This is a genomic window from Microvirga terrae (assembly GCF_013307435.2).
In the GTDB taxonomy this organism is placed as follows: domain Bacteria; phylum Pseudomonadota; class Alphaproteobacteria; order Rhizobiales; family Beijerinckiaceae; genus Microvirga; species Microvirga terrae.
In genome coordinates this window covers 3,932,686-3,987,860 of the sequence record NZ_CP102845.1, presented here as the reverse complement: position 1 = coordinate 3,987,860, position 55,175 = coordinate 3,932,686, and the positions used below count along the sequence as shown (strand labels likewise).

Genomic DNA, 55,175 nt, shown 5'->3' with positions numbered 1-55,175 from the left:
TCTTCCCACGCCGCCCGTCCATCGCGCCAGGGGAGGGCAAGTCCTTCGGCAATCAGGACCGAACCAACGTCCCGGCCGCCGGCTGATAGCCGGGCGAGGGTGCGTCTGTAGCGGTCTTGCCCGTGGCGGTCGATCCCAACAGGTCCAGCCCGCAGCAGCTCGGCCAGCCGCTCCTTGGCCTTGAGGCCCGCCACCAGTTCGGCTTCGCATCGAGGGCGGAAGGTTTCAGGCGTGTCCACGTTCAGGATACGCACCCGCTCCGACCCTATCGCTATGGTGTCCCCGTCAATGATGACGACGCGCCGGCCGTCGATGGTTTCAGCGAGGGTTGGAAGGTTTTCAAAGGTCAACAACCCAAGAGCAAGGCAGAGGGTGAAAACGAGAAGGAGAGCAGCGCGAATGTCCATGCGGATCATATAGGGCGCTCATACGAAGAGGCCCCGCCCGGGATAGAGCCGAACGGGGCCTCCTGCTGCCTTAGCCTGAGACATAGCCCAGACTGGGTTCTGTAATGCAGCGCGGGGTTAATAACCCGTTGTTGCCTCACGCGTCGGATTATCCGGAAGCGTCAGACAGTCTATTGACACTGACGGCGCTTGTTCTCTGGCAGAGCGTCCATGACATCTGCAAATGCCCCAAGATCCATATTTGCTACCGCTAGGATCCTTGAGAGCGTCTCAGTTGACGGCCATCGCATGTGGCCATCCGCGCTGACTCGCTTTGAGCGATGAAGTGTTGCCTCATCCAAGCCGGCCCGTTTCGCCAGGGCGGAAACCGAGAGCCCCCGAGCTTCGGCAATTGCGTCAATGGCAGCCCAAAGTTGCGAGTGAGTGAACATTCTACGTTTCGTGCGTGCGAGTAAGTATGGCTCCGAGGGACACGGGACCTCGCATGATGCGGCCAAGAACGAATTAACCTTTGTTAGGTAGCGAGTTCCTTTATGCATCACCTCTGTGCAGGCTCAGGACATCGAGGATGAGTGAGAGGCCGATGAAATTGACCGGATCTAGTCTCTCCTTAGGGGCGCACTCCAGGTCATCCACTGTCAGCATTGAGCCGGGATCAACCGCCGCAATACGGGCCTTAACGCACGTTCCCTCAGGAGTACTTGCCCGTGTCCTTGCGATCCGCTCTTCCAGTTCATGTAGGGCTTGCAGGTCGCCTGAAGCCACTCCCCCTGCAGTTGATCCATGCCACGGCAGATCCTACAGAGAGGCTGTGCAGACGTGGCGAAACTGGTAGACGCAAGGGACTTATATCCGATCCGGAAATTGCTGACGTGGAGAGATACGGATAGGCCGTCAGACTTGCGAGACGGCCTCGAGCACCGCTTCATAGTCGTTGAGCACGCGATGCGAGAGATAGCGCTCGCGCAGGTAGAGCCAGACCCGCTCCACCGGGTTCAGCGCGGGGGATGCCGGCGGCAAGGGCAAAAGGGTGATGGCGTCCGGCACATGCAAGGCCCGTGAGTCGTGCCAGCCGGCCTGGTCCAGCACGAGCACCGCGTGAACGCCTGGCGCAAGCTGCCGCGCGAAGTGCTCCAGAAAGACCGTCATCGCGTCGGCACTCACCCGTGGCAGCGCCAAGGTGAAGTAGTTGGAACTTAATCTGACAGACGGTGTCGATTGGCTGAGGCATGAGCCGAGGCCGGGCGCGGAGTGGACGGGATGCGCAGCGCCCGGTCTCGGCGTTCACAAGGAACACCGTCATGACCAACGAGCAGAAGATCATCCGGGCCAAGGTCGGCCTGCTGGAGCTGGCCAAGCAGCTTGGCAATGTCAGCCAGGCCTGCCACATGATGGGCTACTCGCGCGACAGCTTCTACCGCTTCAAGGAGCTCTACGAGACTGGCGGCGAGATGGCCCTGCAGGAGCTGACCCGGCGCAAGCCGCTCCTGGCCAACCGCACGCCAGCCGAGGTCGAGGCAGTCATTGTCGACCTGTCCCTGGAACAACCCGCCTTCGGCCAGATCCGGATCGCCAACGAGGTGCGCAAGCGCGGCCACTCGATCTCACCCGCTGGCGTACGCGGGGTCTGGCAGCGGCACGATCTCGAGACCATGAAGAAGCGGCTCAAGGCGCTCGAGGCGAAGGTCGCGCAGGAGGGCCTGATCCTGACCGAGAGCCAGTTAGCGGCCCTGGAGAAGGCCAAGACCGAGAAGGAGGCGCATGGCGAGTTCGAGAGCGAATGCCCCGGTTATTGCGGCGGTCAGGACACCTTCTACGTCGGCAACATGAAAGGGGTCGGACGGATCTACCAGCAGACCTTCCTCGACACGTACACCAAGGTAGCGTTCGCCAAACTCTATGATCGCAAGACACCGATCACGGCCGCTGACCTCCTCAACGATCGGGTCCTGCCCTTCTTTGATGCCTACGAGGTGAAGCTGTGTCGCGTGCTCACCGATCGCGGCACCGAGTATTGTGGCAACCCCGAGCACCATGAATACGAGCTTTATCTGGCGGTCGAGGATGTGGATCATTCCAGGACCAAGACGAAAAGCCCTCAGACGAATGGCATCGTTGAGCGCTTTCACAAGACGGTGCTGGACGAGTTCTACCGTGTAGCATTCCGCAAGAAGATCTACGGCTCAATTGCCGAACTGCAGAACGATCTCGATGCCTGGGTACGGAGTTATAATGAGGAACGGCCGCACCAGGGGCGGTGGTGCTTCGGCAAAACGCCGATGCAAACCTTTCTGGATGCCGTGCCGCTAGCGAAGGAGAAAATGATTGCAGCCTGATCCTCTCGGACAGGCTCGACCCGATCACTCTCTGACGCCAACTGTCTGATCAAATGCCGACTACTACAGCCAAGGCGAAGGTCTCGTCGGTGCCAGGACGGCAGGTGGCAAACAGATACAAGCTGTCAACGGGCGTTGATCGACCACCCCAGGCGGACCCACCCCGCGTTCGTACCAGACGCGGGTGGTGCGGCCCTTCTGACCAAAGCGCGCCTCGTCCTGGCACCAGAGTTGAAGACGCGCCTCAGGGTGCTCGGTCGCGAGGGCCTGCAGCTGTGAGGGCAGCTCCTTTTTTGAACGCCGCCTGCGCGGCCGGATTGCCTTTCGGGTGCGAGGGCCGAGTCTTCTGCCTTGACATGTTCAATCTCTTGAGCAGGCACGAGAGCCCCCACGCTTACGCCATAGGTCCGCTCGACGGACTCGCACAGATCGACCAGACGCCAGGCGCTCACCCCCTCGCGCTCGGGCTCCGGCCCGTGCGGAATGTGGGCCTTGATCGCCGCCTGCTGACCGGGACTGAGCTGCTCCGGGCGACCGGAGCGGGGCCGGTCGTGCAGACCGTCCGGTCCCTCGGCATTGAAGCGCTGGATGGCATCGTGCAGAGCCTGACGTTCCATGCCGGCCAGGCGGGCGGCCTCCGTTCGGGTCATGCCCTCGAGCGCATTGGCAATGGCCAGCAACCGCAGGCTGGCCCGGGTGTCTCGCTCGCGAGCGGCCCGCTGGCGGAGGTCGGATGCTGAGTAGTCCTGCCGGATCCGGAGCGCAGCCATGCTGATCTCCCGCAACAGCGCCCCCGTTCCGCCGTGAATCACGTCAGGCACACCAACGCAAATCCGGGTCAGCAGTTCTCTGGGCGGGTATGAGGCCCTGGAAACCTCGCGCAGACCAAGTGGCGATGGGGGATCGGGATCTGTGATTAGGACAGCGGTGTTCCGGGAGGCGCTTCCATGAAGCAGCGGCAAACGTATTCCTCGTAACCAGCTTCGTCTTCAATCAGGACTTGAGACGCCTTTTGCTCAGCGCATCGGGTCTCAACCCATATGCAAGACAAACGACTCAGCCTGAGGCCGTTCTGGGAAGCCTGCAACAAGCTTATCGTCGTGGAAGATCAGCCAAGCACCATCGCGGCCAACGAGTTTGTACGTAGCGTAGAATTGCGGCAAAACAGGCCTCGGAATCTTAGAGAGTGGAAAACCACACCTCACCTTATGCGGGCGAAGGCGCCTTGTCTGTCGGATACTCGACATTCTACAGTGGCCCGGCCAATGCTTGCGCGTATGAAAAACCCCCTGCCGAATTTCCCGTAACGCCCAGTATGGAATGCACCTGCAGCTACCGAAATTTAACCTTGGCCGTTTCAGGATGCTCGCACCGGGCGCGTTGCGTATCAGCCCGAAAGAGGCGGGGTTGTTTCATTCCCCGCACGTGCCCTGGCTGAGGGTCCACGACTCCCCTTGGCCAGGGCCTCAGGCGCTCTCAGCCGGAGGTCGGCAAGACCCCTCGGTGAGGGCGCTTTCTCACGCGCGGGCTAAGGCGCTGCATGCCAAACCGATCCCATTAGAACGGTCCGATCTCAGAACGCCGTTGCCGTTCTTGTGCATCTCTCGAAGGCCGCAGCATACACATCACGGTAGTCGCTTGGCGTTGAAACGCCTGAGGCAAAATCGTCTCGCGCGCGCTTGATGCACATGGCGAGGTTCGCGTCAGTGTCCTTCCGGTCGCAGCTCACCGCTTGCAGGATGCCCAAAACGGCAAAGAAGATAACCACATACTGTACAGTCTTCATCGTACTCGACGCGGCATTACAATGTAACCATCGATGGAATGAAGCCCAACATCAGTTGAGCAGTTCCACAGGCCCTGAGAGATGCGCCAGCAGCACAACGAGCACAGCGGCAGCCAAGGCAACGACAATGGTGAAAGTCATGCGGGTGTTCTTCGAATGGCGAGCGAGTTCAGCTTTCACTTCGGCAATCTTCCGCTCTTTTTCTTGTTCGTGATGCATGGTCGTGGGGTCTCGCCTTAGATCGACAGGGCACTCAGGGACATCAGGGCGATAAAGCCCATTCCCACGTGACCGGTGTGTTGGATCTCATGGAGGCTGATCTCAAGTTGTGGAGTATGGGCCGGTCCCCGATGAGGGCCGCCATGAGTCAATGGATAACTGGCCTGCATGATGACCGTCCTGAAACGCCGCTGCCCGCGTCATGCCGGGCTGGTCGGAAAAGGAGGACATGGCCACATCATGCGCCACAGATTGGAATTCTTCGAAACTACTAAAACCCTATGGCTACAGCAATCTCGGTACGTGCCTGCTGTGGCCGTAACCTTAATGGGCAGCCAGCCCTTGACCTAGTTAGATAATAATGTCGGCACGGTTTCTCATGATCACCAGTATGGAACGACACGTCTCATCTGGGAGCAATCTCGCGCCATCGATGGAGTACCCGGCGTGTCGCAATGTCGAATGTCCAGAAATGTCCCTGGAACGGTTGGTCGGCTGCACGGGTGATTGGCACCCCGAGATACTTGCAGAGCAGCAACGTCCCAACCCCACCATGCGCGACAAGCCCAATGCTCTCACCCGAGAAGTCGTTGAGGATGGTGTCCACAGCCGCTGCCACCCTAGCCTGGGCATCAACCGCACGTTCCCAGCCTCGCACGCTTTCCTCCGGCCTCGCGAAGAAGGCGTCTGCCATCCGGTCAAACTCCAGGGGCGGAAGAAACCCGGTCGCACTGCGGTCATTCTCATGCAGTCCGGAATGGACGCCAACAGGAAGTCCAAAATGGCCTGCCAAGATGCCGGCAGCCTCGATTGCTTTGGTTTCGGCGCTCGCCCAAACGGCAGAGAGCCTGCCCAGATCCGCCTGAGAGGCGAAAGTGCGCATCCGGTGTACACCCTTTTCCGAAAGATGCCACTGAGGGACAGGGGTGTCCGGATCAATCACGACTTCCGGGTGAGTGATGAAGTAGGCAATGCTCACGCGGATCTCCGAAAAGAAGTGTCAGCGTAACCGATAACAGGGGCGGTTTCACTGTCGATAGAGGATGTTTTCTGGCGCAGTGCATCAGGGCCACGCAATTTCGTATCATTCTCGGTAGGGAAAAGGACGGCAATTGCCCTCACAAAGGGCAACTGCCGACTCAGAAACCACTGTCAGGTTTGGCCGAAGGATTGCACCGTAGGTTGCATAGCCCAGGTCGTAGCCAGGCCCGTTCTTGAGCCGCCCGCACCAATGCCCCCGCCTGTTTCACTTGTATCCCCTGGGTAGCGCCCGATGCTGAATCGTGTGGTCCGGCATCCAGATCCATTGTCCCTCGACGAACATCTGCACCCCGGTTGACCTCACCCACTAGGGCGCAGGGCGGCAATACCCGTCATCACAGCAATTCCTTCCTGCTTTGCTCCTAAAGGCGAGTAAATGTCGTGGACCTTGGTGGATGGCTCAAAAGCCGACGAAGAGCAGGACCGCAGAGAGGCCAAGCTTGAGAGACATAGGCCGCTATCCCTCATGATCGGCTGGCGGCGCTCATCAGAGTGTTAGGAAACGCAACACCAGTCATTTACCCCCGGATTGAAGGTCATGCCGCGCAACTGCATGAGAACTGCGGGTAACAGCGTGGTGCCCAAGACGAGCGGGATGACAGCCCTGCGCAAGTCATCTGGTTTCTATTCCTATTACCTGGCGCGCTCCCCCGTGATCCCGGCCAGAACTTATGAGTCTAACAATTTCAAACCTAGTGCAACTGTCATCGCATTCTGCAATCCAGATTACTTGCGATGGCGCTTCTGTGCTTGAAGCTGCCCAGCGGCTCAACGCCGCGGTTTGTGAACTCAGCGATATCGCTTGCCAGATAATCGCCTCAGGTGCTCCTGAGCCTCTGAAGCACAAGACTGCCCAAAATCTTGTAGGAATGCAGTAGCACGCTTACTGCATCCCACAGGATATCATCAGTCATTGCAGGCCTGAGAGATCCAATCTCCTGAAGCGAGTGGTGATCTAGTCCGTGAACTGCGTCCCGTAACTATTGCCGCTGGACCAAATCAGACGGACTCTGGCGATTGCCCCCTGATTTGGGATCTTCAGCTCGAACTCGAGAGGAACGTCAGCCGGGGAGGGGACGACAAGTCGCGCACCTGTCTCAGATAAATCCCACACAGTACATGCAATCGGTTCACCGGACATTTCGCTCGGAAGCCACCCTTCCAAGCTCGTGGGGACGCGCTCGTGTGATCGACGCTCAGACCTTCCAGAGGGCATGCACCAAGTCCCATACAGACAGGAGGAGCGTTATAGAACAGCACGCTAGCCTGAGGCTTTCGTCAGGGCCAGACGCGCTTAGAGATGGCTGTGGCGTCGTCGAGCAGGGGCAGGCAGCGGGCATGGTATGAACAGGCGATGCCGCCCACCGTCACGGACTGGCGACCGTATCGAGCAAGAGGTAAGCGACTATCGCTGTGCCGACGACGATGAGGATGAGAATGGCAGCCAGGGTGGGCCAGCCAACCCGGGTCTCCGAAGCCAAGCGGTCTGCCGATTCCTGCCGCTTCTGATCTAGCGCCACAGCCATCTCTTGCTGCCCTTTCCGAGCACTATGTGCCCACTCAGCCTAGAAGTCCAAACAGGTCGCGGTTTTGCGAGAAGCCCTCGTAGAGGGCCGGTTCGAATGGCACCCCAAAGACCACATAGCTAGATCTACTCCCTGAGCAAGATATGAGCCGGCTCATGTCACGGGTTGCCGGGTCTCAACGTGGCCTTGTTGCTCTGACAGCTCAGCCGTATGACTATAGCAGTCCATCGCAGGCGATTTAAGATGTCAATTAGATGGCTTGTCAGGGTGATGCTTACTCGTGATACCATTTTGGGCTCCTCAAACGGTCGTTTAGAGAGCTGGGAATACAGCATCAGCTGAATAAACAGTAAAAAATACGAACGTTATACAGATGAATTATGTCTTCGGTCAACGTACAAAGATTGTTTCCGCCTTGCTTGGAGTCCTGGCGGCAAGCCAAGCATATTCGCAGAATTTCGAAGCTGGGCGGAGCGGCTGGCAGCTCGAGCGTTTGTCGGAGAATTTCGTGCTTCTGCGGACAGACATCACTGCTCTGACTAATGGCAACCGATCAAGCCGACAGGGACTGCTCATATTCGCGTGCGAGCTTGGTGGACGTCGCATTCGGTTCCAAATTGGAAGTATCCCAAACAACCCCAGCATTTACGTTTCCTCTCAAGGTAGGGCTATCGTCCGTGGGTGGTTCCAGAACCAAAGCAAGCCGTCGCTACCTGTTTATCCAGCCGTCCAATTTTTTGAGGATGGGAGCTTCGAATTCAAGGAGACGGCAGGGTTCAGCGATTCCATCATGAAGGGAATGCTGGGCCTGCTCCGCAAGCTTCCATCCCGTCTTGAGGTTGTTCTCTTCAAAGGCACGGAGACCCAAGCGTTCCGACGGGGTGATGCGATGGAATTTAGCCTGCAGGGTCTCGATAGAAGCCTCGGGGATATCTATGGGTTTGAGGGCCTGTGCTTCCACTCGAATAACTGAGGCTGCCTACCTACAACAATACACCTCCCGAATGCTATTCATACCGAGGAAGTTCGCGTCTCGCCCAACGCGAAACAAGGAGGAAGGTCCCGCGTCGAAAACAATACGAGGGACGAATTATCAGGCCAACTGGGCGGGGGGCTCAGCGCAATCAACCAGCGGGCTCAACTCTGAACGAAGGAAACTCGGAGTTCACGTCAGTCTGCAACCTGCCATCAATTTTCGGGTTACATCATGGACTCTCTCGTCAGGTGTTTCCGGAGGGACAAAATCGGCGCGACAGCAACCGAGTACAGTCCTGTCTCCAGCATCACACCAATTGCGATCGTCGTAGCATTGACGCTGATCCCTGCTCCGTCGGAGTCTCTCTACGGGAAACATCTCGACAGGGTCGTGTCCATCAACAAGCGAAATGAGCGCGAGAGCGCCTCCGGCGCTACACGTAGAAGTTAGTAGCCGGCCCTTCTCAGGGTCAGACACCTTAGCACTAGTGGTGTTCATACCTGTTCCAGCGCAACCTGAGGCTTATGAGCGGCCTAGGCCACTTGGAGGATCCGGAACAAAATGGCCTATGCCGTTTGCCGAATCGACTCAGCAATCAGAGAGAGTCAGAATAAGGCAACACAAGGGCTAATGGTCTGACTTTCCCTAAACCAGATCGTGGAGCTTGTGCCGAGGCTGCGACGTCAGCAGCGCCATTCCATAGGTCAAGGATCAGACATCATGAAGTCTCTCGTGACACGTTTTGTAGACGATGAGTCCGGCGCAACCGCTATTGAATACGGCCTTATCGCCGGATTTGTCTCGATTGCTATCATCGCTGGGCTTACGGTTGCCGGGCCTAAGCTCACAATCATATTTAATACCATTGGAGAAAAGCTCACAGCTGCTGCTGCTGGTGCTGGCGGTGGTTCTGGTAGCGGTACCTAATACTGCCCCGACATGACGAGGGGAGACGCGAGGCTCTCCTCTCTTGTTCGGCCAATCCGACCAGGCAGTGCAAGTCAATCTTGTTCTAGAGTTCACTAATGTCTCTTTCCCTCGGCGCGTCTGCCGCCAGCCTCTATTTTGCCGCGGCCGTGCTGTGGGCGGCCATAGCCGACGTTGTGACGATGAAGATCCGGAACGAACTCGTTCTTGTTCTTCTCGCGGGCTATGTGATCCTGGCTCCGCTCGCCGGCATGGGCTGGGCGGATGTCGGATGGAGCGTCACTGGCGCTGCCAGCGTTCTCGCAGGCATGTTCGTTCTGTTCAGCTTCGGCTGGATCGGCGGTGGGGATGCGAAGTTCGCAGCCGTGATCGCGTTATGGCTCGGGGCGGATCAAGCTCTCGCCTTTGTTCTCTGCACAGCCTTGTTCGGTGGGATCCTGACGATTCTTCTCCTGCAGTTTCGCTTAAGCGTCCTACCTGCACAATGCCTATCCGTGTCATGGATTATGCGTCTGCATGCACCACAGACTGGCGTACCCTATGGTGTCGCAATCGCAGCGGCGGCGCTCTTCATTTTTCCGGATACCTACTGGATGAGAGCCCTAACCTGAAACGTGATTTCGCCATGACCTTAATTCCCTGACCAACTAAGGGCTCTCGATCATGCTTCGCGTCGCCATCCTTGTGGTCGCCCTCGGCGCCGGCGGCCTCGCTTCTTGGCTCGTGGTTTCCACCCGTTCGCCTCAACCCGCCGTCCCGGCGGCCGTGCCGGTCGTTCAGACCATGGCGGAGGTGCTGGTGGCTGCGAACGACCTCGTTCAGGGGCAAGCGCTCGACGAGAAAAGCCTCCGCTGGCAATCCTGGCCAAAAGAAGCGGTCACTACCGGGTTCATCAGCCGTGAGGCCAAGCCAGATGCGTTGACATCGCTCACTGGTGTACTGGTGCGCAGCCACTTCGTTTCCGGTGAGCCGATCCGGGAAGAGAAGCTGTCACGCGGCCCGGCCGGTATGCTCGCCGCGATGCTGCCATCCGGCAAGAGGGCCGTTGCAATTCGTGTCTCAGCGGAAAGCACGGCCGGCGGTTTTATTCTCCCTAACGACCGCGTGGATGTGATTCAGAACATCTCCAGCACATCGGCAGATGGCAGATCCGAACAAAGGAGCCGAACACTCTTGAGAAATGTTCGTGTCTTGGCGGTAGATCAGAGGGCCGATGAGACCAAAGGCCAGTTGGTGGTTGTCGGCAAGACAGCAACTCTGGAAGTAACTCCGGCCGATGCCGAAATCATCTCCGCGGCTCAGGCCGCCGGCACACTTTCTCTTGCTCTGCGCTCAATCGCAGACTTCAATGAAAAGCCGATCCTAGCCGATGATAACAGTGTCAATGTTCGTGTTTTCCGCTCCGGCAAACGAGAAGATGTTAACGTCCGACGAGAAGGCACGATGATCCAGTAGCCGACGGTAGCGGCTTGATTGCGACGGGTGAGCGTAAATGAACAGCTTTGTTTCGACTTCAAAGGCCGAGCGTCTCAATCCGGAAAGCTTTCCATGGCAGTCAGTCGCACAGCAGCTTGAAGCAGCAGGTGCGCTCGACAGTCGGCCGCGTCGAGAGGCAACGCGGATTCCATACATCGGCATTCAGGCCTTTTGTGACAGTCCGGATGTAGTGGCCGTCATTCAGAGCGCCGCCTCCGATCGCCTGATGTCGCGCGCCCACGTCACCGTTCGGGAAGGTGGCATTGCGGCCGCAACAGCTCTCTACCAAAATGAGCAGACGCCTCAGCTGATCGTGATCGAGAGCTGTTCGATACCCGAAACGTTCCTCGTAGAGATCGATAGCTTGGCCGAGGTGTGTGACGCCGGCACCAAAGTCATGGTGATCGGACATGTAAACGATGTGCATTTCTATCGCGAATTGATGAGACGCGGCATCAGTGATTATCTGCTTGCGCCCGTGGATCCCGTTTCGCTGATTGTAGCCATCTCGAGAATATACAGTGAGCCCACCTCCGGAAAGCTTGGTCAATGCTACGCGTTTGTTGGCGCAAAGGGCGGGGTTGGGTCTTCCACCGTTGCTCATAACGTCGGCTGGACCGTCGCCCGCCAAGCTGCCTCCGATGTCGTTCTTGCTGACATGGATTTGGCGTTCGGCACGGCGAGCCTTGACTTTAAACTGGATGCTGGGCAGGGCGTTGCCGAAGCTATCGACGACGCAGGGCGGCTGGACGAGGTACTGCTTGACCGGCTGTTAGCCAGATGTGGCGATCATTTCAGTTTGCTTCGTGCGCCAGGCACTCTGGAAAGATGTTATGATCTTGCAGAGAATGCAGTCAATCCGTTGATCGAGATTGCACAAGCAAGCGTGCCGTTTCTAATTCTCGACATGCCGCATGTGTGGAACGCATGGGCAAGAAACGTCCTCCTCAGCGCCGATGAGGTCATCATTACGGCGGCTCCAGATCTTCCTAACTTACGCAACGCCAAGAGTCTGGTGACCTTTCTGCGACAAGCACGCCCGCATGATCCGCCGCCGAAACTTATTCTCAACCAGGTCGGCATGCCAAAACGGCCGGAGATCAAGCCCGCCGAGTTTGCGAAGGCGCTGCAACTGGACCTTATGGCCTGTATTCCCTACGACCCACACCTTTTCGGAACTGCCTCCAACGTAGGCCAGATGGTAGCAGAAGTATCTGCCAAGGCGCCCGCTTCAAGGATATTTTCTGAAATCGCAGGCAGCATCGCAGCGCAGAAGCCGCATCGCCGCACAAGCCTGTTCAACATAGCTTCGATGATCAAGAAGATGACATTCAGCTCAAAAACCGCGTAACCGTCCGCATTTTGACAGAAGTTCAGTTTGCAGAAATGCGTAAATAGATTGAGGAGCCCCCGACATGTTCGGCAAGAGAAGCTTACCGAGCCAAACACTCGGTAATCTCCCGGTGCCTCAGCCGGCAGGCGCAGAGAAATCGGACCATGCCTCGGTTGAGGCACTTGGCAACGTCGTGTCGCCAAAGGTGCCGTCAGCGCGCGACCGCGGTGCTGGTGCACGGGCGGCGTCCTCACACATCACGGACGCCATTGCGGTCATACGCCCACAAACAGCGAAATCCGAAGAATACTATCTGCTGAAGGGACAGATTTTTGCAGCTCTGATCGAAGCCATCGACGTCTCGCAACTGGCCAAGATGGACTCTATTCAGGCTCGTGACGCAATCGGAGAAATCATTGCCGATATTGTGACTGCGAAAAAGATCGTCATGTCGATTGCTGAACAGGACGATCTATTACGCGACATCTGCAATGATATCCTCGGTTATGGGCCGCTGGAACCGCTGCTCGCTCGAGATGACATCGCCGATATTATGGTGAACGGCGCTGACACAGTTTACATCGAAGTCGCCGGTAGGGTGCAGAAGACAGATATCAAATTCCGCGACAATGGACAGTTGCTTCACATCTGCCAACGGATAGTGAGTCAAGTCGGACGCCGAGTCGATGAGTCAAGCCCAATCTGTGACGCGAGGCTCCCCGACGGGTCGCGTGTCAATGTCATTGCATTCCCGTTAGCCATTGATGGGCCAAGTCTGACTATCCGAAAGTTCAAGAAGGACAAACTGACCCTCGATCAACTCGTCAAGTTCGGGGCCATTTCGCCGGAAGGCGCAGAGATCCTGCGGATCATAGGACGCGTCCGGTGTAACGTGCTCATTTCTGGCGGCACTGGATCAGGAAAGACGACACTGCTCAACTGCCTGACTGCCTTTATCGAACAGACAGAGCGTGTGATCACGTGTGAGGACGCAGCAGAGCTTCAGTTGCAACAGCCGCATGTCGTTCGTCTTGAAACCCGCCCGCCTAATCTCGAAGGTGAGGGTCAGGTCACAATGCGCGACCTTGTCAAGAACTGCCTCCGCATGCGGCCTGAACGCATAATTGTAGGTGAGGTTCGCGGACCCGAGGCTTTCGATCTGCTCCAGGCGATGAATACCGGGCATGACGGATCAATGGGCACACTCCATTCCAACTCTCCGCGAGAGGCGCTTTCACGTTTGGAATCCATGATTACGATGGGTGGTTACACTCTACCGTCGAAGACAATTCGCGAAATGATTGTGTCGTCGGTTGATGTGATTATTCAGGCTGCGCGATTGAGAGACGGATCACGCAGGATCACACACATCACTGAAGTTCTCGGTCTCGAAGGCGATGTCATTACCACACAGGATCTGTTCTTGTACGACATCATGGGCGAAGACCCTCAGGGAAACGTCATAGGTCAGCACCGATCCACCGGAGTCGGTCGGCCGAAATTCTGGGAACGGGCACGGTACTACGGCGAGGAAAAGCGTCTTGCTTCAGCCCTCGATGCTGCCGAGAAGGTCGCATCCTAATGCCGGTTTAGGAAGTTGAACGATGCTGTCGCCCGAGTTTATTCCGGTTCTTGCCGCCGCACTCGCAGCCGTTTGTGTCGGCGGTGTCGCGATCTCCATGTTCTATGCGCGCGTAGGGCGACGCACGGAGGCTGATAAGCGGCTTGCAGCGATCGCCACATGGGATGGTCCGGTCGGCCGGGCCGTCGGCTCCGATGAAAGCAGCCGAAAGCGGTCAATTGAAATCACATTGCGTAACCTCGAGGAACAGCAGAAGGTCCGAAGGGGTGTTAAACCATCGCTCACAATCCGAATGCAGCAGGCGGGCCTGACCTGGAGCAAGAAGACCTATTTGCTTGCCTGTCTGGCGGCGGGCGCCCTCGCGCTTATGACTGCGCTTGCGGTTCTCGGTGTCAGCCCTTTGCCAGCCGTCGGATTTGGTCTCGCCGGTGGGCTCTTGCTGCCTCATTTCTACGTGAGCCGGCGCCGGGCTGCTCGTTTGAGAGATTTCACGAGTGACTTTCCCAATGCTGTGGACGTCATCGTGCGCGGTGTGAAAGCCGGATTACCACTCGTTGATTGCCTCAGGATCATTGCCTCCGAGGCAAAAGAGCCGGTGCGCAGTGAGTTTAAGGCGATCTTGGATGATCAGACCTTGGGCGTGCCAATGGATCAAGCCGTGCAACGGCTTCCAGAGCGTATCCCGATTGCCGAAGCCAGTTTCTTCGCCATTGTAATCTCTCTTCAAAGCCGCTCTGGCGGCAGCCTTTCGGAGGCTCTTGGAAACCTTTCCAGGGTTCTGCGTGAGCGCAAGAAAATGGCGGGAAAAATTCGGGCGATGAGCTCAGAGGCGAAAACTTCGGCCGCAATTATCGGAGCTCTGCCGGCTGTTGTCACCTGTATGCTGTATTTGACAGCGCCGGATTACATATCACTCCTATTTAACACCCTGATCGGTAAGGTCGTCGTTGCGGGCTCACTTATATGGATGGGCATGGGTATTCTGATGATGCGCAAAATGATCAATTTTGACTTCTGAGAGCTGCAATGGGTACCGCACTGCTCATTTACAATATGGACCTGCTCATCGCGCTGTCGGCGGGGATCTCGGCCTTTGCAGCGATTCTTGTGGTCTCGTGGCCCTACGTCGTCAGGGATCACTTGGCCGAGAGGATGGCCCAGGCCACCAGCGAGAGTGAACGCATTCGAGTGCGCGAGCGCAGCCGCCTGAATGCTCAGAACAAGCCAATCTCACTGCGAAGTGAGCCGAAGCGGCTTTACAAACTGATCGTCGATCGCCTCAATCTGGCCGGAACAGAAGACAGTATCACGGTCAAGAACCTGCGAATGGCCGGATACCGGGGCGAGGGACCTATTACAGCCTACCTTGCCATTCGTCAGCTGGCGCCTTTGGGCATGTTCGTTCTGGCGGTACTTTACGTCTTTGTGATTCTACATCTCGATTACCCGCTTTTTGTGAAACTGGCGATCGTAATGGCGGCGGCGAGTCTTGGCTATTACACTCCGCCGCTTTACGTGAAGAATAAGATTGCAAAGCGGCAGACCTCGATCCGCCGGTCGTGGCCGGACGCACTCGACCTTCTCCTTATTTGCGTCGAGAGCGGGATGGGGATTGAGGGCGCGTTTCGCAAGGTATCCAGCGAAATCGGGTCCCAGTCGGTCGAACTCGCGGAAGAACTGGTGCTCACAACGGCCGAGCTCTCCTACCTACAAGATCGTCGCAAAGCGTATGAGAATCTTGCCGAACGCACCGGCCTTGAAGGCGTCAAAGGCGTGGTCACTAGCCTTATCCAATCAGAGAAATACGGGACTGCGCTTAGTCAGTCGCTCCGCGTTCAGGCACAAGAGAACCGGGACATGCGGATGAGCGAGGCTGAAAAAAAGGCAGCCGCGCTACCGCCAAAACTCACGGTGCCGATGATCATATTTTTCCTGCCCGTTCTGTTCGCCGTGATTATCACACCGGCGGTGATCCAGTTCCTAAAGTTGTAGAGCTAGACCTCTGTACGCTCCAGCAGGCAAACCGAAAAAGCTGATCGGATTCAAACGTTCCCGCAAGCTAAGGGAAGCATGCCGATGCGGACAGGGGAATAGCCGCTTGATAGATCAGAACGTTCAACTGATAAGTCACGGTAGCGTTCACCCGCGTGCCACAGGCCGCCGTGGTGTCGGACGTAAATACGGGAGCGGGGTTCGGCGCGTAATAATACGTTGAGCCATCCGGGCAGCCCACTGAGATTGCTTGGCAGCGCGCGCTTTTCTCAACGGCAAAGTTGAGAGTTGCAACTGTCAATCCCAGTAACGACAGATGAAAGATGCCGATGAGAAGTGCCAGAAAAACGGGCGCGATCAGCGCAAACTCGATTGCTGTCGCGCCGCGCTGATCGTCGAGCACTGCCGTGGTTCGCCTTTGCTCCTGTGTCATAGCAATCGCATGAATGTTGACTTGCTGATGGTAGGGGCGAACAGTCGTCCGACCGTAAAGTCGAGAAACAGGGGCTTGTACTGGTAGGTGACATCAATCCGAATGTAGTCTCCCGGTTTCCCCGCTCGCGCCCCAGGAATTGTATTGCAATCAGTGGGTTTGTTGGCGAGTGGAATTCCTGCGTCCGGTATCAGAGCATTGGCGTTGTTGAGGCAATAATATGCCTCCGTCGGTGAATTGTCTCGCAACTTGACGCTGGTACCCAGCGTAGTGCTCGTGACCGCGGTTGCGACCGTATCGATCAGACTGGCGCATTGCGTTGTTGCGGGGAGTTCTTTCGTCGGGTCGCATGCCTTCCAAGCTGACTGCGCTCCGATCTGCGCCGCATTTTGCACTTGCATCACTATGTAAGCGTAACGAGCGACTTCGATTCCGTTGAGCAGGAGAATGCATAGAACTCCGGCAACGAGTGCGAACTCGATTCCTGCTACGCCGCGATGATCGTCCCGAAATGATTGCAAGCGTGCATCGATCCCGCCTCGACCGTCACTCACACTCGGAACCTGGTTGAGCCTCATGCTTCCTGACCTGCTTCAGCGGACATCTCACGAGTCATCTACAGGACCAATGCTCCACGTCCCGTCGGAGCGGTGCCGGTCGGCAAGTTGAGCCCTGCCTCGTCGCACGCCCCGTGCGCCATGATCGCACCTGTGCCATTGATAAGCAAATTGTCGACGACCAGGCCGAAACATGATTGGCCATTCGTTGCTTTGCTGATCGCGCCGCTCATTGTAACGCTGGAATGCGGGAGATAGACCATCCCTGATATCTTCCAAGTCGGGCTGTTGCCCGCTTCCGATATGTCGACCCCTTTCGTCAGGTTCGGATCCTGGTAGATGGCAATACCCTTCCACGGCCCTGTGGTCGGTGCGTTGAAGTCGAGTGTGCCATCACCGGTTGGAGAGTGGGTATAGCTGCCGTTGTCCCCTGTGAAAACGATGGTCAGGGCGGAGCCACTGCTGGTGCTCAAGGTGCGACCGTTGGGCTTCGTACCCGTATAAAGCTGACCGTTCCAGATGGTGAGGACCGCGCCCTCGGCGGGAGTTGTAATGGTGACATTGCTCGCGAGCACCAGATCGCCGCATACATTATAAACCCCTCCCAGCGCCAGTTCAGGCGGAGAGACCGTCCATGTGTTCTTTGAAGGGAAGCCTGGCTTGTTCATCTGCGGATAGACGCCCCCACACGGGTCAGCCGTGATATTCGTCCTCAACCCGACATAGGGATCAGCAAGCGGCGGCACATTCGACCGCTGGACCACGCCGCAACCGTCATTTGTGCCGGCCGCGTCGCCATAATCTGCGCCGAGATCGTTACCGTTGCAGCGGGCGCCGGCATTTGACATCACGTTGCAGCCCTTCAGCTCCGCCTTGGGAGCGCCGTTCGTGCCGAAGGCGATGCCGCTCGTCCCGAGAGCCAAAATACAATACTCCCGCGGCAGCAGGTCGAGACGCGCGATAGCCGACGCACTGAGTTCCGCCTGCGGCGTGGCCGAAATAGTCGCCGTGCCCCTATAACCGATCACCTGAGACAGGAACAACGGTACATAGCCGGTGATCTTCGCGCTGTAACAAGTAGCGCCACCGGAGGGGCAAGGCGCAGTGTTAGATGCCGTTACGGTGATGTTGTTGGTGCCGTCCACAAAGCCATATCGCGCGGCCGCGGCTTTTGCTTCGACCGCGTAGTTGGCAGTCCCGTTTGTAGCTGCAGCGATTGCCGCAGAATCAGCGGCGTTCTGCATTGAACGCTGGGTGAGATACCAATAGGAGACTTCAACGCTTAGCCCGGTCGCACCTATCAAGGCAGGCATCGCCAGAGCGGTCACCACAGCGACATTGCCGCTTCGGTCGCGCACGAATTCGATCAAGCGAGATCGGACCGCTTTATACATGGCACGGTCTAGAAGGAAACTTAGTGATCTCATTTTGCCCCTTCTACCGGTTATAAAGCACCGTCGTCTGCATTACGAGGCACAGCTCCGGTCGTAACGTCGATAGGACATCCACAGTCTTAGAGCCGAGTTTTTGAGGGACCCTGTATTGGAAAACAGAGTATCGCCTCAAGCAGAGCCAGGCATCATCACCGTACATTTACTTAAATTCTAGCATAAACCAATTCAGTCGAATGGACTAGTTCTCGTGAACGGGGAGCATTGCCAGGTCACGCAGGGTTTGATTTAACGCTGACTCTTGAAAAAAGATGGCCTTAGGCGACCGGGGGCGCTCAGCGCAAGATAACCGGCATTCCTTCGAGAACACCCGCCGGATGACGCGGATCGGCTCAAAGTGTTGTCATCTAGAGGCTCTCGGCCGTTTGATTGAGCTTTCGCACAAGCAAGACTCGACTTGGCATTTTCCAGTCGATCGTGTCTGCCTTCGCCCACCGGCGTCAGAGCATTGTCGCGATTGCGATAGGATCGACACGGTAAGCGGTGGTCAGCGGCGGTGCCTAATCAATGCCTGCTACGACACATATGGAGCTCAGCCAATTATAGTAGTTGGTTGGAACCGACAGGGAACATTGAGGTCTGCTTGGTTTAACAGAGACCACCTTTCTGGTTCATTCTACGCGCGCCGGCATTTCCAAGTGAGAAATTCGACATGAAGCAGGAAGTCGATGATGTAGAACCGGACGGGAGATTGCGGCAGCCGCTGCTACGCGATTGCGAACTCCCAAGTAACGGAGGATCGCCGCGACATGTACTTTGACAGTCCCCTCTCCGAGATTGAGAGCCGTAGCGATTTCCTTATTAGGTTTTCCTTGAACCAAAAGCTCGAGAACGTCCAGTTGGCGGGCGGTCAGCGGGCTTCGCACGCCTGCGTCGGCAAAGGCGGGCAGTTCCTTAAGACTGACAATCGGCTCGGGAATCTGCGGCTCGATCTCGGCTAGCGATGGGGGCACATAGATACCTCCATTAAGGACGAGACGGAGCGCCGCAGTCAGTTGCACAAGATTGAGCCCCTTTGGAATATATCCATGAACACCGGAGTCCATCGCTGAAAGTATGTTACGTCTGGAACTTGTCGCGGATGTAACAACGACTTTTGAGGCGGGGAAACTAGCCCGAAAAGTCCGTAGGCTGCCGGACGCTTTCAGGGCAGGGATGGCGAAGTCCAAGAGACACAAGCTTACTTCAGGACGATCGAGAAGACACGGCCGCACTTCGTCGAAAGCGCGAACCTCAATGACCTCAGAGAACCCCAAGTCACGCGTTAGCAAGGCACTGACAGCCATTCGGAAATAGACGTCGGCGTCAGCAATGATTGCGACATACGAAGCATTTAACACTGGAAGCCCCAAAACGCGAAGACATCGTTCATTACATCAATTTAGTTAAGTCGTGCCGCATGGGGCACGTTGCTTCTTATCAGCTTGAGGAGCTGTAGGTTTAGCCACAGTTCGCGACCAACCCGCCTCCTTGCACCCAATTCCAAATGCCTCCTTGGTACTATAGTTCTGCGAATGATTAAACTTTTCTAAAGAGCAAGGCATAGGGGCCAGCACAAAAGATAAGCTGAATATGTACCTATGCTGCCGGCGCCGGAAGATCTGATCCATGGAAAGTGTTTTCTATTATGAGTTCCTGGATGATGGCACATGTTCTAGGGCGGCTGCGGTGGCGCTTGGATTTACCGTAAGCGTCCGTTAACCATTTCTGAACATAACAGAGCCTGTAAACGGAAATTCAATGGCTTTCGCTTTGGGGGCAGAATGGCAGGGTCGAGAAGGGTGGTGGCGGCCATCATTGCCGTGCTTACATTCGAAGGCATATCGCTTGTTGCGCCTGGCACGCGCTTTATTGCCTCTGTGATGGCTCAGGCGGCCAACAGCACCGCTCCACGCGCAAAACTGCTCCGCGTCCGAGTAGCCGTGAATAAATCCCAGGCGCTTCGTCTCGAATATCCCTTTACCGACGTTCTCGTCGGCTCTGCGGAAATTGCAGATGTCATTCCTCTGAGCGACCAGAGCCTGTACATACTCGGCAAAAAGACTGGTACGACGAATGTTTCGGTACTTGATAATTCGAAACGCGTCATTGGCGTAGTGGATGTTGAAGTCGGTCCTGACACGGGTAGCGTCGCCGAGAAACTTGCCGCCGGTACGGGCGCTAGCGGCATCCGTGTCCGGAGCAGCGGTGACCAGGTCATCCTGGAAGGGACGGCAGTCGATGCGCCGACAGTTGATCGCGCAGTGGAGATCGCGAGAGCCAATTCGCCCGGTGGCGTCATCAATGCAACCCGAGTTGCCTCGCCCCAACAGGTGATGTTGAAGGTTCGTTTCGTCGAGGTCAATCGCAACGCCGGCCGTGAATTCGGCATCCGCTCAGACTATCTTGGCCAGACGCGAGCTGCTCGCATCGGACGCGGCAATCTGGCCGATCGAGAAGCGGGTATTCCTCTCGTTGACACACTCCTTGGCTCGACCGCTCCCTTTGCAACGATCCTCGCCCGTTTTGCCAACAACTCGCGAATGCTCGACGTCACGATCGACGCCCTTGAATCTAAAGGTCTCGTCCGCCGGCTCGCCGAGCCCAACTTGGTCGCTATGTCGGGCGATAGCGCAGAGTTCCGCGCCGGGGGCGAAATACCAATACCTGTCTCGTCCACCACCCAATCCGGCGTCCCGACAATCACGATCACTTACAAAGAGTTTGGTGTGAAACTCAATTTCACACCAACAGTCCTGACTAACGGCTTGATCAACCTGAGGCTTGAGCCGGAGGTCAGCGACGTGGACCCCACGGTGTCGATTTCCACTGGCGGCATTTCAATTCCGGGGCTGTCCGTGCGCCGGGCGAAAACGACTGTCGAACTTCGCGACGGCCAGAGCTTTGCATTGGCGGGTCTCCTTCAGAATGTTACCGAACGGAATATCGAGCAGTTCCCATGGTTGGGTTCGATCCCGGTCCTTGGAGCACTGTTTCGCAGTACGGAATTTCTCTCACGCGAAACGGAACTTGTGGTCATCGTAACTCCGCATCTGGTCAGACCAGCAAAACCCGGGGACATGATTGCAACGCCGCTCGACTCAACGCTTCCTTCCAATGACCTTGATCTGTTCATCAACGGAAAAACGGAAGTCGAAAAGCCGCGCGATCCGTCCACCTCCTCGCCGACCCAACAATGGATAATGGCGAACGGCGCGACAATCGGGGGACCGTTTGGACACATCATGTCCGAACCGACTACGGCGCCGGCGGGAGCCGCGCGACGGAGTGTTGCCCGACAAGCTCGGACTGGTCTTGTCACGGCGAAATACTAGTTCATTCGAAAAAGGAACTTCGACCGCGCCGATGGCCGGCCAGATGAGTAACTCTGTGGGCTCGATAGCGCGACGGGGAATGATACAATGATCGGAAGTGCAACGACTGCTCGCATGGTGCTTGTCGTTCTTATCGCGAACTACTGCCTGAGTGCATGCGGCGAGTACATCGATCGTAAGAACACGATCGCGTTTAGTGCTGGCAATGCGGTGCACACGAACGTTGTGACCCATGTCATCGATCCGTGGCCGGCAAATTCTCGGAATCGGTATTCTGCGACTGACGGGCAGCGGATGCAGCGTGCAATCGAGAACTATCGATGTGGAAAGACGGCTGAAGTTAGCAACAACGGCAACGGCAACGGAGGCGGAAGCAGCGCGGGTAGCGAAAGCAAGTCTTTGAACGGAAGCGGCGCGTGCTAGGTTCGTTCCAATCCTGATGGGTAGGATGTGTCCGGCGGGCAGTCACATGACGAGCGCTGGCCCACAAATCGTTCGCGTAAATCGTCCGAGGTTCGGAGTTTCCCTAGTCTTGTTGCCATTTGGCATCTTCCACTGCCAAATTGGTCTGATACTCATAACAATAATGATGCCGACGGGGCATGAAGCTGCTGTCGCGATATCCAGAGTGCTGGGCAATAATGTTACTTTATAATAAAATATTCCTGTTGGCAGCCGCCCTTGCACTTGCTGGGTGTCAATCGATGAACGGATCGGATCAGGCTGGCAAAGAGAGAGCCGTGAGCCAAGAGCAATACGTCGACACCGACCAGCCACAACAATTGGGCCGGGAGCAGTTTGCGCGTGGCAATTATGCGCTTGCCGAGCGATATTTCCAAGCCGCTGTCGAGCAGATGCCTCAGGACGGTGACTCCTGGATAGGGCTCGCCGCGAGTTACGATCAGCTCGGCCGGTTTGACCTCGCGGATCGAGCTTACGAGCAGGCTGTCAAAATCAAGGGGAATACTCCGCAGTTGTTGAACAACCGCGGCTATTCCTATTTGTTGCGAGGCGATGCGGCTCGCGCGGACATCCTGTTTCGGCAGGCACGGGCATCGAGCCCAAATAACCAAACGATCAATAACAACATTGCAATTTTGAAACGCACCCAAGTGAATCCGTGAGTGCTGGCCAGATTAAATCCTCCACATGCAGAGAGCGGGAGCGACGCACTTATTGTTTCTGAGAATGCCGCCGCAGCGGAGGTTTCCCAACCGGCGCCGCTTACTGATCTCCCGCAGTTGCCGAAATCTCAACCCTTAAATTGACAGCGTCGACCGGAACTCCAGAGAGTTGAGCGATCCGCTGGCGGGCCTCATTAAGAATTGTTTGCACTCCATGTGGAACGAGATTCTCAATTCTTCCACTTGCGAGCGACGTTTGCTCTATGTCCGTCCCTCTCGAAGCGCCGGGTGTTTCTGCCCTGCTGCCAAACAGGACGCCGCACTCCTTGCCATTGGACCACATCACATGCGCGCGAACAGGAGGACCTTTACTTGGTATATCAAGTTCAAATTCCATCGGGATCGAAGTGGGATGAGCTAATGAGATTTTGGCACCGGTTTCGGAAATATCCCTGACTGTGCATTCGATAACCGAGCAACGGTTGTTAAAAACTATGCGCCCGTTCAAAAGCGAGCGCCTACGCGTTGAGTTGCGCCTATCCACGCGATCCCTCCATCGCCGTCCATCCTGATCTGTAGCATCATTCGACAGATCTCTAAAAGATTGGGTGTTAGACAAAACATGTCTCCTGAGTGCGATTAATGCAGATTTCCACCAATTCGACCGTGTGGTGTAGTCTGAAATCGACCCTGCCGGACCCAACGAACTCACAGGGTGTTGTCATGTCTGGATGGCGCCCACTTGGCAATGTGATTGTTGATGCGTTTGGCCTTGCGGGTGGGTGCAGTCATGTCGGCACCGTCAGATTAACTGGTGGGTGACCCGATAGAGGCATATAGAGGGGATGAAGAAGGTCCGTCATCCTAGCGACGCCCGTCACGGCTTTCCGGCTGAAGTGATCAGCCATGCCGTCCGGTTATACTTTCTGTTTCCGCTTAGCCTAGGCAGTCATGATCGAGGAGATGCTCGCGGCCCCGGGGTATCCTGGTCAGCCAAGAGACGGTCGGGCAATGGTCACTGAAGTTCGGCCAAAGCTTTGCCCATCAGATACGCAGACGTCTTCCGGGCCGCGATGAAGGCGGTGGTGACCTGTGATCGATGGGCGTTGAGCCGATCCCAGACCACCAGCAGCGGCGTCCCGATTTTGCGCCTGAAGTACCGCAAGGCTGAGATCATGGTCGGGCTCGTGACGCTGGTGCGGACATGGCGGGCATACAGCCGCCCGTCCAGGGTGAACGCCACAATGCTCGACACCTCCCGCCGCTTGCTGAGGCGCCTCAGCCCCGAGGTCAGCCCACGCCGCGCCCAGGTGGTGCCCGGGAGCTGTGACCCGTCTCGTCCCAAAGAAGGAGCGTGCGGCCTTCCCGCTGGGCCTTCTTTTTACAACAACCCGGTCGCGCTTGGGCCAGACCGCGATCATAAGTTCGTCGCGCTCCTTGGCCCGTGTCGCCGGGCGCTGCACACTGAAGCCATGGGTCTTGAGCGGCCGCCCCAGGTAGTGTGGATGATAGCGTACCCCGAGCTCGGGCTCGATCACGGCGGCAATGCGCCCGAGGGTCCAGCGCTCGGTGGCAAAGCTCGCCGCTACCGCGCCTCCATCCAGCAGCCGACCAAGGCGGGCCCAGGCCTTCTCATCGAACCGCAGTGATCGTCAGGTCCTGGAGCGCGTGGCCAAGCCGCGCCGGCCCTGCTGGGAGAGCGTGGCAGCCCAACGAGAGACACTGGCGCGGCTGACCCCCAGCTGCCGGGCGATCTCAGCTTGGGAGAGCCGCCCTTGGCGCAACTGCCTCGCGGCCGCCAGCCGGCGCTCCTCCAACTGCTCCGGCGTCAGATGCGCCGGCCGCCACGCGTGGCCTTCCATCGCGCACCTCCTCACGAGGATCGACACCACCCTATGTTACACCACCTTCGTGAAGTTCATTCGGTGACTGTCTCAAGCTTGTTTGAGCTGTTTCAGCTGGTAGCTTTCTTGCGAATCGCTATCCTGAAAAGGGCAAACAAAAGCAGGAAACGTGCATGTCACCGGTAAGTAAGATCGAAGCTCTCGAGACGAAGATCAATCAGCTCGAAAAGGAGATCGAGTTCACTAAAGCGCTTCTCGATGGCAGCGAAATGTACACTCGCGACGCAGCGGGCTACGCGATCGCGCTCCTCGCTCGTTTCCTCCACGAAAAGCGAGTCATCAATGCGGGAGAGCTGCTAGCCTACGTCTCCGTATTCAAGGGCGACCCTCGGGACTGGGAGGATCACCAAGGCCATGTGGTCAACGGTTTCGCAGGCACGCTGGAATTTCAGATGATCTATCCAGAGGACTTCGAGTTGCAAGTTGGCAGAGCCTCCAACACATCTGAATAGTCCAGCGACCGGAAACCTGGTCGAGCTGTTCTGACGGCTTTGACATGCGAGTACAGGTGGGTTGCGCGCGATGTGCGAACAACCTGCCCTTTTTCTATGCTGCTTTCCGCCTTCCATCGTTCACTGCCGCGGGTCTTCTGAAATTCAGAGTCGACATGAAACACCTCTCAGACGACTTTGCTGAAGCCATCCGAGAGATTTGGTGACGGTGGCTTTAGGATTCTTCAACCCATGTTCAAGCTTTCATGGGATGCGTCAGGAACCGGGGAAGATGAGGCTTGCAATTAGCTTGGGTAGATCGTCTCGCCTTCTAGCATACTCCGCCGCTCGGATCGACCACGGCGCTCCCGTGCAAGCGCGAGATGCCGCTCAGCGTCAGCATTCAGCTTCTTGGCAGCATTTCGAAACAGTGTCCAGCTCGACCCGTTGAGCTGAAGATAGTGTTCTAGTAGTTCTTCGATGTAACGGTCGAACTTCTGCCACGTAAGCCCGTCGATGAATGCTGAGCTCAGCATCATGGCATAGATGACCTGCAGCATCTGGCGCGTGCCCTCCTGCTTCGGGTTACGCTCCATCGCTGCAAGCAGAAGACAGTAGAGCGGATGCTCATCGAGCCGTACAGCATAGCCAGACTGCACAAACGTCGGCATGTCCTTCGGGGCGATGCCGTGTGTGGGCTTCTCGGTCATAGTGGGATCCTTCATCGTTTGCGATTGGAACCCTTCCTCTTGATACCAGTAGGGCGGTGATGTCTCCATTCGCAGCACGTCATGGTTAAGATTCGGGTCAAAATGTGCTCCGTAGTTAATGCTTGGTGTCGGGACGAGTTGTGCATTGCGTATGCGGACCTTGATCACACGAGCTGCACGGTCTGATCATCGAGTGCAATCCTGTTGGGTCCATAGCTTACAACGGCCTGCCGCGTGAAGGGGATCACTCATTATCAACGTGTTTACGCCAAGAACGGCCACGGGGTATTCGAGAACGATAGCAAGCTAGTCAGCGTGCATCATGTTGTACTGAAAATCGGTCGGATTGTGAGCGCTTCGGACTTGATGAGGCCGCTATAGGATCATAGCCGGCAGGATCCTTAAGGTGGATAGCGTCGCCGCGCTCATGCGCAACGATTCGGGCAGGGCACACGAGAGTGATCAGCGGCCATGATGTCCGTACTGACGCGCCGAGCTGAGGTATCATCCTCGAAACCAGAGCTTGCCCGCGTGGCGGAACAAAGCCTTGGCTCGAGCGCCTGATCCCTTCGGCCGGAGGGATGGAAGCCGACGAACCTCCGCACCGCGCCGGCGAGACGCTCTTCGACCTGTTGGCGGGCATGCTCGTCGAGAAGGGCTCGAGCGTCCCTTCCCGCAGAACCGCAGCGAGCGGTGTGGCCCCAGCCTGGTGGACGGGAGCGCCCTGGCGTGGGACGAGTTCGCGATCCCCCAGCCGACCGAGGTGGAGGTGCGCTGGTGGGCACTCAGCTGTCCCACGCACACTATCGCGTCCAACATAGCCTCCGCCTCCTGCGGGGCCACCGATATCGACATCAGCGAGGAGGCGTTCTCGCCTTGCAGCGGCTGGTGAACGAGATGCTCGGGTGCACTGAGTTCCGTCGGGTCGGGCGCTATTCAAGGATTGTGCTGTTCAAATGACAAGGCCTTGAGGCCGAACGGGCCAACGCCGAGAGCGTCCCGAGCCGCTTGTTCCCGTTCTCGGCATTTGACGCCGACGGGCTACCGGTCAGGGGTGACTGCGGCGTGGAGATCCTCTTGCGGGGCAACCCGATCACGTTCTATGGCAACGATCACAAGACGATTTGCTGCCATTCCATCCTGTTGAAACCGTACTGTCAGGCGAAGGAGATCACTCGTTGCTCGCCGCGATAACCGTGGAATTCAAACGCCTCGAACGGTAGTTTGGCAAACCTCACTATAAGGTCGCGCTCCTCGTCCTTTGACGGGAGGTCCGGGCGGTAGCGGAACCCTCCCAGCAGGGAAGAGGTATTTTCGAAACGACCAAATTTGCCACGGCTCATGAGCGTCTTTCACTGCAGATCAGACGCGCATCCAAGCACTCTGTTCCTACGAAGAAATGAGCCTTCCTATGGGCGAGGGCGCTCTGACGCTTTAAGGGACGAACCAGAACCACAGTCTCTCGGCCGAAAGAGGTCCATGTCCTCTAGCGGGGCAAATTTACAGCGCTGCAACGCGCCTGCAGTCTCGACCAGGACGGGCCAAGTCGTGCTGGTTCGCTAGGGCTGCGCTGTGGAGCCGTGTTCGCGCGGGAGCAGCGGCATAGCAACTGGCCGAACGAGGGGCCATCGCCACTTCGTGTCAGAGATAGGTGGCTGACGTTCTCAATCAGCGCTAGGGAGCGAGCCGCTGCCAGAATTGTCTCAATTCCCTGTTCCGCTTCCCTATGCAGAAATAGGCCTGCTTTGGGAGGGGCCGGCTCGGCTCAGAGCAGGTCGAGCTGTGTTTCGGCCTCTGCCTCTGACCTTGCCGCACCCCGAATTCGCCCCTTCGGCCATCGCTTCGCGAACTCTATCCTGTCGAGACCCAAGAGCTCGCCCTTGTCAATAACAGCCTGACGCGTAAGGCCATCAACAATTATCTTTCCGATGCCCCCGGACACAGTGACGTCAGCGCGCCAAGGCATATCGTCAGACGTGACCACGTCCCACTCGTAGACAGTAATGGAAATGCCGCTCTCATACAGGATTGTCTCGCCCATCTCTGTTCCCTCCAAATTCGTCGAACAAAAGTCAGTATGCTTGAGATGAGGGGGTGGTCACGTGTTCAAATGGTCGATGGTTAACCGCAACCTTCTAGCCCAAGCCATCGGTTATAGGGCTTAGCTTGTGGTTCGATGATGCCGCAACAGCATTAGCGTTGCGAGTGGATGCGGTATTTTCTGGTTTCTAAGGGAGACCGCCCCCATCGAGATCGTCGCTCAGAGCGAGGTGGCCTCGGCTGCCGGGAAGATCGTTGGGGAGATCGTAGCGGAGGCAATGACATCAGATCGGTAGCAAGGGTGGCAAGGCAACGGTGAAATGAAGTCCTGGAGCGATCCAGACACGCCTGCTGTCCGCCCATTTGCGGACAATTTATTGACCTTGGCGGTTCTGTCCGTATATTGGCGGACTTGGGGCGGCAATGATCGCCACAGCTGAAGGGAAACCTCGTTACTCAGAATGGACACTCCTAAGCTCGACAATTGGCTCGACCGCGAGAACGCCGACCCGGTCTTCGTGCGAATGCGCGACATCGCCGACGACCAGCGCCCGCACCTGTTCGGCTTCGCCCCGGACACCTCTGAGATTGTGGGCCTCCACAACCAAGCGCTCGAAAGCATCAAAGCCGAGAACCGCTCTGAGGGCGCCCAGAAAGCAGCCAAGACCCGCATCAGGAACGCGGAGCGCGGGATCTCCCAAGTCGGCCTGAAGGGGACCTCGAAGCAGAAGCAGTGGGCCGCCGAACTGCGCATGAAGCTCACTGCTGGATTGTCGGACGAAGACCGCGAGCTCCTTTACGACCGGGTGGCACACGCGACGTGGTGGACCGACCGGCGCGACCTGCTGAATGATTTCACCCGTGTCGACCGCATCTCCGCTCACGCCCGCAACTACCGCAAGAAGTTGGCGGTCATCGAGGCGGCCCGAGCCGGCCTCAAGGCCGCCGTGGAGAAGGCGGGCTACCAGGACGGGCAGATTCTGCCTTGGCCTGTGAACGAGGCGATCACTGCGTTCAACGCTGCGACAGCGGCTGCGCGCAAGTACTTTGAGCCTAAGCGCTGAAAGAACCGACATGGACAATGAGACTCTGGCCCGCGCGGGCCAACTGCTTCTTGGTCCCGAGTGGCAGCGGCCTCTAGCCCGTCTCCTGGGGCCCCGCCATCCGCTCGGCGAGCGCAATAGCCTGGACCCCCGTCTGGTTCAAAGGTGGGCGTCAGGCGAGCGCACGGTCCCATCGTGGGTGTGGGGAGTGCTCGCGGAGATGCTGGAGAGGCAAGTGTCCGAGTACCAGCTTCGCGCCAATGAGTGCGAAGCGCTGTCGTACACGCTCTACGCGATGTTCGCAGTTGAGCAGGACCGGCACTCTGGCACTGAGAACAATTCATGACCGGACCCACTCGCCCGCTGCTCAGGTGGATGGGGTCTAAGTGGCGGCTCGCCCCTTGGGTCATCGCCAACCTGCCACCGCACGATCTCTACTGCGAGCCCTTCGGTGGCTCCGCCAGCGTGCTCATGCGCAAAGCGCGCTCAAAGATTGAGGTCCTCGGCGACCTTGATGACGAGCTCCTAAACCTGTACGCAATCGTCCGCGACCCTGTGCAGGCCGGCATGCTGCAGATGCTTTGCACTCTGACCCCGTTCAGTGCCGCCGAGTTCCGGCGCGCCCGAAAGTCAGCTGAAGGTCTGGACCCAGTAGAGCGGGCGCGAAGGCTCATCGTGAGGCAGGCGCTGCAGCACTCGCCTGACGTGCGGAAGGGTAAAGTCGGCACTGGTTTCCGGCGCTATACTGGCAACTCCCGGAACTCCCCCGCATTTGACTGGTCGACGTTCCCGAAGGTGATCGCCAACATGACGTCCAGGCTCCAGGGTGTGATCATCGAGCATGATGCGGCGATCAGCACGATTATGCGCCATGATCGCAGGGATGCATGCTTCTATGTTGACCCGCCGTACGTGCCTGAAACCAGGAAGGCGGCGCACCGCGGGTATGCCCACGAGATGGACCAAGCCGACCACAAGCGGCTGCTCGATTGCCTGCTCACCATCAAGGGCATGGCCGTTCTGTCGGGCTACAGCCATCCGCTCTATGACGAAACCCTGGTCGGATGGCGCCGGGTTACCCAGGAAACCAGCGACCACGCCCGGAACATACGCGAGGAGGTCCTCTGGATCTCGCCCAGAGCCGCCGCTGAGATCGACAAGTCAAGAAGGCAGATGGAGCTCTTCCCGGCCTGACCACGAGAAGCCCTGGCCCAAGCCGGGGCTTTCTTTTTTGCCTGGGCCGTCGCATTCCTGGGTCCATGACCGAGCAGCCCCAAGACAAGATTCGATACACCGCCGTCCCTCCGGACGAGCTCGAAGCGTTCCAGCGACTGTGCGAGGGCGTCTTCGGGCCGAGCTGGGTCAACCGGCTTGCCACATTCGCGCGCGTCGCGCACCGGACGGCACATCGGTGGTCCGTCGGCGAGCAGCGCGTGCCCGAGGGCGTCATCCGGGAAATCCAGGAGCAGCGCGACAGCCTCGCCGAGACCGCGTTCTGGCCGCGGCTGAACGAGCTCGTCGATGAGGTCGTGGCAAGGGGTGTGTCGCCTGTCGTCGTCGCTGCCTACGCCCGCGACCTCGCCGCCTCGCTCCGGCCCGAGCCGGAGACAGCTCCACAGGTATCGAAGGATTGATGTCTTAATCTTTAACCAAAATTAACCTTTTCGGTGTAGGGTCCTCGTTCGCGCAATCATCGGCGTAGGCCGTAGAGCGCGTTGGCAAAGAGAGACCGAAACATGACAGACGACCCGAAGAGGGGCCGCGTCGCGCGCCTGCGCCAGCGCCAAGCTGCATTCACCGAACGCTGCACCCGCCAATTCAGCCAGCCCACGCGCACCGAAGACCTGTATTGCGGGGCCGCGTGGATGGACCATTCCCCTGAGCTGGACGCCCAGGCGTGGTGCAAGATGGCTATCCCGCGGTTCACGACCTACGGCGTGCCGTTCGGCGTCCTCGCCCACCGGCTGCAGGCCTTCCATGACAACCCCACGGCTGCCACCGCGAAGGATGCGGCGCGCGAGGCGGAGCACATCTGCCACATGGATTTCGCGGAGTTTCCCGCCTCCGGGGTCGACCTAGTGCGGGAGGCGTACCAACGTCTCATGCTCTTCGCCTGGTGCGACGGTGACGAGCTTGCGGCGTGGCACGTCGCCCGGATCGCGTACGCGATGTCGAAGACGGCGACTGACGAGCTGACCCGGGCGTTGTGCCGGGCGACGATGCTCGACGCGATCCGCAATCCGACGCCGTACTACATAGACGGTGGGGGTGTTCGCGAGCGGGCGCATGCAGCAGCGCTGTTGGAAGACGCGGAGGCCGGGCTGCTGGCGTACGACCTCCTGCGAGCTCGGGTGCGGAATGAGGGCGCGGAAGCCCGCCGCAAGCGCGAGGCGCAGGGAGAGGTCCTGAAGGAGCTGCTGAGCAACCCGGCGGGCGCGGTCCAGACGGATGTCTACCAGATTGTCCTGGAGGACATCATGCCCGAGCCTGAGGTCGAGGAGCCGCCGCCTGGTCGCATCGTCCTGGGCTCGCTCAACCACCTGTCAAGCCATCGCGACAGCCCGCGCCAGCAGCACGAGCGCCATTCTAACGTGCCGCTGCGGTGCGTGCCGGCCCCGGACGCGTCCGCCATGGCCGATCGGCTGGTCGTCCGGTATCCCTGGGCTGAGGCCGCCATCCGGCGCCTCTGCGGCATGCTCGTCGGGCAGCGCCATGCGGCGTTCCGGAACCCCGTGCTGCTCCTTGGCAGCCAGGGCTGCGGCAAGACCGCGTTGATGCGCGCCGTCGGCGAAGCGATGGGCGTGCCGGTGACGGTTTTTGCCTGCGGCGGGGTCATGGACAATGGGTTCGCAGGCACCAGCCGCCAATTCTCCACGCACAGGCCAAGTGTTCCGGCTCAGTTGATGTTCAAGTCATCCACCGCGACCGTCCTTGTCGGCCTTGACGAGCTGGAGAAGAGCACACACGGCGGGCACAACGGCAGCGTGAGAGACGGCCTCCTTGGCATGATCGAGCCTTCCATGAAGGGCAAGCATTTCGATGTCTGCCTGGAGACGGATGTCGATCTTTCCCTGGTGTCGTTCTTCGCGACGGCGAACTCCGTCGAGCCCCTGCGTGGGCCGCTGTTGGATCGTTTCACGGTCATTCCGATCCCTGATCCCCGGCGTGAGGACCTCGATGTCATCGTGCGAGGCCTCCTGGACAGTCTGCGCCAGGAGAGCGGCCTCGATCCCCGCTTCATCGCGGACCTTGATCCGTCCGAGAGGGACGTTCTCAAGCGCGCCTGGCGGGGTGGTTCGATCCGTCCTCTCGCCCGCGCGGTCGAGCAGATCGTCACTTTGCGCAGCAGCCCCCGCTTGGCGCATTGATGGTGGCCCGGGATGAGCAATCTCTCGACGGCCATCGTGGCCGCGCTGGATCTTGGCGCCTCGTTCAAGGAGCACGACCCACGCCCGGCCGAGGCCGCCCAGGGCTTCTACGAGACCCTGGGCGCCGACCACTTGGACGCCCTCGTCGAGACCCTATGGCTCATCATCGAGCACCCGCGGGCAACGGCGACGCAAGTCCTGGAAGCCTGGCATTTGCTGCAGGTTCTCAAGAACATGCGGAGGCACCTGTGACCCGGGCCGATGTGTATTGGCATACACGGCTCCGACGCTGGAGCTTGCGCGTCGATGGGCGGGTCGCCGATCACCTGCCGGTCGTCGCCCTGGCCGGATGCCGGATGGTCGTGCGCGAGGCCGAGAGGCAGCGCTGCATCGCGCGGGGGCAAAGGTCCGTTCACGCATGGGTCCAAGGCCGCCTGATCACGCCCCCGCCGATCTTGGAGGCCTTCGTGCAGATCGGGTACAGCCCGTTCGTCTGCGGGGCCTTCACCGCCCGCCCAGGGTTCCTGCCCATCCACCAGGCCGACCTCGTAGTCTTCGCGCCCGACGGCAAAGCCTGGGCCCTTGTTCGAGACATGTCGCAGCTGGAGAATGACGCATGAGGTACGAGCGCTATCCCCTCGATCCGGATTGGAGGCCTCCGGCCAGAATGATGGCCGAAGCGCCGATCCTCAATGACTGGGAGATCCTGGCCGAGGGCGAGGACCTCCACCTGCGCGGCGTGGTCCTCAACAGCAAGGACCCTCGTTTCCCAGACGGCGCCCAGCTCACGACTGGCGTGATCCAAGCCCTCGACGAGAGCGAGGGCTGGGCAATTGGTTATCAGGGCGGCTACCGGCTCGGGGCCCCTCGGAATGGAGGCTACGATGCCTGAGAACACACGCATGAGCCCGGAGGCCTGGGACCGCCTCGTCGCCGGCTGGATCCCGTTCGACGTCGACCTGATGCGGGCGCCGATCTTGCACGATTGGTTTCCCACTTGGCGCCGCGGCGCCGTGGTCGTCGTCGGCCGGGTCTCGTACCATCACCAGATCGCCGACGGCACGGTGCTGCAGACCACCCCCGTGCTGCGGATGGCGGGGGATGAGACCTGGCTGCGGACCCGCCGCGAGTATTACCGGCTCGGCGCGAAGTTCGTGCGCAAGAGCGCGCAGGAGATCGCCGAGGCCGCCCTGGGCCCCCCGGCTCCGGGCTCGCTCGTCCCGGTCAGCGACCTGCCGCAGCCCGGGACGCCGCGCAACTACTTCCCGGAGCTCGGGCCCGATGGCGGCCTGCCGCCCGTCGAGGACGAGGACACGTCGCCGCGGTCGTAGCTGCGGACGCGTCCGCTGGCAATGCGGACGCGTCCAGACTCATAACCATGGCGTCCCAACGTGGAGGCCGCCATGTCCCTCGTAAAATGAATCGACAACCCGCCGCTCGTCCGTGAGGCTGCGCCGACGCTCTTCGTCTTAGTGCTCGCGATCATCACAAGCGCTTGCGCCGCACCGCTCTTCTGGTGATGTGGCAGACGTGGGGCGCACGTCTGCCACACGTCGGGCGCACACGAAAGCGACAACAGGAAATCGTCATGCGCGCCGCCATTCTCATGACTTTGTTATCGATCTCGGCATCCGCCGCGCAGGCGTGGGACGGGCCGGGCTGGTCGCCGTGGTCGCTCAGTGTTCAGGAGGTGCGCGATGGGATCAGCTACAACTCGTCAGTGAAATTCACCCGATCCGGGAAGGCTTGGCGCGTGGATGCGTCATGCACGGCACATGATCCCGCGAATGGTGCTTGGCTTACACAGCGAGGAACGGGTATCGCCCGGAAGTCCGAGAGCGGCCTCCGGGCCGACGTGAAGAACTTGGATGGTTTCTTCGTCAATCAGGAGAGCGTGATCTGGGGCACGATGTTGTGCGGCAGCGGCACCTACAACTTGGGCACCGGTGATTAGACCAACCAATCCTGCATCATCACCAACGAATAGACCAACGCGTCGTTGGTTAAATCGTTGGTGATGATGTCAGCTTCGTTGGGACTTCGGGATGCGTCCCTTGCGGCTGGAGCGCTGCGCGATCCCCCTTCTATGTCGCGACAGGATCTCACTGAGCGCGCGCTTGTTGATCGACCACTAATGCTCCACGGCCTCCTGCCAGCCGTACCCATCGACGATGAACGCGACCTTCTCGGGCGTCGGCCGCTTGTAGACGAGCTGGTCGACATGCATCAGAGACCCCGCAGCGGGACGCCCCAGGGCGGCCTCATGTCACTGCGTCCGTAGGTGAGGACGCGTCCGACGTATGTGCCTGCGCGCAAGGCCTTGGCGATCTCGGGCAGGATGGGTGAATCTTCGGGAAGGCGCGGCCCATCATCGGCGCAATGGACCGATGATGGGCCGCCATGGGGCCTCCATGGGGCCGGGATGGGACCCGCCATGGGTGCGAGGACCTCGGCCGGCTGGCCTGCTAAGTCATTGAAATCACGCCATGGAGCCCATCTCGGCCCATGGGATGCCGACGGGCCGAGATGGGCCGTGCCATGGGCGCATGGTCCGGGTTTCAGGCCTGGATGACGGTTCGGCCGGTCGGCACTCAAGGATCGGCGATCCCGTCCAGAAAACGACGAGGTCCGGGCCCCCGCGTCCGCTCCCGCGAGCCCCTGGAGCGCTATTTGAACGGGTCTCGGGTGCGGGACGGGCCCGGAGGCGTCCTGGCGTAACTGGGGGCTGCACGGGGCCTCCTGGCGCCTTCCAGTGGCCCGTTTCGGGCTTGCGCCCCAACCCGGGATCGCTCTGGCCGCGCATTCCGCGTAAACCATTGAACTGACTGACATTTTTAGCTTGGAGCAGCTTGTAATACCCGTCCGATGCGGCCACACTCGTCCACGCGGACGGGTAGAGGTGCCCTGTCCGCGCAAAGGACAGCGCAATGACACAGGCCTTCGATACGGCCGAGCCGCCGCTCGACCAGTACATGCAAGATCCCGACCCCGAGGTCCCGTTCACCGGCACGGGCGTCGGAACGGTCGCCTCCGCGGCCTCCCGCCCCGCATTGGTGCCCGACCTCGGCCTCCCCGATTGCCCATCGACGGCGACCAATCGGGACGAGCCAGCCGGGGAGGAGATCGGCCTCACCGACCTGCGGGACAGGCCCTTGACGTACCATTGGCGCGCCGACGAGCAGCTCCTGCCCGCCGCCGGGGCCCTGCCGACGGGCGACGCCAACTACAACGCCCTGATGAACGGCGTGGCCACCGAACTCGTGCGCGCGGCCGACATCGAGCCGCGGGTGTGGGTCAGCATCTCCCGCAACGAGACCAAGTACACGTGCTTGAAGGGGAAGGTCCCGCGCTGGGTCACGTATAGCCGCATGATGGTCGTCCTGGCCGATCTCGTGGGCCGCGGCCTGATCGAGGAGGACCGCGCCAACGCCGAGACCTCCCATTTCGAGGAATGGACCACCCCACAGGGCAAGAAGATGCGCGGGCGCCAGAGCCGCTACCGCGCCACCCCGGCCTTGTTGGCCGCGTTCCGGTCGGTGACCCGCTTCCACCACGAAGCCGGGGACAACGTCCTGCGCATGAAGGACGCCGACGGCAAGGCCGTGAACGCCTTCCGCGAGACCGACTACGTGCGCCGCCTGGCCGAGCCGGCCCGCCGCTACAACCAACTCATGTGCCGCCACGACGTCGAGCTCATGACGCAGGACGCCGACTGCAACCGCACCCGCATCGAGATCCCGCACCAGGGCAAGGACGGCAGGACCCACCTGCAGGTGCTGTGCCCGACCCCGACCGTAACCATCTTCAGGTCCTTCAGCCGCGGCCGCTGGACCAAGGGTGGCCGGTTCTATTGGTGGGGCCAAGGCCTGCCGAAGACCCTGCGGGCGCAGCTCCGCATCGACGGCCAGGCGGTGATTGAGCTGGATTACCGGGCCCTGCACCCCTCGATGCTCTACACCCTGCGCGGCCTCGCCATCCCGGCCGACTGCTACACGGTGCCCGGCGTGCCCGTCAGGGACGACGCGAAATCGGCCCTGGTGGTCATGATCTCGTCGAGCAGCCGTCAGGAGGCCGTCGAGGCCCTGCTGGCCAAGGCCGACGACAACAAGTACCCCTGGCGCCACGACCGCAAGGCGACCTGGGCCATCCTGAAGGCGATGGAGCGGGCGTATGCCCCCATCCTGGCCGACCTCTATCAGGACAAGGGGATCGACCTGATGTACCTCGACGGCCAGATGACCGCGTGGGTGCTGGCGCAGTGCGCCAAGCGCGACCTGCCCATCCTGCCTGTCCACGATTCCTACCTGTGCCGGGTCGCCGACGAGGCCGAGGTCCGGGCGCTCATGGCCACTGCGTGGTCCAGACACTTCGATGGCGCATGCCCGGTGATCACCCCAGAGCAGGCTCCCGCGAACATTGAAACGTTCGACAAGAAAAGTGACGCCTCTTCAACGAGTTCGAGGGAAAATCCGTTCCAAACCCTTCCCCCCTCTTCCTTCTCCCGGCTTCCCCTTTCTCTCCTTCTCCCGGTCTCGCCTGCTGCTGTAAAGGAGGAGACCTCGCACACTTGCTCCCAAGCGAAGCTCCTGGAGGCCCCTGGGCCTGTCGTGGAGACCTCCACCGTCGAGGATCGGGGACTGTCGCAGGTCTCCCCGAAAGGTGCCTCCCAGGGCCGCCTTAGGGGCCTGCCGGCCTGTCCGATCAAGCCCGTCTCCTCCGCCCCTGCCTCCAAGGCCGAGGCCCTGGACGACGACATCCCCCTGGATCCGGACTTCGTCTACGTCCCCGAGCCCCCGGAGCCCAAGGGCACGCCGTCGCCCGAGCTGCAGCTCATCCTCGACCGCCAGCGGGCCTTCTGCGCGGCAGGGCTCACGTCCGTCCGACCAACCTACCGCAAGCGGACGAAGGAGGAGCGCGAGCGCTGGCTGTGGGCCAAGAAGTCTTGACCTGAGGCCCGTACGACCCTCGCGTCGAGGTTGTCATAGGCATGGGGCCACGTTACCTTAAGGCTGTCATACGCTGTGACCTTGTTGTTTGCACCTCACTCAACATGCGAGCCCCGCCCTCGATGTCTCGGAGGCGGGGTTTCCCTTTCCAGCGCCGACCTCCTGATCCCGTTGTTCCTTTCCAGCCCGAGGGGGACAATGGGGAACACTCCAGGAGGCCCCCTGTGACATCGTCCGAGCGCAAGAAGAGTGACCGCGAGCGCAAGAGGCAGGAACGCAAGGCGCTCAAGGACGCCGGCGCCCCCACCCCGGGCGTGCTCGACCGCGCCCTCGTCAATGCCCTCGCTGAGGTCGTCAGCATCACCCTGGGGCACCGGGACCTCCGGCCCGAGGACGTCCTCAAGGCCGTCGTGAGCATCCAGGACATCCTGAAGGTGGCCAGGAGGGAGTTCTCGGAGCGCGGGCTCGACAAGGGGGGCTGCGATGCCGCGATGGTGGCCCGCCTGGTGCCCCTCTACGGTGCTCAGGGCCGTTCCCAGCCCCAGCCCGCCCAGGAGGCCATGGATGAGCCCGAGGACGATCCAGAGGCCTATCCAGATCCCGATCCGGGCCCGGACGCCGTCCAGCGCATGCTCGACGATCTGTCCTGGGCCCTTGAGACCGAGGATGTCTGAGTCCCGGTCTCCCGCCCATCGAGGCGGGATAGTCCGTTTCATCCCGAGTCCCCACAAATGCCGTCGTAAGGCCGGGTGACCATGGGCCATGGTCTCTCCCAGAGGGCATACGGCGCAAGGCGCCGCGTCTCGGGCAATGCGGTGAAGAAGGCCATCGAGAGCAGGCGCATCGCCGCGCCGCGGCGGTCCTGCTTGACGGGATCATCGATCCGGTCAAGGCCGACGCCCTCTGGCACAGCAACACCAACCCGGCCGTGCAGCGCGAGGGGCCCGCCGTGGCGGAGGGCGTGAAGGTCTCGAAGGCGAAGCACGCAAAGAGGGCGAAGGCCTCCCCGAAGGCAGCGCCCATGCCGGCCATGGACGAGGAACCCGGCGACGGCTACATGCCCTCGAACCTGAGTGATGGCGAGATCTTCCCGCTGCCGGAGGGCGAGCTCTCGTACGAGGGAATGTTCTGACGAACGAGGCGACATGCCGTTCTTGGGAAAGCGTTACTTTCCCCTCGGGACACGTCCGAATTTCGCGCCGGAGCCGTGGACGTGTCGTCCATGGAAAAACGTGACAATCAATAGGAGTAACGGGGGGACGCCCCTCGACCAGGGCAAGGTTGCCGTGGACGTGTCTTCAGAAAGCCAAGATAAATCTTCAGTCCAGAGGTCTCCTCGCATTGATCTCGCGCAACATGCCCGGGGTTGCTTGGCGATGGTCACAGCCGGACCGTCCGCAGCCGGATCGCGTTGCCGATCACGCTTACCGACGACAGCGCCATCGCCGCGGCCGCGATGATCGGCGAAAGCAGGATGCCGAAGAACGGGTATAGCACGCCCGCCGCCACCGGCACGCCGAGGGCGTTGTAGATGAAGGCGAAGAACAGGTTCTGGCGGATATTGCGCATGGTCGCCTGCGACAGCCGCCGGGCGCGCACGATGCCGGTGAGATCGCCCTTCAGAAGGGTAACGCCCGCACTCTCCATCGCCACGTCGGTGCCGGTGCCCATCGCGATGCCGACATCCGCCGCTGCCAGCGCCGGCGCGTCGTTGACGCCGTCGCCCGCCATCGCCACCACGCGGCCCTCGCGCTTGAACTTCTCGACCACGGCGCTCTTCTGCTCCGGCAACACCTCCGCCTCCACTTCGTCAATCCGCAGCTGGCGCCCCACCGCCTCGGCGGTCGTGCGGTTGTCGCCGGTCAGCATCACGACCCGGATCCCTTCCTCCTTCAGGGCGGCCAAGGCCTCAGGGGTCGTCGCCTTCACCGGGTCGGCGATGGCCAGGATGCCGGCGGGCCGGCCGTCGACGCCGGCGAAGATCGCTGTCGCCCCGTCACGGCGAAGGTCGTCGGCCGCCTTGGCGAGCGGGGCCACGTCGACGCCATGCTCGGCCAGGAACCTGGCGTTGCCGAGCACGACGGTCCGGCCCTCGACGGTGCCGAGCGCGCCCTTGCCGGTGGGCGAGTCGAACCCGCTCACGGGTGCGGTTGCCACGCCCTTGCCTTCCGCGGCCGCGACGATGGCGATGGCGAGCGGATGCTCGCTCGGACGTTCGACGCTGGCGGCGAGGCGCAGGACCCCGGTCTCGGTGAACCCTTCCGCCGGCACGATGGCCGTCACCGCCGGCTTGCCCTCGGTGAGCGTGCCGGTCTTGTCGACGACCAGCGTGTCGACCTTTTCCATGTGCTCCAGCGCCTCGGCGTTCTTGATCAGCACGCCGGCTCCGGCGCCGCGGCCGACGCCGACCATGATCGACATCGGCGTGGCGAGGCCGAGGGCGCAGGGGCAGGCGATGATCAGCACCGACACCGCCGCGACCAGGCCGAAGGCGAGCCGGGGCTCCGGCCCCCAGATCCCCCACGCCGCGAAGGCCAGCAGCGCCACAGCGATGACCGCCGGCACGAAGTAGCCGGAGACCTGGTCGGCCAGTCGCTGGATCGGGGCGCGGCTGCGCTGGGCCTGGGCCACGAGCTGGACGATCTGCGACAGCATCGTGTCCCGGCCGACTTTCTCGGCCTCGATGACGAGGCCGCCGGACTGGTTCATGGTGCCGCCGATGGCCTTAGCGCCAACCTCCTTGGTAACCGGCATCGACTCGCCCGTGACCATCGACTCATCGACGGAACTGCGCCCCTCGACGACGATGCCGTCGACTGGCACCTTCTCGCCGGGACGCACCCGCAGGCGGTTGCCGACCTGCACGGTGTCGAGCTGAACCTCCTCCTCGCTGCCGTCGTCCCGGATGAGCCGTGCGGTCTTGGGCGCCAGGTCGAGCAGGGCCCGGATGGCGCCGCTGGTGCTCTCGCGGGCGCGCAGTTCGAGCACCTGCCCGAGGAGCACCAGCACCGTGATCACCGCCGCAGCCTCGAAGTACACCGCGACCGAGCCGTCGTGGCCGCGAAACGCCGCCGGGAAGATGCCGGGCGCGAGCGTCGCGACCACGCTGTAGAGCCAGGCGACCCCGGTGCCCATGGCGATCAGCGTGAACATGTTGAGGCTGCGGTTCCTGATCGAGGCCCAGCCGCGCTCGAAGAAGGGCCAGCCGGCCCAGAGCACGACGGGCGTCGCGAGGGCGAGCTGGATCCAGTTGGAGGTCGCGCGCGGGATCAGATGGTCGAGCCCGGTGAGATGCGCCCCCATCTCCAGCGCGAACACGGGTAGGGTCAGGGCGAGGCCGATCCAGAACCGGCGCTTCATGTCGATGAGCTCGGCGTTCGGCGTCGCCTCGGCGCTCACGAGTACCGGCTCCAGGGCCATGCCGCAGATCGGGCAGGAGCCCGGGCCGACCTGGCGGATCTCGGGATGCATCGGGCAGGTATAGATCGTGCCCTCGGGCACGGGCTCGGCCTTCCGGGACGCCGTCGGCTGGACGTACTTCGCAGGCTCCGCCATGAACTTCGATTGGCAACCGGATGAGCAGAAATAGTACGGCTTGCCCTCGTACTGGGCCCGGTGGGTGGTGGTGTGCGGATCGACCATCATCCCGCAGACCGGATCCTTCACCTTCCCGGCATCGGCTTCGGGTTCAGGATGATGCCCGTGACCATGCCCGTGATGGGCATGATGATGCTCATGTCCCTCGTGTAAATGTCCTTCGACGGTACGATCCCCGGTCATGGCTCACCTCGCGTTCCTATGCAGGAATGAATGCTCGGCCTTTCCATGATGGCAAGGTCAAGGGTCGGAGCTCGGCTTACGCGCACCCGCGCACGGGGCGTCGACCCGTGGCGCTGTGAGGTCGGCAACTCCGCACCCTCGTCACGGCCACCCGAGGCCGTTCACCACAGGCGGTCAGTTGTGCCCGCTCCCATGATGTCCATGGGATCCTCCGTAACCCCGAAGCTCGCCGTAGCGACGGATCTGCTCGGGCGAGAGAACCTCCAGGGTGGAAAGGTGATAGCGCAGGTGGGCCCCACGGAGTGCGCCCTGGCTCACCCCGATGTCGGCCGTGGCGGCCTGCAGGCTCGCCGGAGTGACCGACTTGGTGGCGAACTGCCGGTCGAGGTCGGTCTCCTGCGCGATCAGGCGCTCGCCGAGCGGTATCGTCTCCGCCTTCATGGCCGCATGGAGCTCCTCGACGTGGGCGCGTTGCTCCGCACTCGGTCCGAGCCGTTCGCCGAGCTCCAGGACATGCACCGGGCCGGGATAGCCGTTGAGTTCCGCCGGCAGCGCCAAGCCCATGCCGCGCCCTGCGCGAAGGTCGGCGATCTGCTGTTCGGACAACGCCTTGACCGTCCGCGTCTCCAGTCCGGAATAGGGCCAGGCGGGAGCATGCTGGGCCTGGGCGGCACCGGCGGCAACGAGCGCTGCGGTAAGAGCGAGCAAGAGACGTGTCATCGGTGATCTCCTTTGGAAGCTCAGGTCAGAGCAGGCGCGCGCCCTCGTAACGGGCGAAGGTCCCGCGGCCTGCCGGTCCGAACAGGACTACTTCGTAGGTCTCCGGCGCCATGCCTTCCATTTCCATGCCGGGAGAACCCATCGGCATGCCGGCGACGGCGAGACCCTTGCCTGCCGGCTTCTCGGCGAGAAGTCGCTTGATCGCGTCGGCCGGCACGTGACCCTCGATGACGTAGCCGCCGATCTCGGCGGTGTGGCAGGAGGCAAGATCATCCGGCACGCCCAGGCGCACCTTCACGCGGTTGATCTCGGACGTCTCGATCACGTCAGCGGAGAAGCCCGCCCGGCGCAGGTGGTCGACCCAGCCCGTGCAGCAGCCGCAGCTCGGATCCTTGCTGACGACAATCTTTGGAAGAGGCTGGGCCTGCAGGGCGCTGGAATTCGCGAGCAGGGCGCCTGCCGCGAGGCCGGTGACGAGGCTGCGCCGGGTCATGTGCATCGTGTTCATGGGAGTGCCTTTCCTTCCAGCTCCTTCCATCGAACGCTGAAGGCAGCGCCGGATGGCAAGGGCAGATGTCGCGTGGCCGTGCCGCTGGTCGGCACGGCCACACGGATCGTTGCCCGTCCGCTACTTGCCGTTCTTCTTCAGCCAGTCCTGCATCTCGGCGATCTCCTTCTCCTGATCGTCAACGATCTTCTGGGCCATTCGCTTCGTCTCGGGATCTTTGGCGTGCTTCAGGGCGACCTTCGCCATCTCGACGGCGCCCTGGTGGTGCGGGATCATGTGGGTGCGGAAGTCCACGTCTGCATTCCCGGTGTAGGGCACGTGCATGTTGCGCATCATCTGCATGTCCGCCGCCTTGAAGTCCTTCGTCGAGGCCGGATCGTTCGCCGACGGCATCATGTCCTGCATCATCTTCTGCATCGCCGCCGGGTCCATGTTGCCCATGGGCATGGCGCCGGGCATCGGCATGCTGCCATGGCCCTGGTGTGAGGTCTGCGCGTACGCCACGCCGGCCATGGCGGTGATCGCGAGGGCGGCGATGGTCTTGGTGATGGTCTTCATCGTCTTTCTCCTTGGCGTGAGGGAAGGTCAGTTGTTGACGAAGCGGGCCTGGACGGCGTGGCCGTCTGCCATGGTGGCCGAGACGACCACGCGCGCGCCCGATCCGAGCGGCTGGGCGAGTGCGCCGACGAGCTTGTTGGGCTCGGCCGGCTGGAGCGGGACGGTCGCCGTCTTGCCGCCGTCCTGCACGATGGCGCGGGCGTTCTTCGTGCCCGCGGACGCCAGCGGCTTATCGTCTGCCTCGGTGAGGAAGAGGACGAGCTCGGAGCCCTTGGCGACCATCTCGACGTGATGGCCGGTGCTGTCGACGACGGGGCCGCCGTTCGGGCCCTTGGCCATCTCGTGGGCGGCTGCCGTGAAGGGAGTGGCTGCGATGGCAAGGGCGAGGACGAGATGCTTCATGATGGTTCTCCTTGTGTCGTGGATCAGAAGGCTTCCGCCGGGGTGAGGCCGCCGGCGCGGCCCTCGCGGCTGGCCTGGATACGCTCCAGTGGCTTCTTGCCGAAGGTCAGGAACAGGACCGGGGTGAGGAAGGTGTCAATCAGCGTCGCCGAAATCAGCCCGCCGAAGATCGTGACCGCCACCGGGTGCAGGATCTCGCGCCCGGGCTCGTCCGCCCCGATCAGGAGCGGGATGAGCGCGAGGCCAGCGGAGAGCGCCGTCATCAGCACCGGGGTGAGCCGCTCCAGGCTGCCGCGGATGACGAGGTCCTTGCCGAACTGCTCGCCCTCATAGAGCGCGAGGTTGATGTAGTGCGAGACCTTCAGGATGCCGTTGCGTGCCGAGATGCCGGCCAGCGTGATGAAGCCGATCATCGACGCGACCGACAGAGGCTGCCCGGCGATGTTGAGCGCGATCACGCTGCCGATGAGCGCCAGCGGGATGTTGCCCATGATGATCAGCGCCAGGGCCGGCGACTGGTAGCGGCTGTAGAGCACGACGAAAATCATCGCGAGCGACAGGAGCGACAGCGCCCCGATCCGAAGCGTGGCCTCCTCCTGCGCCTGGAAGGTGCCCTCCAGGCGGGTGACGTAGCCCTGCGGCCACTGCGTCTCCCCGGTGATGCGGCGGATGTCGGCGATGATCGCCACCATGTCGCGCTTGCCGTCGGTGTTGCCCAGGACCGCGATCCGGCGCTGGCCGTTCTCGCGCAGGACCTGGTTCGGCCCGTCCGTCTCCTGGACCGCCGCGATCATGCGCAGCGGCACGTGGCCGGTCGGCGTGGCGATGAGCAGGTCGCCGAGGCCGGTGGTGGAGCGGTCCTGGTCGGACAGGCGCATCACCACGTCGAAGCGGCGGTTGCCCTCGACGATCTGCGAGACCGTGCGCCCGTTCGACATCGTCTCCAAACCTTGCGTCACCGTCGCCGGCGTCAGGCCGTAGAGGGCGGCCTTCTCGTAGTCGACGTCGATCCGCAGCTGCGGGATGCGAACCTGCTTCTCGACCTGGAGGTCGACGAGTCCCTCGACGCCAGAGAGCCGCTCGCGCAGGCCTTCCGCCAGGGTGCGCAGGGTGTCGACGTCCTCGCCGTAGATCTTCAGCGCGATCTCGGCCCGCACGCCCGAGAGCATGTGGTCGAGACGGTGCGAGATCGGCTGGCCCACGTTGAGCGTCGCCGGCAGGACGGCCAGACGGGCGCGGATGTCGCCCATCACCTCCTCCTTCGAGCGCTCCGACCGCTTCAGGTCGACGTCGATCTCGGAGGAGTGCACGCCCTCGGCATGCTCGTCGAGCTCGGCGCGCCCCGTGCGGCGTCCGACCGAGATCACCTCGGGCACGTCCTTGATCAGGCCTTCCGCCACGAGCCCGAGCCTGTGGCTCTCGGCCAGGGCGATGCCCGGGTTGTAGCCGAGGCTGATCGTGAGCGTGCCCTCGTTGAACGGCGGCAGGAAGGCCCGCGGCAGCTGCGTCGCCCCGTAAGCTGCCAGGCCGACACCCAGCAGCACGGTCGTGAAGAGGGCCCCGCGGTGCCCGAAGGCCCAGCGCAGCAGGGCGGCGTTGCCGCGCTTGAGGTGCCGCACCACGAAGCTGTCGTGCTCGTGGCCCTTCACCCGCCCGGAGAGCAGGTAATAGGCCAGCACCGGCGTCACGGTGATCGAGGTGACGAGCGAGGCCAGGATCGACACGATGTAGGCTACGCCGAGCGGGGCGAAGAGACGCCCCTCGATGCCCGACAGCGCGAAGAGCGGGATGAACACCAGGATGATGATCATCGTGGCGTAGACGATGCCGGAGCGGACCTCCTGGGAGGCGGCCGCGATCACCTCCAGCACCGGCCGCGGCTCGGGCAGTTCCCGGTTCTCCTTCAGCCGGCGCAGGATGTTCTCGACGTCGACCACGGCATCGTCGACGAGCTCGCCGATGGCGATGGCCAGGCCGCCCAGCGTCATCGTGTTGATGGTGAGCCCGAAGGCGTTGAAGACGAGCACGGTCACGAGGATCGAGATCGGGATCGCGGTGAGCGAGATCACGATCGCCCGCACGTTCATCAGGAACAGGATCAGGATCACCGCCACGACGGCTGCCGCCTCCAGCAGCACGCGCTTCACGTTGTCGACCGAGGTCTCAATGAAGGTGGCTTGCCGGAACTGCAGGTTCGTGGCCGACACGCCCTGCGGCAGCGTCTTCTGGATCTCGGCTAGCGCGGCTTCGATCTTGCCGGTGAGGTCGACCGTGTCGGCGCCGGGCTGCTTCTGGATCGACACGATCACGGCGGGTTTGCCCTGGAAGCCGGCATCGCCGCGCTTCACCCGCGGGGCGAAGTCGACCTGGGCCACCTGGTGCAGGAACACCGGCTGACCCTGCTTGTGGACCACCACCGTGTTGCGCAGGTCCTCCAGCCGTTTTGTGACGCCCACGTTGCGGATCAGGTACTCGCGCCCGTGCTGGTCGACGAAGCCGCCGCCGGTGTTGGTGCCGAAGCGGGTGACCCCGGCCTCGATCTGCTCGTGGGTGACGTCGAGCGCCTGCAGGGCCGCGATGTTCGGCACGATGCGGTACTGCCGGACCTCGCCGCCGATGGGGATGACCTGGGCGACGCCCGCGATGGTGAGGAGCTGCGGCCGGATGATGAAGTCGGCGATCTCGCGCACCTCCATCGGCGAGACCGTGTCGCTGGTCACCGCGACCAGCATGATCTCGCCCATGATCGAGGTCACCGGTCCCATCTGCGGGGTGACGCCGGTCGGGAGCTGCTCGCCCACGAGCGCCAGGCGCTCGGCGACGAGCTGGCGCGAGCGGTAGATGTCGGTGCTCCAGTCGAACTCGACGTAGACGATGGACAGGCCGACACCGGAGACGGACCGGACGCGCCTGACGCCCGGCATGCCGTTCATCGCGGTCTCCAGCGGGTAGGTGACGAGCTGCTCCACCTCCTGCGGCGCGAGGCCCTCGGCCTCGGTCATCAGGGTGACGGTCGGCCGGTTGAGGTCGGGGAACACGTCCACGGGCACGCGCGGCAGGATCCACGAGCCGTAGGCGACGAGGACGAGCGCCGCCGCGATGACGAACAGCCGGTTCTTGAGGCTGTTGCTGACGAGGAAATTGAACATCGCCGCCTCACCGGATCTGGTTGATGAGCTCGGAGCCGCGGATCACGATCCGCTCGCCCTCGGCGACGCCGGCCCGGATCAAGAGCCGGGTGGCATCAAAGGGCTCAGTCCGCACCGGCCGCGCCTCGAACCGCTCGGGATCCGTGTGGCGCCACACCACCGCCTCGCCGTTGGCGCCGCGCACGACCGCGTCCCGGGGCATGATGATGTCCCTGACGGAGGCCCCGTTCTGCGCGAACACGGAGACCGGCGAGCCGACGGACAGGTTGGCCGGCGGGTTCTCGACGGCGAACTGCACCACGTTGGCCTGCTGCTGCATCGCCTTGCTGAAGCCCTGGAAGGCAAGCTTCAGGGGCGTGCCGTCGACGGCGGTGGCGCTGGCGCCGGTGACCTTGGCGGGATCGATCTCGCCGTAGACGAGCGCCTCCACCCAGAGACCCTTAGGGTCGACGATCTGGAAGATCACGTCCTGGGACGCGACGACCTGGCCGGGGACGACGCGGGCCGCAGCAATGGTGCCGTCGATGGGGGCCAGCAGGACCTCGGGCTCGATGCGGGTCTGGCGCACGATCTCGCGGCGGCGGCGCAGGCCCTCCAGCTCGGTCTCGGCGTCGGTGACTTGGCTCGGCGGGGCGACGCCACGATCCGAGAGCTGGCGCACGCGCTTGAGCTTGGTCTCGGCGACCGCGATCTCCTGCTCGATCTCGCCAACGCGCTCGGACAGCGTGGTGCGGTCCGCCTGGGGCACAGCTTGCTCAACCAGGGCCAGCACATCGCCCTTCCTGACCGCCTGCCCGAGGCGGGGGAGCCCCTTCTCCGGAGCCATGATGCGCCCGCCGTTGATGCTCTGCACGAGGCCGGAGCGGTTCGGGTCGGCGATGACCCGTCCGATCAGGCTCACGGCCTTCTGCGCCTCTTCCGGCTTTGAGACGGTCGTCCGCACATTGAGCAGGCGCTGGCTCGGCTTGGGTACGAACACCGTGCCATCCGGCAGCCGGCGGGGGGTGTCACCGGCCGGAAGGGCAGCCTTGGCGGCCTCCGCCCCATGGTCGTGTCCTTCATGGGCGAAGGCGTAGGCCGTCGAGACGACCAGCACAACCAGCGCTAGGCCCGCCACCGGCACTAGCTTCCTCCGGCTCCGGGCCACAAGACCAAGCAGGAAACCGAGCGCGAGCGCGACGCCGGCGATCACGTAGGGCGTGGCGACCTCGATGCTGCCGAGCCGAACGGTTGGCGTGTTTTGCAAGACCTGAAGCGGCGAGGCCCGCCCCGGGGCGGGAGCCGCGGCAACAGGCTTGCCCGGCAGCTGGAGGGTGCCGATCAGCAGGTCGTCGCCACTTGGCGCGGTGACGGCGAAGATGAGCTCCAGCGGGCCTTCGCCCGCAAACTTGGCCGACGTCACCGTGTAGGTGCCATCAGTTGCGGCCTCGGCCCAGACCTCTTCGTCGCCACCGACGGTCACGGCGATCTTGGCGTCGGTCACGGGCTCGTTCGAAGCGAAGCGGTCGAGATAGATCCCGAGGCGGTCGCCGCGGAGGACGCCGACGAGCTCGTAGGCATCCGACTGGGCGCTGACCCGCGGATTGTTGGTGGTGACCGCGGCCGGCGGCGGGGCGCCGTGGTCATGCCCCTCATGGGCGAGAGCGGTCGCCGCGATGGTGGTCAGAAGGCCCAGGCCGGTCAGCATGGCCTGGAGGCGGCGCAGGGCGCCGTTGGAACGGGTAAACATGGGGAAGGTCCCGGATCACAAGCACATCGTCGGGAGCGACGCGGCTTTAAGCCGGTCGCTCGGTTACGCGATGCTGGGGGTTCGTGGCGGGCGCTTGAGACCGTCGAGGCTAAGGCCCGAGCCGTTCTGGGACGTGGGCAGGAGCGCGACCGCAATGCCCATCGGCGCGGAGATCGCATCCAGGCCCAACGGGGCCATGGCGACCGGGCAGGCGCTGGTGCAGCAGGGGCCCTTGGGGCCTGCTTTGGCCTGCTGGTCGTCGGGAGCGCTCTCGTCCACCGCATCGGCCTGGTCATGGTGATGGGCCACCCCGTCGCCGTGATCGTGCGCCACTTGGTGGACATGCCCCGCGGCCCCATGCAGGTGTGCCTGGGCGGCGGAGGCCGTCGGCTGGCAGTCGGATGCGCCCAGCCCATGCCGGTGCATGCCCGCCAGCGCGCCGCTGTGGAGCACGAACGACGTCATCGCCACGAGCATGAGGCTCGTGATCAGGCGCCGGAAGTGGGTCCACACGGTGTTCAACGAATCGCTCCTGACATCAGGGAAATGATCTGACGGGCGGCCGGTTTCGAGATGGTTACTCAAGGGTCTTTGTGGCCTTTGTGAGCCGCAGGGCTTGTTATGGCGGATTCGTTCGCCAAGGCAAACCATGCCCCTCACTTCACCACCACCACAGTCCCGACCATGGTCGCCAGGATGCTTGGAAGAGCCTGCATGACGACATCCTTATCCGAGGGGCTGCATGACGGGCTCGGCGGGAAAGCCGGCCTCGCGCAGGGTTCGCAGGAGTGCGGACTCGTACTGCCGTGAGACGACCTGAACGGTGCGGGCCATCAGGTCGGCCTCGACGCGGGCGACCCCGTCAACGGCGTGCAGGGCGCTGGTCAGGGCGGCGACACAGCGGTCGCACATCATCTGCGGGATGTGGAAGAGGTTGTGGGCCTGGAGGAGGTGCATGGTCCGGGTCCTTGGTCGGGTTAGGCAAGCGGGAGCCGGCGGAGGCCTGGATCCCGCCCGGACTCATCCGAGCGCCGGAACAGACGGGGTGTAGCCGGCGGCGGCGATCAGGGCCTCGACCTTGGCAAGGTCACGGGTGCCCCGGATCGAGACAAGCTTGGTGGCCGGATCCGCCTGCACCTGGGCGCCGGGCAATCCAGCCTCGACGGCCTTGGTGATCGTGCTGGCGCAGTGCCCGCAGGTCATGTCCTCGACCTTGAGGGTGACGGCAGTGGGATCGCGCTCGGCGGTGGTGTCCGACTGAGCCTGATGGGTGCTGCATCCGCACATGGGAAAACTCCGGTTGGCATTGACGAAGGACAGACGGTGCACCTTCCCATCATGGCAAGGTCAAGCGCGTTTTTATGTCAGCTTGATCGATTGATGGCCACGGCTCGGCGGAGGACGCGCAATGAGCTCCGCCTGCATCAGGCCATCGCTCACGGTGCCAGCCAACGCGGGCTGGCGCAGGGGCATTCCGTGTCCGAGGCAAAGGGCGCGTGGGAGCTCCTCGTGCGCACGGAAATGGCACGGCCGAGCCGCGTCGCCGCCCGTGATGGAGAGGCCCCGGAACATCCGAAACCGCCCCGAGTTGGCTGGCGAACATTCGCAGTCTCTGGAGGCCTCCGATGAGCGCGACGGGTCTCGATGTTTTCGACAAGACACTGCAAACCACCCACACCTGGCTTGCAGAATTGATGCAAGACGAGGCGGTCGGCTCCGACCGGCAGCTCGCCTGGCATGTGCTCGGGGTGGTTCTGCGCGCGGTGCGCGACCGCATCCCGTTGGAGCTGGCCGTTCATCTCGGCTCGGAGCTGCCGCTCTTGGTCCGCGGGCTCTACTATGATCAATGGCACGCGCCCGGCCGCATGGACGAAAAGCCCCGCTCGCTCGACGAGTTCCTGGAGCCCATCGGCGAGCGGCTGGACCAGATCCGGCCCATGGACACCCGCGCGGTGACGGGAGCCGTGTTCACCGTCCTGGCACGCCACGTGGATGCCGGCCAGGCCGAGAAGGTCAGGCACGCCCTTCCGGGCGAGGTGCAGACCCTCTGGCCCGCGGCGGCTACCTGGGTGGAGGTGGAGCGCGACCGCGCAGAAGGCGAGGTGGCGGCTGGCAGTGGAACCGCCTGACAGTGGGCGGCCCGTCAGGCAATCCTGCCGGCCAGTTCCGTCTCGCGCGTCAGGGTCGTGACCCGGTCGCGTCCGGCCGCCTTGGCGAGATAAAGCGCCTGATCCGCCCGCTGCACAATCGCCTCAGCGCTGTCCGAGGTGGACGCCGCGGTAAGCCCGGCGCTGACCGTGTAAAAGATGGTCGACCGGCCGCTGCCGAGCGGCAGGGGCGGGATGTCCGCGCGGAGCCTGTGAAGCAGTCCTTCCGCCCCGCCGATGTCCATGCCGGGCAGGAGCAGCATGAACTCCTCACCACCAACCGGCCGAACGAGCCGGCGTCTCCAAGGCGATGCCTCGCCAAGTCGGCGAAGTGCTTCAGCACCGCGTCCCCCGCGGGGTGGCCGAAACGGTCGTTGATGCCCTTGAACCGGTCGATGTCGACCAGCGCCAGGCACAACGGCTCCGTCGCCAGGCCGGCCAGGGCACGGTCCAGGAGGCCGAACATCCGCCGGCGGTTGGCCAGCCCGGTGAGCGGGTCGGTTTCGGCCTCCTGGCGCAGGGTCTTCTCGTTGTGCTTGAGCGCGGTGATGTCGGTGCCCACGATGAGAACCCAGCCGTTGGGTAGAACGGTCTGGTTCATGAAGAACCAGCGCCCATCCATGAGGTCCGTCTCGAACGCCTGATGGGGCCCGACCTTGCGCCGGCGCGTGTAGAGGTCGGTGATGAAGGCCTCGACGTCGCCGGACTCGATCACGGTCCCGGTCCGGTTCTTGAAGCCGTAGCGCAGCAGGTCTGACAGGGTGAACGCGCCCTCCTGGCCGCCGAGAAAGATCTCGCGGTAGACGACATTGACGTATTGCAGCCGATCCTGCTCATCGAACAGCCCGACCGCCTGCTGGCTGTTCGCCCAGCCCTGCAGCAGTGCAGCCATGTCCTCCCGGCAGCGCCTTGTAAGGCGTGTTCCATGGCAAATGAAGTACGAGCGGCCAATTCATGAAATTGGTTAACTCAGAGAGGCATTGGATAGACGTTCAGGAGCGCTGGAGGGCATTGATCATAGCGATATTGCCTGGACCAGCGCTCGGTTCTGCGATGGCCCGCTTCTGAGGTTGAAGGCGGTCCATCGCACAAGCTAAGGCATCGGTGCTATCCGCCGTTGACCAAGGGCCAGACCTCAAGAGCCCCGCGGTAGATCATCTCGGCGGCGACATAGAGGATGATGGCAAGGCCGACATAGGCGATCCAGCGGTGCTTCTGGAGCAGGCGGGCGATGAAGGTCGCCGCCACGCCCATGAGGGCGACGGACAGTATAAGGCCGAAGATCAGCACGTTGGGGTGCTCGCGGGCGGCGCCTGCCACCGCCAGCACGTTGTCGAGGGACATGGACACGTCGGCAATGACGATCTGCCAGGCGGCCTGGGCAAAGGTCTTGCGCGGGGCTGCGCCGGCGATCTTGCCGTCCCGGTCGAGGTCGCGTCCCTCAAGGGCTTCCTCGCCCTGGATCTCCTCCGCATGGCTGGTGCGTAGCTCGCGCCACATCTTCCAGCACACCCAGAGCAGGAGAACGCCGCCGGCCAGCAGTAGGCCCACGATCTGCAGGAGTTGGGTTGTTGCGGCGGCAAATCCGATGCGCAGGACCGTGGCCGCAATGATACCGATCAGGATCGCTTTGGCGCGCTGCTCCTTGGGCAGTCCGGCGGCCGCCAAGCCGATGACGATGGCGTTGTCTCCGGCCAGGACCAAGTCGATCATGATGACCTGGAGGAGGGCGGAGAGGGCTTCTGTGGTGAAAAACTCGCTCATGTGGCTCCCGTTTGCATGAACAGGGGCAGCCACCATGCCGTCTGGCGCGACCGCAAGCTAAGCCACGCAGCATCTGTCCTGCCTGAAAGCGGAGCACGTTGCGCAACAAGTTACGGCCGGCAGAACGCCATGAACCAGGCCACCCGAATTGGACATCCAGTCCGACATCGCAGCTCATCCGAACTGCCAGAGGGGCCCGGTCTGGTGCCCAACCTGTACAGGCGAGACGACGTGAGCTCAAGAGGGAAGTGGGCAACAAGGGGAGCGCCTGGAAGGGGCTCAAGGGGGGCTCGTTTCACAATAATCCTGGGATAAAACCCTTACTGCATCAGGGTTTGGGACCTCCGCGCTCAGCGAGCAACTATCAGAGAAACCGGAGGAGGTCATGCCTTCCCGCCTCCAGCCTTGGGCGGGCCATCAGGTCTCATGGATGGGGCAGCTCGCAATGGTGGCCCGCCTGGCGCCGGTGGATGGCGCTGTCCCTCGGGCCCAGACCAAGCCAGCCCCCGGCCCCTGGCAAGGCCGACATGGACGAGGATCCTGAGCCGGACACCGATCCAGACCTGGACCCCGTGCAGCGCATGCTCGACGACTTGGCCTGGGATTGCGAGCAGGCGGATCCCGAGGACGCCTGAGCACAATGCCAGAGGTGGTGTCCGGTGCACGGACGAGCCCGATCCACTTTGTCTTTTCCGGGTCCGCTTTCCTTCAGACACATCGGCGCAGAAAGCCCAGGGAGATTTACGAATGGGGGCTATCTTATTGATTGCAGCTGGAGAATCCTTATGTCAGCCTTCCGGTCGAGGTTAGGAGGGATACATGCAAGGTGCAGCTCCAGTGGCGTTCGGGATCGCCGCCGCGCTCCACAATACCATCGAGGCCACGAGAGCGGAGCGGGCTGCCTGGAAGGCCGAGATCTTGCAGGGCCTGTCCGAGCAGAAGGCTGCGGATGCCGTCGCTCGACTGGGCTACGCGCTCGCCGAGGCCCATCACCGCGAGGCCGACTTGCGCGAAGAGCTCGCTGCCATGCGTCTTCGCGCCCTCCGCGCTGAGGGGCAGCTCGCCCGCCTTGCCCGCCAGCATTGAGGCCAGGATCCCTAAAGGAAAAGGCCAGCCAGTGAGCTGGCCTTTTGTCGTTTAGGGGAGGAGATCAGGCGAAGCGGGGAGCGCCAGGGTAGATCGGCTCGACGAGTTCCATTGCCTCGACGTCAGCCTCGCCGATGTTGTGGTCGAGCATCGCGACAGTCTGTTCGAACCTCGTCCGGAAGGTCGGCACACCGGGGAGGGGCTTGGCGCTGTTGAGGTGGGCTTCGATCTGATCGGAAGCGAACCGGGACAGGGCCGACTTCTCGGCAGGGGTCAGAGCGAGTGCCCATGCGGCGATTTCATCCGGTACATCAACGAGATGCTCCTCGTATCCACGCGCTGCCATCGCTACGGCGTAGCCCAAGGGAAAGCGGTGGGTGACGCTTTCATGTCCGCGCGTCTGCGCCTTGGCCTTGTCGTGAGCCTCCGTAAAGGCCTCGGCAATGGCTTCAGCCTGCGAGACGGGGATCTCCACCTCAAGAACCTGCGGGGGCTGCGGAACGACCAAAGATCGGACCAGCTTCCACGCCCCATCGACAAGCTGCCACGTCACAGTGGCCAAGGCGGCGAGGATGGCAGTGATGATCTTTGCGATGTTGCGCATTGGTTGTCTCCTTTTACCGGACCAGGGTGCTCAATGGGCTAGCAAGCGACAACCTGCCAGTTGCTAGGGCCGCAGCCATTCGAACATCGCAGCGAGCACGGTGGATCTAGCTTTCCGTCAATGGCCTGGTCGGCGCATTAACCCCGGTTGGCGAAGCCTTAGGCTTATTGATAATCTCGGCTCGCCCGTCTCAGAGGGGTGCATCGGGGTCCAGGCAACCTGCGTCGTGCAGCCGCCCGGGCTATTTTGTCATTTACCGCGAGAGCATCCCTCCCAGAGTGCTCACGTCAGGCTCGCGAAGACGTCAGCATCACGGGCGTCAATGTATGTCTCTTCGAGCGCTCGCTGAATTTCCTTTCGGCGTGCAACAATCTCGCGGCGGCGTACCTCATCCGGCACACCTGCCGAAAGAGCTGCTCTCTCTGTTGCGTGGAGCGTCGTCACGCCAAAGGGCCAGCAGGAAATATACCGCGTTTCAACGACCGCTCTGTACCCGGGCCCCCTTCGCGCAATGAGCACCCGGTAGACTGTTCGGGTGTCATCATCGGCTCGGACCAAGTACTCGGCATCAAGGATGAGGCGCTCCTTCACAACACCATCCTGCGTGATGCGTTTCACTCGGCTCAGCCAGTCTCGCGGTACCGTAATTGTGTGCACATCGAGGTTGGCCGCCCAGCCTTTATATGCACCCTTGTAGACGCCATAGACCCGCTCGCATTGCAGGTCGTAACCAGGGGCCTCGCCTGCGACCGTATATGCGATGTTCCAATTCGTGCCACCAGGCGCGCCGTACTTCATGACCCACCTTGCAGCTCGGCGGAGCGCCTCGAATACATGGTTGTCACGACGCTGCTGGATCTCAACTTGCAAGCGATCTGCCAAGGCGGCTCGTCCTTTTGCCTGATCCGCCCTTGCATGCCAGGGCCTGCTCCCGGTCCGGCGGGGCATCTTGCGGACCGTTCGGACCCGTTGTGCCAGTTCGAGAGCTTGATTTAGGTGCCTCGTGATCACAAAGCCTGCCCGCTTCTCTGCCGGCATCTTACGGATCGCCCGCTTCGCCGCAGTGGGCGAGAGTCTTCCGCGGATGTCGGCGAGGCAAACCGCGACCGCGCGCATCGCCGGAGTGGCAGCGGCAAGGGCGCTGGTCAAGTCGGACCGAGCTGCGATCTGGATTGTGGTGGTCGTCTTAGACACTGGATATCTCCCGTGGTTATCATGGGGAGATTTTGGTCTCATCGGAGAGGCTGGGAAACGAGGGAGTTGCTGCTCGGTTAACCGATCCGGCGACTTGTTAATTTTTGCGAGGAGCTATCTTCAGCGATGGTTAGCAGGGCCTAAATTAGAGGTAGGAACTGCACCAGGATAAACTCCGAAGGGAGCGACGAGCCGCATCAAGATCGCAAGGTCTTAGGACGGTTCGCCTTCGCGCGTGTCTGCCCGCTGGCGTAAGAGCAGCTTCGTTCCGTTGTGGAACGAAAGCTCGATATCGACCTGTTCGGCCGCGAACATGTTTGGTGTATGAACTTGTTTGCGTTCAGCTCTTCGCTCACGCGCCAGTCGGTGATGGGCAGTCTGGCTCTGTTCTGTATCCTTCACAACATCCCGTTGGGTATCCGCTTGGACGCTTACAGTTTCTGTATGGAGCCTTTCAACTATTGTAGCGAGTAGTTCTCGTTCTTCCTCAGTGAGGATGGAGAAAACCCGTTCAAGGGTGGCCAGCACGGAACTGACCCTGCCATGAACCTCCGCTTCGAGCTGAGGAGCAAGCGATAGCAGGACTGACCCGTGACTGCCTCGTTCCTCAAC

Annotated in this window: 58 protein-coding genes and 2 pseudogenes (2 of these 60 only partly in view); 29 read left to right on the top strand and 31 right to left on the bottom strand. The window is 61.6% G+C overall.

Translation table 11 applies throughout. The features are described from left to right. Both HPT29_RS18725 and HPT29_RS18720 read right to left on the bottom strand, forming a co-directional pair. A protein-coding gene (locus tag HPT29_RS18725; RefSeq protein WP_259060163.1) for a thermonuclease family protein crosses the window boundary here: on the bottom strand, nucleotides 1-416 show its 5' portion. It extends 25 nt beyond the left edge of the window; the window shows 416 of its 441 coding nt (coding positions 1-416); it begins with the start codon at nucleotides 414-416; its stop codon lies beyond the left edge, outside the window. Nucleotides 417-1,301: 885 nt separating this feature from the next. After that, on the bottom strand, nucleotides 1,302-1,556 hold the full coding sequence (locus HPT29_RS18720; protein ID WP_173947994.1) for a transposase: 255 nt from the start codon (nucleotides 1,554-1,556) through the stop codon (nucleotides 1,302-1,304). Nucleotides 1,557-1,708: 152 nt separating this feature from the next. Here HPT29_RS18720 and HPT29_RS18715 point away from each other — a divergent pair, with 152 nt between their 5' ends. Further along, on the top strand, nucleotides 1,709-2,743 hold the full coding sequence (locus tag HPT29_RS18715) for an IS481 family transposase (RefSeq protein WP_173947993.1): 1,035 nt from the start codon (nucleotides 1,709-1,711) through the stop codon (nucleotides 2,741-2,743). A 125-nt stretch (nucleotides 2,744-2,868) separates the two neighbouring features. On the opposite strand, the gene HPT29_RS28900 is transcribed toward HPT29_RS18715, so the two are convergent. The 4 genes from HPT29_RS28900 to HPT29_RS28895 form a co-directional block, all read right to left on the bottom strand. Beyond that, a complete protein-coding gene (locus HPT29_RS28900; protein WP_210272155.1) occupies nucleotides 2,869-3,513 on the bottom strand; it encodes a helix-turn-helix domain-containing protein in 645 nt (214 codons plus the stop codon). Between the two features lie 1,067 nt (nucleotides 3,514-4,580). Further along, a complete protein-coding gene (locus tag HPT29_RS18700; RefSeq protein ID WP_173947992.1) occupies nucleotides 4,581-4,748 on the bottom strand; it encodes a hypothetical protein in 168 nt (55 codons plus the stop codon). 406 nt (nucleotides 4,749-5,154) lie between these two features. Further along, nucleotides 5,155-5,727 (bottom strand): histidine phosphatase family protein, encoded by a 573-nt coding sequence (locus tag HPT29_RS18695; protein ID WP_173947991.1) that lies wholly within the window; start codon nucleotides 5,725-5,727, stop codon nucleotides 5,155-5,157. 1,017 nt (nucleotides 5,728-6,744) lie between these two features. Next, nucleotides 6,745-6,930 (bottom strand): PilZ domain-containing protein, encoded by a 186-nt coding sequence (locus HPT29_RS28895; RefSeq protein WP_432807263.1) that lies wholly within the window; start codon nucleotides 6,928-6,930, stop codon nucleotides 6,745-6,747. A gap of 758 nt (nucleotides 6,931-7,688) precedes the next feature. Between HPT29_RS28895 and HPT29_RS18690 the strand changes: the two genes are divergently transcribed. From HPT29_RS18690 to HPT29_RS18655, 8 genes are all read left to right on the top strand, one after another. Continuing rightward, on the top strand, nucleotides 7,689-8,288 hold the full coding sequence (locus HPT29_RS18690; protein ID WP_173947989.1) for a hypothetical protein: 600 nt from the start codon (nucleotides 7,689-7,691) through the stop codon (nucleotides 8,286-8,288). Between the two features lie 723 nt (nucleotides 8,289-9,011). Further along, complete coding sequence (locus HPT29_RS18685) at nucleotides 9,012-9,218, top strand: Flp family type IVb pilin (protein WP_173947988.1); 207 nt, start codon at nucleotides 9,012-9,014, stop codon at nucleotides 9,216-9,218. A 98-nt stretch (nucleotides 9,219-9,316) separates the two neighbouring features. Further along, a complete protein-coding gene (locus HPT29_RS18680) occupies nucleotides 9,317-9,829 on the top strand; it encodes an A24 family peptidase (protein ID WP_173947987.1) in 513 nt (170 codons plus the stop codon). A gap of 52 nt (nucleotides 9,830-9,881) precedes the next feature. Then, nucleotides 9,882-10,673 carry a Flp pilus assembly protein CpaB gene (cpaB, locus tag HPT29_RS18675; protein ID WP_173947986.1) on the top strand — a complete coding sequence of 264 codons (792 nt, stop codon included), beginning with the start codon at nucleotides 9,882-9,884 and terminating at the stop codon, nucleotides 10,671-10,673. Nucleotides 10,674-10,710: 37 nt separating this feature from the next. Further along, nucleotides 10,711-12,045 carry a CpaE/TadZ family protein gene (locus HPT29_RS18670; protein ID WP_173947985.1) on the top strand — a complete coding sequence of 445 codons (1,335 nt, stop codon included), beginning with the start codon at nucleotides 10,711-10,713 and terminating at the stop codon, nucleotides 12,043-12,045. 64 nt (nucleotides 12,046-12,109) lie between these two features. Beyond that, entirely contained in the window at nucleotides 12,110-13,609 is a 1,500-nt protein-coding gene (locus HPT29_RS18665; RefSeq protein ID WP_210272154.1) for a TadA family conjugal transfer-associated ATPase, read from the top strand. Between the two features lie 22 nt (nucleotides 13,610-13,631). Continuing rightward, a complete protein-coding gene (locus HPT29_RS18660) occupies nucleotides 13,632-14,627 on the top strand; it encodes a type II secretion system F family protein (protein WP_173947984.1) in 996 nt (331 codons plus the stop codon). A gap of 8 nt (nucleotides 14,628-14,635) precedes the next feature. Continuing rightward, the gene (locus HPT29_RS18655) at nucleotides 14,636-15,601 is read left to right on the top strand and encodes a type II secretion system F family protein (protein ID WP_173947983.1); all 966 of its coding nucleotides are present in this window, start codon (nucleotides 14,636-14,638) and stop codon (nucleotides 15,599-15,601) included. A 67-nt stretch (nucleotides 15,602-15,668) separates the two neighbouring features. Here HPT29_RS18655 and HPT29_RS18650 read toward each other — a convergent pair whose 3' ends face one another. The 4 genes from HPT29_RS18650 to HPT29_RS18635 all read right to left on the bottom strand — a co-directional run bounded on the left by HPT29_RS18650 (nucleotide 15,669) and on the right by HPT29_RS18635 (nucleotide 19,328). Beyond that, complete coding sequence (locus tag HPT29_RS18650) at nucleotides 15,669-16,004, bottom strand: TadE/TadG family type IV pilus assembly protein (protein ID WP_173947982.1); 336 nt, start codon at nucleotides 16,002-16,004, stop codon at nucleotides 15,669-15,671. A 26-nt stretch (nucleotides 16,005-16,030) separates the two neighbouring features. After that, nucleotides 16,031-16,612: a TadE/TadG family type IV pilus assembly protein gene (locus tag HPT29_RS18645; protein ID WP_173947981.1), complete on the bottom strand. Its 582-nt coding sequence runs from the start codon at nucleotides 16,610-16,612 to the stop codon at nucleotides 16,031-16,033. 38 nt (nucleotides 16,613-16,650) lie between these two features. Continuing rightward, nucleotides 16,651-17,985, bottom strand: coding sequence for a pilus assembly protein TadG-related protein (locus HPT29_RS18640; RefSeq protein WP_173947980.1), 1,335 nt, complete (start codon nucleotides 17,983-17,985; stop codon nucleotides 16,651-16,653). A gap of 668 nt (nucleotides 17,986-18,653) precedes the next feature. Continuing rightward, nucleotides 18,654-19,328: a LuxR C-terminal-related transcriptional regulator gene (locus HPT29_RS18635; RefSeq protein ID WP_173948003.1), complete on the bottom strand. Its 675-nt coding sequence runs from the start codon at nucleotides 19,326-19,328 to the stop codon at nucleotides 18,654-18,656. A 498-nt stretch (nucleotides 19,329-19,826) separates the two neighbouring features. Between HPT29_RS18635 and HPT29_RS18630 the strand changes: the two genes are divergently transcribed. Next, complete coding sequence (locus HPT29_RS18630) at nucleotides 19,827-21,356, top strand: type II and III secretion system protein family protein (protein ID WP_173947979.1); 1,530 nt, start codon at nucleotides 19,827-19,829, stop codon at nucleotides 21,354-21,356. A gap of 602 nt (nucleotides 21,357-21,958) precedes the next feature. After that, a complete protein-coding gene (locus tag HPT29_RS18625) occupies nucleotides 21,959-22,480 on the top strand; it encodes a tetratricopeptide repeat protein (RefSeq protein ID WP_259060160.1) in 522 nt (173 codons plus the stop codon). 100 nt (nucleotides 22,481-22,580) lie between these two features. Here HPT29_RS18625 and HPT29_RS28890 read toward each other — a convergent pair whose 3' ends face one another. Continuing rightward, entirely contained in the window at nucleotides 22,581-23,024 is a 444-nt protein-coding gene (locus HPT29_RS28890) for a PilZ domain-containing protein (RefSeq protein ID WP_173947978.1), read from the bottom strand. A 301-nt stretch (nucleotides 23,025-23,325) separates the two neighbouring features. Here HPT29_RS28890 and HPT29_RS18620 point away from each other — a divergent pair. Next, nucleotides 23,326-23,546: pseudogene (locus HPT29_RS18620) on the top strand (IS6 family transposase); the annotation flags it as partial. Here the strand turns inward: HPT29_RS18620 and HPT29_RS28885 are convergent. After that, nucleotides 23,470-24,018 carry a winged helix-turn-helix domain-containing protein gene (locus HPT29_RS28885; RefSeq protein ID WP_432807262.1) on the bottom strand — a complete coding sequence of 183 codons (549 nt, stop codon included), beginning with the start codon at nucleotides 24,016-24,018 and terminating at the stop codon, nucleotides 23,470-23,472. The pseudogene HPT29_RS18620 and the gene HPT29_RS28885 sit on opposite strands and share 77 nt — an antisense overlap. Between HPT29_RS28885 and HPT29_RS18610 the strand changes: the two genes are divergently transcribed. Next, nucleotides 23,986-24,129, top strand: a complete 144-nt coding sequence (locus tag HPT29_RS18610) for a hypothetical protein (protein WP_259060159.1) — start codon at nucleotides 23,986-23,988, stop codon at nucleotides 24,127-24,129. The genes HPT29_RS28885 and HPT29_RS18610 overlap by 33 nt on opposite strands. Before the next feature lie 3 nt (nucleotides 24,130-24,132). Here HPT29_RS18610 and HPT29_RS28880 read toward each other — a convergent pair whose 3' ends face one another. Continuing rightward, nucleotides 24,133-24,342, bottom strand: coding sequence for a helix-turn-helix domain-containing protein (locus tag HPT29_RS28880; RefSeq protein ID WP_173947976.1), 210 nt, complete (start codon nucleotides 24,340-24,342; stop codon nucleotides 24,133-24,135). A 155-nt stretch (nucleotides 24,343-24,497) separates the two neighbouring features. Here HPT29_RS28880 and HPT29_RS18605 point away from each other — a divergent pair, with 155 nt between their 5' ends. Further along, complete coding sequence (locus HPT29_RS18605) at nucleotides 24,498-24,836, top strand: hypothetical protein (protein WP_173947975.1); 339 nt, start codon at nucleotides 24,498-24,500, stop codon at nucleotides 24,834-24,836. A gap of 284 nt (nucleotides 24,837-25,120) precedes the next feature. On the opposite strand, the gene HPT29_RS18600 is transcribed toward HPT29_RS18605, so the two are convergent. From HPT29_RS18600 to HPT29_RS18590, 3 genes are all read right to left on the bottom strand, one after another. Beyond that, entirely contained in the window at nucleotides 25,121-25,525 is a 405-nt protein-coding gene (locus HPT29_RS18600; RefSeq protein WP_173947974.1) for a hypothetical protein, read from the bottom strand. 1,157 nt (nucleotides 25,526-26,682) lie between these two features. After that, complete coding sequence (locus HPT29_RS18595) at nucleotides 26,683-26,868, bottom strand: hypothetical protein (protein ID WP_173947973.1); 186 nt, start codon at nucleotides 26,866-26,868, stop codon at nucleotides 26,683-26,685. 422 nt (nucleotides 26,869-27,290) lie between these two features. Further along, a complete protein-coding gene (locus HPT29_RS18590) occupies nucleotides 27,291-27,566 on the bottom strand; it encodes a hypothetical protein (protein WP_173947972.1) in 276 nt (91 codons plus the stop codon). Nucleotides 27,567-28,026: 460 nt separating this feature from the next. Between HPT29_RS18590 and HPT29_RS18585 the strand changes: the two genes are divergently transcribed. The 12 genes from HPT29_RS18585 to HPT29_RS18530 all read left to right on the top strand — a co-directional run bounded on the left by HPT29_RS18585 (nucleotide 28,027) and on the right by HPT29_RS18530 (nucleotide 38,054). Then, nucleotides 28,027-28,629 (top strand): hypothetical protein, encoded by a 603-nt coding sequence (locus HPT29_RS18585; RefSeq protein WP_173947971.1) that lies wholly within the window; start codon nucleotides 28,027-28,029, stop codon nucleotides 28,627-28,629. A 321-nt stretch (nucleotides 28,630-28,950) separates the two neighbouring features. Further along, complete coding sequence (locus HPT29_RS18580) at nucleotides 28,951-29,802, top strand: DNA adenine methylase (RefSeq protein WP_173947970.1); 852 nt, start codon at nucleotides 28,951-28,953, stop codon at nucleotides 29,800-29,802. A 65-nt stretch (nucleotides 29,803-29,867) separates the two neighbouring features. Then, complete coding sequence (locus tag HPT29_RS18575; protein ID WP_173947969.1) at nucleotides 29,868-30,242, top strand: hypothetical protein; 375 nt, start codon at nucleotides 29,868-29,870, stop codon at nucleotides 30,240-30,242. A 102-nt stretch (nucleotides 30,243-30,344) separates the two neighbouring features. After that, the gene (locus HPT29_RS18570) at nucleotides 30,345-31,976 is read left to right on the top strand and encodes an AAA family ATPase (RefSeq protein WP_173947968.1); all 1,632 of its coding nucleotides are present in this window, start codon (nucleotides 30,345-30,347) and stop codon (nucleotides 31,974-31,976) included. 12 nt (nucleotides 31,977-31,988) lie between these two features. Further along, nucleotides 31,989-32,228: a hypothetical protein gene (locus tag HPT29_RS18565; protein ID WP_173947967.1), complete on the top strand. Its 240-nt coding sequence runs from the start codon at nucleotides 31,989-31,991 to the stop codon at nucleotides 32,226-32,228. Then, the gene (locus HPT29_RS18560) at nucleotides 32,225-32,596 is read left to right on the top strand and encodes a hypothetical protein (protein ID WP_173947966.1); all 372 of its coding nucleotides are present in this window, start codon (nucleotides 32,225-32,227) and stop codon (nucleotides 32,594-32,596) included. The genes HPT29_RS18565 and HPT29_RS18560 overlap by 4 nt, the downstream gene beginning before the upstream one ends. Further along, nucleotides 32,593-32,868, top strand: coding sequence for a hypothetical protein (locus HPT29_RS18555; protein WP_173947965.1), 276 nt, complete (start codon nucleotides 32,593-32,595; stop codon nucleotides 32,866-32,868). Before HPT29_RS18560 ends, HPT29_RS18555 begins: the two co-directional genes overlap by 4 nt. Continuing rightward, a complete protein-coding gene (locus HPT29_RS18550) occupies nucleotides 32,861-33,307 on the top strand; it encodes a hypothetical protein (protein WP_173947964.1) in 447 nt (148 codons plus the stop codon). The genes HPT29_RS18555 and HPT29_RS18550 overlap by 8 nt, the downstream gene beginning before the upstream one ends. A 257-nt stretch (nucleotides 33,308-33,564) precedes the next feature. Continuing rightward, nucleotides 33,565-33,930: a hypothetical protein gene (locus tag HPT29_RS18545; protein ID WP_173947963.1), complete on the top strand. Its 366-nt coding sequence runs from the start codon at nucleotides 33,565-33,567 to the stop codon at nucleotides 33,928-33,930. Between the two features lie 973 nt (nucleotides 33,931-34,903). Continuing rightward, nucleotides 34,904-36,922, top strand: a complete 2,019-nt coding sequence (locus tag HPT29_RS18540; RefSeq protein ID WP_173947962.1) for a hypothetical protein — start codon at nucleotides 34,904-34,906, stop codon at nucleotides 36,920-36,922. 224 nt (nucleotides 36,923-37,146) lie between these two features. Continuing rightward, nucleotides 37,147-37,596: a hypothetical protein gene (locus tag HPT29_RS18535; RefSeq protein ID WP_173947961.1), complete on the top strand. Its 450-nt coding sequence runs from the start codon at nucleotides 37,147-37,149 to the stop codon at nucleotides 37,594-37,596. 275 nt (nucleotides 37,597-37,871) lie between these two features. Beyond that, nucleotides 37,872-38,054, top strand: coding sequence for a hypothetical protein (locus HPT29_RS18530; RefSeq protein WP_173947960.1), 183 nt, complete (start codon nucleotides 37,872-37,874; stop codon nucleotides 38,052-38,054). A gap of 248 nt (nucleotides 38,055-38,302) precedes the next feature. On the opposite strand, the gene HPT29_RS18525 is transcribed toward HPT29_RS18530, so the two are convergent. The 10 genes from HPT29_RS18525 to HPT29_RS18480 all read right to left on the bottom strand — a co-directional run bounded on the left by HPT29_RS18525 (nucleotide 38,303) and on the right by HPT29_RS18480 (nucleotide 49,097). Beyond that, the gene (locus HPT29_RS18525) at nucleotides 38,303-40,702 is read right to left on the bottom strand and encodes a heavy metal translocating P-type ATPase (RefSeq protein WP_173947959.1); all 2,400 of its coding nucleotides are present in this window, start codon (nucleotides 40,700-40,702) and stop codon (nucleotides 38,303-38,305) included. 174 nt (nucleotides 40,703-40,876) lie between these two features. Beyond that, a complete protein-coding gene (locus tag HPT29_RS18520) occupies nucleotides 40,877-41,422 on the bottom strand; it encodes a hypothetical protein (RefSeq protein WP_173947958.1) in 546 nt (181 codons plus the stop codon). A gap of 25 nt (nucleotides 41,423-41,447) precedes the next feature. Further along, nucleotides 41,448-41,930 (bottom strand): DUF411 domain-containing protein, encoded by a 483-nt coding sequence (locus HPT29_RS18515; protein WP_259060156.1) that lies wholly within the window; start codon nucleotides 41,928-41,930, stop codon nucleotides 41,448-41,450. A 120-nt stretch (nucleotides 41,931-42,050) separates the two neighbouring features. Beyond that, entirely contained in the window at nucleotides 42,051-42,488 is a 438-nt protein-coding gene (copM, locus tag HPT29_RS18510) for a CopM family metallochaperone (protein WP_259060155.1), read from the bottom strand. 27 nt (nucleotides 42,489-42,515) lie between these two features. Further along, a complete protein-coding gene (locus HPT29_RS18505) occupies nucleotides 42,516-42,890 on the bottom strand; it encodes a hypothetical protein (RefSeq protein WP_173947957.1) in 375 nt (124 codons plus the stop codon). Nucleotides 42,891-42,913: 23 nt separating this feature from the next. After that, nucleotides 42,914-46,039, bottom strand: coding sequence for an efflux RND transporter permease subunit (locus HPT29_RS18500; RefSeq protein WP_173947956.1), 3,126 nt, complete (start codon nucleotides 46,037-46,039; stop codon nucleotides 42,914-42,916). A gap of 7 nt (nucleotides 46,040-46,046) precedes the next feature. Next, on the bottom strand, nucleotides 46,047-47,768 hold the full coding sequence (locus HPT29_RS18495) for an efflux RND transporter periplasmic adaptor subunit (protein WP_173947955.1): 1,722 nt from the start codon (nucleotides 47,766-47,768) through the stop codon (nucleotides 46,047-46,049). 63 nt (nucleotides 47,769-47,831) lie between these two features. After that, on the bottom strand, nucleotides 47,832-48,290 hold the full coding sequence (locus HPT29_RS18490) for an urease accessory protein UreE (protein ID WP_173947954.1): 459 nt from the start codon (nucleotides 48,288-48,290) through the stop codon (nucleotides 47,832-47,834). 204 nt (nucleotides 48,291-48,494) lie between these two features. Then, nucleotides 48,495-48,725, bottom strand: a complete 231-nt coding sequence (locus HPT29_RS18485) for a heavy-metal-associated domain-containing protein (protein WP_173947953.1) — start codon at nucleotides 48,723-48,725, stop codon at nucleotides 48,495-48,497. Nucleotides 48,726-48,788: 63 nt separating this feature from the next. Then, complete coding sequence (locus tag HPT29_RS18480) at nucleotides 48,789-49,097, bottom strand: heavy-metal-associated domain-containing protein (protein ID WP_259060154.1); 309 nt, start codon at nucleotides 49,095-49,097, stop codon at nucleotides 48,789-48,791. A 296-nt stretch (nucleotides 49,098-49,393) separates the two neighbouring features. On the opposite strand from HPT29_RS18480, the gene HPT29_RS18475 reads away from it, so the two are divergent. Next, nucleotides 49,394-49,897, top strand: a complete 504-nt coding sequence (locus tag HPT29_RS18475; RefSeq protein WP_173947952.1) for a DUF2267 domain-containing protein — start codon at nucleotides 49,394-49,396, stop codon at nucleotides 49,895-49,897. A gap of 52 nt (nucleotides 49,898-49,949) precedes the next feature. Here HPT29_RS18475 and HPT29_RS18470 read toward each other — a convergent pair. Together HPT29_RS18470 and HPT29_RS18465 are read right to left on the bottom strand one after the other, a co-directional pair. Beyond that, nucleotides 49,950-50,807 (bottom strand): annotated as a pseudogene (locus HPT29_RS18470) (GGDEF domain-containing protein); the annotation flags it as partial. 215 nt (nucleotides 50,808-51,022) lie between these two features. Then, complete coding sequence (locus HPT29_RS18465; RefSeq protein ID WP_173947950.1) at nucleotides 51,023-51,679, bottom strand: TerC family protein; 657 nt, start codon at nucleotides 51,677-51,679, stop codon at nucleotides 51,023-51,025. Between the two features lie 470 nt (nucleotides 51,680-52,149). Here HPT29_RS18465 and HPT29_RS18460 point away from each other — a divergent pair, with 470 nt between their 5' ends. Next, nucleotides 52,150-52,314, top strand: a complete 165-nt coding sequence (locus HPT29_RS18460; protein WP_259060153.1) for a hypothetical protein — start codon at nucleotides 52,150-52,152, stop codon at nucleotides 52,312-52,314. Between the two features lie 184 nt (nucleotides 52,315-52,498). Further along, nucleotides 52,499-52,765 (top strand): hypothetical protein, encoded by a 267-nt coding sequence (locus tag HPT29_RS18455; RefSeq protein ID WP_173947949.1) that lies wholly within the window; start codon nucleotides 52,499-52,501, stop codon nucleotides 52,763-52,765. A 64-nt stretch (nucleotides 52,766-52,829) separates the two neighbouring features. Here the strand turns inward: HPT29_RS18455 and HPT29_RS18450 are convergent, their stop codons facing one another. The 3 genes from HPT29_RS18450 to HPT29_RS18440 all read right to left on the bottom strand — a co-directional run. Continuing rightward, on the bottom strand, nucleotides 52,830-53,369 hold the full coding sequence (locus tag HPT29_RS18450; RefSeq protein ID WP_173947948.1) for a hypothetical protein: 540 nt from the start codon (nucleotides 53,367-53,369) through the stop codon (nucleotides 52,830-52,832). A 282-nt stretch (nucleotides 53,370-53,651) separates the two neighbouring features. Beyond that, nucleotides 53,652-54,563, bottom strand: a complete 912-nt coding sequence (locus HPT29_RS18445) for a hypothetical protein (RefSeq protein ID WP_173947947.1) — start codon at nucleotides 54,561-54,563, stop codon at nucleotides 53,652-53,654. A 213-nt stretch (nucleotides 54,564-54,776) separates the two neighbouring features. Next, nucleotides 54,777-55,175: the 3' portion of a MarR family winged helix-turn-helix transcriptional regulator gene (locus HPT29_RS18440; RefSeq protein ID WP_173947946.1), read on the bottom strand. It continues 231 nt past the right edge of the window; only the last 399 of its 630 coding nucleotides appear in the window; its start codon lies beyond the right edge, outside the window; it ends in the stop codon at nucleotides 54,777-54,779.

Excerpts from the sequence above, each read along its gene's own strand:
- HPT29_RS18720 (WP_173947994.1), bottom strand. The coding sequence starts at position 1,556 with ATGACGGTCTTTCTGGAGCACTTCGCGCGGCAGCTTGCGCCAGGCGTT.
- HPT29_RS18715 (WP_173947993.1), top strand. The coding sequence starts at position 1,709 with ATGACCAACGAGCAGAAGATCATCCGGGCCAAGGTCGGCCTGCTGGAG.
- HPT29_RS28900 (WP_210272155.1), bottom strand. The coding sequence starts at position 3,513 with ATGGCTGCGCTCCGGATCCGGCAGGACTACTCAGCATCCGACCTCCGC.
- HPT29_RS18700 (WP_173947992.1), bottom strand. The coding sequence starts at position 4,748 with ATGCATCACGAACAAGAAAAAGAGCGGAAGATTGCCGAAGTGAAAGCT.
- HPT29_RS28895 (WP_432807263.1), bottom strand. The coding sequence starts at position 6,930 with ATGTCCGGTGAACCGATTGCATGTACTGTGTGGGATTTATCTGAGACA.
- HPT29_RS18690 (WP_173947989.1), top strand. The coding sequence starts at position 7,689 with ATGAATTATGTCTTCGGTCAACGTACAAAGATTGTTTCCGCCTTGCTT.
- HPT29_RS18685 (WP_173947988.1), top strand. The coding sequence starts at position 9,012 with ATGAAGTCTCTCGTGACACGTTTTGTAGACGATGAGTCCGGCGCAACC.
- HPT29_RS18680 (WP_173947987.1), top strand. The coding sequence starts at position 9,317 with ATGTCTCTTTCCCTCGGCGCGTCTGCCGCCAGCCTCTATTTTGCCGCG.
- cpaB (WP_173947986.1), top strand. The coding sequence starts at position 9,882 with ATGCTTCGCGTCGCCATCCTTGTGGTCGCCCTCGGCGCCGGCGGCCTC.
- HPT29_RS18670 (WP_173947985.1), top strand. The coding sequence starts at position 10,711 with ATGAACAGCTTTGTTTCGACTTCAAAGGCCGAGCGTCTCAATCCGGAA.
- HPT29_RS18665 (WP_210272154.1), top strand. The coding sequence starts at position 12,110 with ATGTTCGGCAAGAGAAGCTTACCGAGCCAAACACTCGGTAATCTCCCG.
- HPT29_RS18660 (WP_173947984.1), top strand. The coding sequence starts at position 13,632 with ATGCTGTCGCCCGAGTTTATTCCGGTTCTTGCCGCCGCACTCGCAGCC.
- HPT29_RS18655 (WP_173947983.1), top strand. The coding sequence starts at position 14,636 with ATGGGTACCGCACTGCTCATTTACAATATGGACCTGCTCATCGCGCTG.
- HPT29_RS18645 (WP_173947981.1), bottom strand. The coding sequence starts at position 16,612 with ATGAGGCTCAACCAGGTTCCGAGTGTGAGTGACGGTCGAGGCGGGATC.
- HPT29_RS18640 (WP_173947980.1), bottom strand. The coding sequence starts at position 17,985 with ATGTATAAAGCGGTCCGATCTCGCTTGATCGAATTCGTGCGCGACCGA.
- HPT29_RS18635 (WP_173948003.1), bottom strand. The coding sequence starts at position 19,328 with ATGGCTGTCAGTGCCTTGCTAACGCGTGACTTGGGGTTCTCTGAGGTC.
- HPT29_RS18625 (WP_259060160.1), top strand. The coding sequence starts at position 21,959 with ATGAAGCTGCTGTCGCGATATCCAGAGTGCTGGGCAATAATGTTACTT.
- HPT29_RS18610 (WP_259060159.1), top strand. The coding sequence starts at position 23,986 with ATGATAGCGTACCCCGAGCTCGGGCTCGATCACGGCGGCAATGCGCCC.
- HPT29_RS28880 (WP_173947976.1), bottom strand. The coding sequence starts at position 24,342 with ATGGAAGGCCACGCGTGGCGGCCGGCGCATCTGACGCCGGAGCAGTTG.
- HPT29_RS18605 (WP_173947975.1), top strand. The coding sequence starts at position 24,498 with ATGTCACCGGTAAGTAAGATCGAAGCTCTCGAGACGAAGATCAATCAG.
- HPT29_RS18600 (WP_173947974.1), bottom strand. The coding sequence starts at position 25,525 with ATGACCGAGAAGCCCACACACGGCATCGCCCCGAAGGACATGCCGACG.
- HPT29_RS18595 (WP_173947973.1), bottom strand. The coding sequence starts at position 26,868 with ATGAGCCGTGGCAAATTTGGTCGTTTCGAAAATACCTCTTCCCTGCTG.
- HPT29_RS18590 (WP_173947972.1), bottom strand. The coding sequence starts at position 27,566 with ATGGGCGAGACAATCCTGTATGAGAGCGGCATTTCCATTACTGTCTAC.
- HPT29_RS18585 (WP_173947971.1), top strand. The coding sequence starts at position 28,027 with ATGGACACTCCTAAGCTCGACAATTGGCTCGACCGCGAGAACGCCGAC.
- HPT29_RS18580 (WP_173947970.1), top strand. The coding sequence starts at position 28,951 with ATGACCGGACCCACTCGCCCGCTGCTCAGGTGGATGGGGTCTAAGTGG.
- HPT29_RS18575 (WP_173947969.1), top strand. The coding sequence starts at position 29,868 with ATGACCGAGCAGCCCCAAGACAAGATTCGATACACCGCCGTCCCTCCG.
- HPT29_RS18570 (WP_173947968.1), top strand. The coding sequence starts at position 30,345 with ATGACAGACGACCCGAAGAGGGGCCGCGTCGCGCGCCTGCGCCAGCGC.
- HPT29_RS18565 (WP_173947967.1), top strand. The coding sequence starts at position 31,989 with ATGAGCAATCTCTCGACGGCCATCGTGGCCGCGCTGGATCTTGGCGCC.
- HPT29_RS18555 (WP_173947965.1), top strand. The coding sequence starts at position 32,593 with ATGAGGTACGAGCGCTATCCCCTCGATCCGGATTGGAGGCCTCCGGCC.
- HPT29_RS18550 (WP_173947964.1), top strand. The coding sequence starts at position 32,861 with ATGCCTGAGAACACACGCATGAGCCCGGAGGCCTGGGACCGCCTCGTC.
- HPT29_RS18545 (WP_173947963.1), top strand. The coding sequence starts at position 33,565 with ATGCGCGCCGCCATTCTCATGACTTTGTTATCGATCTCGGCATCCGCC.
- HPT29_RS18540 (WP_173947962.1), top strand. The coding sequence starts at position 34,904 with ATGACACAGGCCTTCGATACGGCCGAGCCGCCGCTCGACCAGTACATG.
- HPT29_RS18525 (WP_173947959.1), bottom strand. The coding sequence starts at position 40,702 with ATGACCGGGGATCGTACCGTCGAAGGACATTTACACGAGGGACATGAG.
- HPT29_RS18520 (WP_173947958.1), bottom strand. The coding sequence starts at position 41,422 with ATGACACGTCTCTTGCTCGCTCTTACCGCAGCGCTCGTTGCCGCCGGT.
- HPT29_RS18515 (WP_259060156.1), bottom strand. The coding sequence starts at position 41,930 with ATGAACACGATGCACATGACCCGGCGCAGCCTCGTCACCGGCCTCGCG.
- copM (WP_259060155.1), bottom strand. The coding sequence starts at position 42,488 with ATGAAGACCATCACCAAGACCATCGCCGCCCTCGCGATCACCGCCATG.
- HPT29_RS18505 (WP_173947957.1), bottom strand. The coding sequence starts at position 42,890 with ATGAAGCATCTCGTCCTCGCCCTTGCCATCGCAGCCACTCCCTTCACG.
- HPT29_RS18500 (WP_173947956.1), bottom strand. The coding sequence starts at position 46,039 with ATGTTCAATTTCCTCGTCAGCAACAGCCTCAAGAACCGGCTGTTCGTC.
- HPT29_RS18495 (WP_173947955.1), bottom strand. The coding sequence starts at position 47,768 with ATGTTTACCCGTTCCAACGGCGCCCTGCGCCGCCTCCAGGCCATGCTG.
- HPT29_RS18485 (WP_173947953.1), bottom strand. The coding sequence starts at position 48,725 with ATGCACCTCCTCCAGGCCCACAACCTCTTCCACATCCCGCAGATGATG.
- HPT29_RS18475 (WP_173947952.1), top strand. The coding sequence starts at position 49,394 with ATGAGCGCGACGGGTCTCGATGTTTTCGACAAGACACTGCAAACCACC.
- HPT29_RS18465 (WP_173947950.1), bottom strand. The coding sequence starts at position 51,679 with ATGAGCGAGTTTTTCACCACAGAAGCCCTCTCCGCCCTCCTCCAGGTC.
- HPT29_RS18460 (WP_259060153.1), top strand. The coding sequence starts at position 52,150 with ATGGCGCTGTCCCTCGGGCCCAGACCAAGCCAGCCCCCGGCCCCTGGC.
- HPT29_RS18455 (WP_173947949.1), top strand. The coding sequence starts at position 52,499 with ATGCAAGGTGCAGCTCCAGTGGCGTTCGGGATCGCCGCCGCGCTCCAC.
- HPT29_RS18450 (WP_173947948.1), bottom strand. The coding sequence starts at position 53,369 with ATGCGCAACATCGCAAAGATCATCACTGCCATCCTCGCCGCCTTGGCC.